The sequence below is a fragment of the Pseudomonas sp. GLN_2 genome (genome assembly GCF_043106005.1).
Taxonomy (GTDB): Bacteria; Pseudomonadota; Gammaproteobacteria; order Pseudomonadales; family Pseudomonadaceae; genus Aquipseudomonas; species Aquipseudomonas alloputida.
This window is the reverse complement of the sequence record NZ_JBICMC010000022.1, coordinates 1-55,689: the sequence shown is the minus strand read 5'-3', so window position 1 is coordinate 55,689 and position 55,689 is coordinate 1. Positions and strand designations below refer to the sequence as shown.

Sequence of the window (55,689 nt, the reverse complement as noted above, 5' to 3'; positions counted from 1 at the left end):
CGCGGTGGAAGTGGCCGACTACACCGGCTTCGCCGAAATGATGGATGGCCGGGTCAAAACCCTGCACCCGAAGATCCACGGCGGTATCCTCGGCCGTCGTGGCACCGACGACGCCATCATGAACGAGCACGGCATCAAGCCGATCGACCTGGTTGCGGTCAACCTGTACCCGTTCGAAGCCACCATTTCCAAGCCTGGCTGTGACCTGCCGACCGCCATCGAGAACATCGACATCGGCGGCCCGACCATGGTCCGTTCGGCAGCCAAGAACCACAAGGACGTGGCCATCGTGGTCAACGCCAGCGACTACGCCGGCATCGTCGAAGGCCTCAAGGCCGGTGGCCTGACCTATGCCCAGCGCTTCGACCTGATGCTCAAGGCGTTCGAGCACACTGCCGCCTACGACGGCATGATCGCCAATTACATGGGCACCATCGACCAAGCCAAGGACACCCTGAGCACCGAGGCGCGCAGCGAATTCCCGCGCACCTTCAACAGCCAGTTCGTCAAGGCACAGGAAATGCGTTATGGCGAGAACCCGCACCAGAGCGCGGCGTTCTATGTAGAAGCCAAGAAAGGCGAAGCCAGCATTTCCACCGCTGTCCAGCTGCAAGGCAAGGAACTGTCATTCAACAACGTGGCCGACACTGACGCCGCGCTGGAATGCGTAAAGAGCTTCGTCAAGCCGGCCTGCGTCATCGTCAAGCACGCCAACCCGTGCGGCGTGGCGGTAGTACCGGAAGACGAAGGCGGCATCCGCAAAGCCTACGACCTGGCTTACGCGACCGACACCGAATCGGCGTTCGGCGGCATCATCGCATTCAACCGTGAACTGGACGGCGAAACCGCCAAGGCCATTGTCGACCGCCAGTTCGTCGAAGTGATCATCGCCCCGAAAATCTCCCAGGCCGCCCGCGACGTGGTGGCTGCCAAACAGAACGTACGCCTGCTGGAGTGCGGCGAGTGGCCAGCCGAGCGCGCTGCCGGTTGGGACTTCAAGCGCGTCAACGGTGGCCTGCTGGTGCAAAGCCGCGATATCGGCATGATCACCGCCGATGACCTGAAGATCGTCACCAAGCGTGCCCCGACCGAGCAAGAGATCCACGACCTGGTATTCGCCTGGAAAGTGGCCAAGTTCGTCAAGTCCAACGCCATTGTCTACGCCAAGCAGCGCCAGACCATCGGCGTCGGCGCCGGCCAGATGAGCCGCGTCAACTCCGCCCGCATCGCTGCAATCAAGGCCGAGCACGCTGGCCTGCAGGTACAGGGCGCGGTCATGGCGTCGGATGCATTCTTCCCGTTCCGTGACGGCATCGACAATGCAGCTAAAGTGGGTATCAGCGCCGTGATCCAGCCGGGTGGTTCGATGCGTGATGCTGAAGTCATCGCTGCTGCCGACGAGGCCGGCATCGCGATGGTCTTCACTGGCATGCGCCACTTCCGCCACTAATTACGCGGGTCCCGAGGCGAGTCGAGATCCTGTGGGAGCGGGCTTGCCCGCGAATACGATGGTGGATTCACCGCCGCATTCGCGGGCAAGCCCGCTCCCACAGTGTTCGGCGCAAGCCACGGGATCACTTGAATCGAGGTTTTGACATGAAAGTTTTGATCATCGGCAGCGGCGGCCGTGAGCACGCCCTGGCCTGGAAAGTCGCCCAGGACCCACGCGTCGAGAAAGTCTTCGTTGCCCCGGGCAACGCCGGTACCGCCATTGAAGCCAAGTGCGAGAACGTCGCCATCGACGTGTGTGCCCTGGAGCAACTGGCCGACTTCGCCGAGAAAAACGTCGACCTGACCATCGTCGGCCCGGAAGCACCGCTGGTTATCGGCGTGGTCGACCTGTTCCGCAGCCGCGGCCTGGACTGCTTCGGCCCAACCAAGGGCGCGGCCCAGCTCGAAGGCTCCAAGGCCTTCACCAAGGACTTCCTGGCGCGTCACAAGATCCCGACCGCCGACTACCAGAATTTCACCGAGATCGAGCCAGCGCTGGCCTATCTGCAGGAAAAAGGCGCGCCAATCGTGATCAAGGCCGATGGCCTGGCGGCCGGCAAGGGCGTGATCGTCGCCATGACGCTGGAAGAAGCCGAAGCCGCCGTGCGTGACATGCTGGCCGGCAACGCCTTCGGTGAAGCAGGTTCGCGTGTCGTGATCGAAGAGTTTCTCGACGGCGAAGAAGCCAGCTTCATCGTCATGGTCGACGGCCATAATGTGCTGCCCATGGCCACCAGCCAGGACCACAAGCGCGTCGGCGACCAGGATACCGGCCCGAACACGGGCGGCATGGGCGCCTACTCCCCTGCCCCGGTGGTTACCGCCGACGTGCACCAGCGCGTGATGGACCAGGTGATCTGGCCAACCGTGCGCGGCATGGCCGAGGAAGGCAACGTCTACACCGGCTTCCTCTACGCCGGCCTGATGATCGACAAGGCGGGCAACCCCAAGGTCATCGAGTTCAACTGCCGCTTCGGCGACCCGGAAACCCAGCCGGTCATGCTGCGCCTGGAGTCGAGCCTGGTCCTGCTGGTGGAAGCTGCATTCGCCAAGGCACTGGACAAGGTCGAAGCCCAGTGGGACCCGCGCCCGAGCCTGGGCGTGGTCCTGGCAGCGGGCGGTTACCCGGGCGACTACGCCAAGGGCGACGTGATCAACGGCCTGGACGCTGCCGCCAAGATCGAAGGCAAGGTATTCCATGCCGGTACTGCGCTCAAGGATGGCAAAGTAACCACCAACGGCGGGCGCGTGCTGTGTGCCACCGCCATGGGCAGCACCGTTGCCGACGCGCAGCAGCAGGCTTATCGCCTGGCCAAGGAAGTCAGCTGGAACGGCAGCTTCTACCGTTCCGACATCGGCTATCGGGCCATCGCCCGCGAGCGCGGTGAGCACCAGTAGTAAGTACTACCGGTATGCCGTAGCGGTTTCAGCCTGCGGCATCCGGCTCGTCGACAGGGCCCGGAATGGGCCTTGCCTTCGACTTGGCGCGCCGCGCATAGTGAGTACCCGGCACATCGGCCAAGAAGGGATTTCGTAGTGCGTCGGCTTCGGATTGCCTCAGCTCTGATCGTCAGCTTGCTGACCCTGCTCTGCATGATTCCGGCTGCGGCCGAACATGACGGTGGCTGGACCGTTCTGCTCGACGAACAGGCCAACCTGCAACTGAGCGATGTGCGCTCCGAGCGCTATCGCAACCAGTTCAGCCCACTGCCTCTCGCCGACCTTGATGCTGCCCCGGCTGGACAGGCCTTGTGGCTGCACTATCGTCTGGCACCAGGTGACCAGGAGCAGCTGCTGCGGGTATTTGCCCCGGACCTTTCTGGCCTGGACCTCTACGCCCTCGAAGGCGAACAACTTCTGCGTCAGCTGCACCACGGGCGCCAGGCCGGCAATGCCAGCCCGACCCTGCGTGGCAGCGACCATGTATTGCCCCTGCCCAACAGCAGGCAACCGCTGGACATCTACTTGCGCCTGGTCTCAGAGCACCAGCTGCGTCCGGCCATCAGCCTTGAGCCTGCGGCCGAGGCAGCCTCGGATCAACGCCAGCCGCTGCTGTTCGGCATGCTGTTCGGCGGCCTGATCATGCTGATCATGCACAACCTGATCCGCTTCCTCTACACCCGCTCCAGCACCACCCTGATCCTGGCGCTGTACCACGGCCTGATGCTGCTCAGCGGCCTGATCCTGTTGAACCTCAGCGGCCCTTGGTGGCATGTGTGGCACAGTGCGCAAACGCCTGCCGCCTATCTGACGCTGGTCCTGGCCGGCCTGTCCGGGTTGTACTTCACCCAACATTTCTTTTCGCCGTGCAATTCGCCACGGCTTAACCGCCTGCTGCAAGGTGAGATGCTGATTGTCGGGCTCAGTGGCCTGGTGCTGCTGTTCGTCGATACCCTGCCACTGAACCTGATGACCTACGCCCTGATGGCGTTGGGCAGCGTGAGCATGCTGCTGGTCAGCAGCTACCACTGGTTCAAGGGCTATGCACCCGGACGCCTGTTCAGCCTGGCCATGGTGGTGTTCAACCTCGGTGGCCTGGTACTGCTGCCAGCCCTGCTGGGCCTGACACGCACCTCGACCCCCTGGCTGCTGTGCATCCTGCTGGGCCTGACCGTGGTCAGTGGCCTGCTGCTCAACCTGGCGGTCAGTGAACGGCTGCGGCGCATAAGCGAGGAGCGTTTCAGCGCCAGCCGTGCGCTGGCCGCCAGCGATGCGGAAATCAACGCCAAAGCCGAGTTCCTGGCCAAGATCAGCCACGAAATCCGCACCCCGATGAACGGCGTGCTCGGCATGACTGAACTGCTGCTGGGCACACCGCTGTCGGTGAAGCAACGTGATTATGTGCAGACCATCCACAGCGCCGGCAACGAGCTGCTGACGCTGATCAACGAAATTCTGGACATTTCCAAGCTGGAATCCCGGCAAATCGAGCTGGATGATGTGCAGTTCGACCTTAACGCGCTGATCGAGGATTGCCTGAACATCTTCCGCGCCAAGGCCGAGCAACAGAACATCGAGCTGATCAGCTTCACCCAGCCACAAGTACCGCGGGTCATCAGCGGAGACCCGACGCGCCTGCGCCAGGCCTTATCGAGCCTGCTGGAAAACGCCCTGAAAAACACCGACCAGGGCGAGATCCTGCTGGTGGTGGCGCTGGATCAACGCGGTGAGGTGCCACGCCTGCGTATCGCCGTGCAGGACAGCGGCGAGCCGTTGCCCGCTGCCGACCGTGAAGCCTTGCTGCAGGCCGAGTTGCACAGCCACCACTTCCTTTCCAGCAACAAGCTGGGCGGCCACCTGGGGCTGGTCATCGCCAAACAGCTGATCGGCCTGATGCAGGGCGAGTTCGGCATCAAGAGCAACACCGGGATGGGCAACACCCTGTGGCTGACCTTGCCGCTGGACCCTTCACGCCTGGAACAGCCACCGGCGGACCTCGACAGCCCGCTGCGCGATGCCCGCGTCCTGGTAGTGGACGACAACGACACGTGCCGCAAGGTGCTTGTACAGCAGTGCAGCGCCTGGGGCATGAACGTCAGCGCGGTGCCGTCGGGCAAGGAGGCGCTGGCCCTTTTGCGCACCAAGGCGCACCTGCGCGACTACTTCGATGCGGTGCTGCTGGACCAGAACATGCCCGGCATGACCGGCATGCAGCTGGCCGCCAAGATCAAGGAAGACCCGAGCCTGAACCACGACATTCTGGTGGTGATGCTCACCGGCATCAGCAATGCGCCGAGCAAAGTCATCGCGCGCAACGCCGGGGTCAAGCGAATACTGGCCAAGCCGGTGGCCGGTTATACGTTGAAGACCACCCTGGCCGAGGAGCTGGCCCAGCGCGGCCGCGAACAGGCGATGCCCGCCAGCCTGCCTGGCATACCGCAGGCGCTGGACCTGCCAGGCGACTTCCGCGTGCTGGTCGCCGAAGACAACAGCATCTCGACCAAGGTGATCCGCAGCATGCTCGGCAAGCTCAACCTCAAGCCCGATACGGCCTGCAATGGCGAAGAGGCCTTGCAGGCAATGAAAGCGCAGCATTATGACCTGGTGTTGATGGACTGCGAGATGCCGATACTGGACGGCTTCTCGGCCACTCAGCAGTTGCGTGCCTGGGAAGCTGACAACCAGCGCCAGCGCACGCCGGTAGTGGCACTGACTGCGCACATCCTGGCCGAACACAAGGAACGCGCGCGGCTGGCAGGCATGGACGGACACATGGCCAAGCCAGTGGAGTTGTCGCAGTTGCGCGAGCTGATTCAATACTGGGCCAATCACCGGGAAGCCAAGGTGGACCCGGCACATACGTCCTGACCGATATCCAATGCTCTTGCAGGAGCGGCCTCGCGACACAAGGCCGCGCCGGCATACACCCAAGGAACACTGCTCATGCTCCATGAGTTGTTCAGCGTCTACCTGAAAATGCTCGTGCTCTACAGCCCGTTCTTCGTGCTGTCGTGTTTCATCAGCCTGACCCGCGGCCACTCCAGCAAGGAGCGCAAGCAACTGGCCTGGAAGGTAGCGTTCGCAGCCTTTGTCGCCAGCGTGATGCTGTACCTGTTCGGGCGCGCGATTTTCGGCATTTTCGGCATCACCGCCGATGCCTTCCGCATCGGTGCCGGCAGCGTGCTGTTCATTTCAGCCCTGGGCATGGCCCAGGGCAAGCCGGCGGTACAGGCCGACAACGTGCAGCAGGATGTGACCATCGTACCGCTGACCATTCCGCTGACCGTTGGCCCCGGTACCATCGGTGCCCTGTTGGTGATGGGGGTAAGCCAGCCGCACTGGGATGAAAAACTGCTGGCCATCGTCAGCATTGCTTTGGCCAGCTTTACCGTAGGGCTGGTGCTGTATCTATCGCACGGTATCGAGCGCCTGCTCGGTGACCAGGGTTTGCAAATCGTCAGCCGCCTGATGGGCCTATTCGTCTGCGCCCTGGCAGCACAGATCATCTTTACCGGGATTCGCGGCTACCTGCTGCCCTAGGGTACAGCGCCTAAGCAGTCCAGGCCGGTAGGCCGCAGGCCTACAACTGCAGCTCAAGGATCGCCTTGCCATTTTGCTTGTCGACACTGGCCTGGGCCCGCTTGCGGTAGTCTTCGCGGAACCCCTGCAAGTTGAAGTGGATCACTTCGACTCGCATGTCCACGAGTTTTACTTCACTGTTCAACTGCATGAACAAGAAGCCCTTGGAGGTCTTTTTCATCGACATTTCCATGTGAACCAACACCATGTCGATGAAGCCGCTCGACTGCTGTGAGCAAGGCAGCAACTGAAAGCGTCCGACCGCTTTGGAGACTGCCCTGGATTCAAACGCGGTCAATGCCTGGCTGTCATTGCGCAGTGCCTGAAGCGACGACTGGGCAGATTGATAATGACCGGCGGAGCCTTTCTGACGAATCTGGGCAAGCGCCTGCTCGGCAAGGCTGGCCCTGTCCGGCCCCGGTCGAGTCGCCGTGGGCGCGAGCTTGCCATCAAAGCCCAGAAACGCAAGGTTACGCCAGTAGTTTCTGAACCAGTCCGGCTCCAGGCCTTCGTTGAAGTCCCCCCAGGCAACTTGCTGGGCAAACGCATTGGCCAGCAGGATGTCGTCACGGGCTTCGCGGCTAACACCTGGCAAGAATGACAGCAGGCTGCTGTGGACGAGTTTGCCACTGGCGGCACCTTGATTGAACTCACTCATCTTCGACTCCTGATGTTGTCGCACGTTTGACCTGGCTGCGGTACTGCAATTGCTTGACCTTGATAGCGTCATGCAAGCCCGTACTTATCGAACTGATCACTTTTTCATGGGTGAAATAATTGGCATCGAACTGCTGAGCGGCATGGGCACTCGCAAGATTCAGCGGCTGCCACAGCCAATCCATCGCCAGATGCTCTGTTGTGCTAAAGCCCAACTCGGTACTGATGACCCCTGAATCGGCCAGTATCAGGCGCAACTCCATACGTACATGGCTCATGCCTTTATCGTCCGGGGCCCGAACACATTCGGCCCATAACAACTGTTCTATGCCACCGTCGGGTTGGGCGGAATAGGCGTCGAGGCATGTGGCTACCGGCCCCTGCAGGGCGCTGGGCACACCTGCCAAGAGCTTGGCCCGCAACATGCTCCACGGTTCACAGGCCACTGCGGTTGCAGCAGGCACGGCGCCGGAATGCAAGGTCGCGACAGTGCAGCCGAAGTTACTCTGAATTCGCAGATACTCCTTGTGCCACTCAGCGTCCTGAAGGGCGTGACCCTTGCTAGCGGTCAGGTAGGCTGCCAGCTGAACATCCAACAGTACTTCTGCTCGTGAAGCACTGACATTGTTGTCGATCAATACCAGGCTATTGCCGTTCAACCACAACGTGTAATTGGCGTGCATCAGTATGCCCTCCAGGCCCGTCGACGCCGTGTCGACAGGCCAACTTCATCGTCAGAGTTCCAGTGCCAGCAGGACCTGCAGGGCATTGTCGTCAAGTTTGGTTTCTACAATGGCGCGAACTTTGTCGTATTGGCGCTTATCGAAATTCAACACCGCACCACAAGCAAAGTTGGAAGTACCGTTGCTTTCCCACTTGACCAGCAGATAGTTGGCAGCCTTGTCAGGCTTGGCGTCGGTCTGGATCGCACTGACCAGCATCGCCACTTGGCCGCCGTCCGTTTGCTCGCACTTGGCAAGGCTCAGCCCGGTTCGGTCATCTTCGACCGACTTGCGGTCGAGCAACTCGACGTTTTTGGTGCTGGCGGCCAAGGCTGAAACAACCGTTTTGCCGAGATTGTCCAGGGCGGTTGCCACATCGCCAGTGAAAACGCCATATGCCGCCTGCAGGCCCTTGCCCAGCAAGTTGCTGATCTCAAGGCGCATATTGCGTTCAGTGACCTGCTGTACATCGACATTGGTCGGCGCCCAGCCCATCTTGGACATCAGGTAAATGTAGTGTTTGAACCAGAGTTGCGTTTCACGGATAGGGTCATGCTGCTTGTTGGCACCTTGCGTGGCCAGGGCATGACAAGCCTTTGCAGCATCGCGGTTTTGCTCACCCATCAAGTCGGGGAACACGAACAGATTCTTGTCCGGCAGAACCTGAAGCTGCAGCTTCTCTTTATCGGTCGTCATGGGAAAGGTCTCCAGGAAGGGTACGGTTGGAGCCAAATAGCTCCAGCCGCAAACCTACCTGTGACCTTTACCTCAATCTGCCACGAAGCAGTTCCTCATCTGCCCACGCTGCCGCCGCTTACGGCTTTGCGCCATACCAGCGCGGGGTATAGACCCAAACCCCACCCGCTGCGCGGTCGAACGTGCAGGTAGTGGACGATCCCACCAGCACCATGGTGCGCATGTCGACCATTTCTGGCAGCAGTTCGGCCAAGGTGACTACCTTCAGTGTCTGCCCCGGCCTACCGATGTCACGGCCAAGGACTACAGGCGTGTTCCCGTCACGGTGTCGGCGCACAACCTCCAGGGCCACACCGAGCTGGTGCGGCCTGGCCTTGGAGATCGGGTTGTAGAAGGCCAGCACCAGGTCGGCCTGGGCAGCCAGGTCCAGGCGCTTTTCAATGATCGACCAGGGCTTGAGGTTGTCCGACAGCGACATCACGCAGAAGTCATGCCCCAGCGGTGCACCTGCCTGGGCGGCGGTTGCCAGCGAGGCTGAAACCCCCGGCAAGATCTGCAGGTCGACGCGATGCCAGGCAGGGTCACTGGATTCGTGCAATGCTTCGAGCACCGCAGCGGCCATGGCGAAAACGCCCGGGTCGCCTGACGACACCACCACCACCGAACGGCCTTGGGCCGCCAGTTCGAAGGCATGTCGGGCGCGCTGCATCTCTTCGCGGTTGTCGGTGCAGTGCAGCACCTGGTCGCCGCGGAACGGGCCAGCCATGCGCACGTAGGTTTCGTAACCGAGCACATCTTCGGCCTGCGCAAGTTCGGCCTTGACCGCGGGCACCATCAGTTCCGCCGCACCTGGGCCAAGGCCGATGACCGCCAGGCGACCGCGACGGCGGCCGACCTGCGCCACGTCGACCGGGGCAGGCGCCACCGCGACCACGACTTCTTCAAGCGCTATCAACTCAGCATCGGGCATCGCCGCAGCGACCATGCTGGCCACATCGCCAGGGCCGGTGGCGAAGCGCAGGGGGACACCCAGGGCCTGCGCAGCTTCGTGCAGGGCGCTGTCGGCCATGGTTGCCTCGTCGGCCAGCACGCAGGCAACCGAGGGCTCGGCGATGCCGGCCTGCTGCAGTGCTGCGCGAATACTGTGCAGATTGCCACCTGCAACGCCTACGACCACCAGGCGCGGGTGGATCAGCAGCTCGTCGCGGTTGGCCGGGCGCGCCTGATGCCCCACATGGATGGTGCGCTGCGCCGCTTCGCTGGCGGGCAACTGCGCCAGCTGCAGCCACGGTGCGTTACCTTCGATACGCACGGACTCACCTGCCAGCAGGTCGGATACAAAGCGCTTGCCTTGCTCGATGTCCGCCAATGCATAGCCCTGCGGCGGGTTCAGCAGGCAAGTCCCGAAGCGCAACTCGCCACTGGTGGTGATGGCGGCGGAAACGCCCAGCGCGTCAGCGATTTCCCGCGCCATCACGTTCACCCCGCCGAGGCCTCCGAGCAACGGCACTACCGCACTACCATCCTCGGCCACGGCCAGTACCGGCGGCTCGCTGCCCTTCTCGCTGAGCAGGCTGGCCAGGCTGCGGATAACGATACCCGCGGCGCACAACGCAATGATCGGCGTGTCTTGCTGGTACAACCCGCGCAGGGTATCGCCGAACGACACGTACGACTGGTCCGCACCCTCGACACGCCCCTCGAGGCCATGGATCGTGGCCTGCGGATAACAGGCCTGGATACGCTGCGCCGTCGTCAGGCTGCCCGGGCCGAGAATGACGATGGCCGGGGCCCTGTGCATGTTCAGCCCTGCCATTTTTCCCCCGGCACGATGATCAGCGAGAAGTACGGCGACGACTGCGGGTCGACCTGGTCCAGCGGCACGATCTTCTGGTTGGCCATGGTTGCCCGCTCCACATACAGCGCACGCCCATCCAGGCCCAGGTCGGCCAGCACTTCGCGCACCTTGGGGAAGTTGCGCCCAAGTTTCATGATCACCGCTGCATCGGCATCGGCCAAACGGCGCTTGAGCTCTTCAGCGGGCAACACGCCAGACAACACCGACAGGCTCTGGTTGCGGTACACCAGCGGCGCCCCCAGCACCGAAGCGCCACCGAGCATGGAGCAGACACCGGGAATCACTTCTGCCTCGTAGCGCTGCGCCAGGCGGTCATGCAAGTACATGTAGGAGCCATAGAAGAACGGGTCGCCTTCGCAAATCACCGCCACATCGCGGCCGGCATCCAGGTGCTCGGCCACCTGTACGCTGGCTTCGTCGTAGAAGTCGCTGATTACTTGCTCATAGGACAGCGGCGCCGGCAGCACTTCGGTGGTGACCGGGTAGACCAGCGGCAGCAGGGTCTGCTCGGGCTGCAGGTGCGCCTCGATAATGCCGAAGGCATTGCCACGCTTGCCCTTGGCCACGAAGTAGCCGACCACCGGTGCCTCACGCAACAGGCGCAGGGCCTTGAGGGTAATCAGTTCAGGATCGCCAGGGCCCACGCCCAGGCCAAGCAGTCGTCCGCGCGGGGCCATCATTCCACCTCCGTGGCCAGGGCGTTGACCGCCGCGGCGGCCATCGCGCTGCCGCCCAGGCGGCCTTGCATGATCACGAACGGCACGCCACGGCTGTCGGCGGCGAGCATGGCCTTTGACTCGGCAGCGCCGACGAAACCGACCGGGAACCCGAGGATCAGCGCCGGCTTGGGCGCACCGGCGTCGAGCATCTCCAACAGGTAGAACAGCGCAGTCGGGGCATTGCCGATGACCACCACGCTGCCCTCCAGGTAAGGGCGCCACAGCTCCAGGGCTACGGCGGAGCGTGTGTTGCCGGCGTCTTTGGCCAGGCCCGGCACGCTGGGGTCACGCAGGGTGCAGATGACTTTGTTGTCAGCTGGCAAGCGGGCCCGGGTGATCCCTTCGGCCACCATGTGCGCATCGCAGAGGATCGGCGCGCCGTTGAGCAGCGCCTCACGCCCGGCCCGGCCGGCACCGTCTGAGAACTGCAGGCCATCGATGGCGTCGACCATGCCACAGGCGTGGATCACGCGCACGGCGAGCTTTTCAAGGTCTGCGGGGATCCGCTCGAGTCGGGCTTCCTCACGGATGATCCGGAAGGAGTTGCGATAGATCTCCTGACCATCGCGGATGTAGTCAATCATCAAGGTGCTCCGTCGGCAGGTCGAGCATGGCGCCTGCTTCATTCAAGGTAAGGTCGGTGGCGCGCAGGGCACCGAAACCCGGCTGGCGCGCATCACGCAGATACAAGTCGTAACGGCCCGGCGAACGGGCCAGCAAGGTGGCCGGGGCAACATGGGCCACAGCACAGGAACGGGGGCAGCCGGACAGGTGCACGCTGGCCGGCACGCCAGGGCCCAGCAGCGCGGCCAGGACCACGGCGTCAGCCTTGGTCTCGGCAAGGGCCTTGGCGCAGCCGCTGGCACCGGTGCAGGCGCTGATACGCGCCAGGGGTTCACGGTCGTGGCACAGCAACCCCAGCGCAGACAGTTCGGCCAGGGCCTGATCGATGTGCTGCGCTTGCAGGTTGGTCAGCACCAGGCTTTGCCAGGGGCTAAGGCGCATGCTGGCATCGCCCAGTTCACGGGCAATACGTGCGGCGCCACGCAGCATCGCGGGGGTCAGGCGGCCTTGCGGCGGGGCAACGCCAAGGGCAACACCCTGCGCCTGGGGCAACCTGCCCAACCACGAGGCGCGGTGCTGTTCACGCCGCCACGTGAGCACGGCGGCATCGCGGCGGATGTCCAGGCCGAGCCCAGCGACAAAATCAGCTGGCGGGTACACCTCAAGCAGCTGGCGCATGCGCGTCTGCGTCGGGGATGCCAGATCGAGGAAGCGCTCCAGCACGGCGCGCACCAGCATCAGGCCCTGCGCCAGCGGCACCGCACCGAGCGCCTGGCCCTCTGCCGGGCAACCTGCCAGGCCAAACGCCAGCCAGGTCTGCTGATCCAGGTGCAGGGGCGACAGCCACAGGTCATGGGGGTGTTCGAGCATCGCCAGGCGCTCGCCGGCATCCAGCTGCACAGCGAACTTGGCCGACAGCTGGTGAAAGCGCGGGGTGCCTTCCAACAGGTCGAGGATCTGCCCGGCCAGCGGCCGGGCGTCCAGCAGCATGAGCGGGTCATGCCCGGCCAGCGGGCTGAGCATCACGTTGCGCACATCGTCACCCGCGGCATCGCGTGGTCCCAGGCCGGCTGCGAGCAGTGCCTCGACCAAAGCGCGATGCTCGCTGCCAATGCCGCGAATCTGCAGGTTGCCACGGTTGGTGGCCTCGATCACGCCGCCAGCAAAACGCTCCGCCGCCGCCGCCACGGCTTCAGCCTGCTCGGCCAGCAGCAGGCCACCCGGCAGCTTGATGCGGCAGATACCGCCATCACGGGCACTGACAATGCGCCACAACCCCGGGCAGGCCGAGGGGCGGGGCGATACGTGGGGGGCATGGGCCTGCGTCAAAGGGGCATCCGGCAGTCTGTGAAAATGCGCTTGAGTGTAGAAGGCGCGGTATTATGCCTGCTTTGTCCGGCGGCATGAAAAGCCGGTGGTCGAGCATCCTCGGCGATTAAGTAGAATTTCAGGACCGCGTCGCCTTCTTCGCGGGCTCGCCCGCTTCCACAGGATCACTGCAGGCTGCACAGGCTGCCCTGTATCTGTAGGAGCGGGCTTGCCCGCGAAGGGGCGCGAAGCGGCCCCAAAAATGGCGGATCGAAATACATGACACCCTGGCTGACAGTAGTAGGCATCGGCGAAGACGGCTTCAGCGGCCTGGGCAAACAGGCCCGGCGCGCCCTGCTGGGCGCTGGGCGGGTCTTCGGCAGCCCACGCCAGCTGGCCTTGCTGCCACGTTGCGTGACCGCGGAACAGCTGGCCTGGCCCAGCCCGTTCTCGTTGGCTCCGGTGTTGAACCTGCGCGGCGAGCCGGTGTGCGTGCTGGCCAGCGGTGACCCTATGTTCTACGGCGTCGGTGCCAGCCTGGCGCGCCAGGTGCCTGCTGCAGAAATGCGCGTGCTGTCGATGCCCTCTTCCTGCGCCCTGGCCGCTGCCCGCCTGGGCTGGCCGCTGCAGGACCTGCAGGTGGTGTCGGTGGTGGCCCGCCCCCTGGCAGCGCTCAATGCCCACTTGCACAGCGGCATGCGCCTGCTGGTGCTGAGCAACGATGGCGACAGCCCGGCGGCAATTGCGGCGCAGCTGCGCGGGAAAGGTTTCGGTCCAAGCCGCCTGCAGGTGTTCGAGCACTTGGGGGGCGTGGACGAACGCGCACTGGCCGGCACCGCCCAGGACTGGCCGCACACCGGTATCGCGGCGCTCAACCTGGTCGCCATCGAATGCCTGGCTACGCCCGATGCGCCCCGCCTGCACCGGCTGGCCGGGCTGCCAGACGCCGCATACCGGCACGATGGCCAGTTGACCAAGCGCGATGTCCGCGCCGTCACCCTGGCGCGCCTGGCACCGCAACCCGGCGAACTTTTGTGGGATGTCGGTGCGGGCTGCGGCTCGATCGGCATCGAATGGATGCGTGCCCACCCGGCATGCCGCGCCCTGGCCATCGAGGCCGACGAAGGCCGCCAGGGTTTGATCGAGCATAACCGCGATGCATTGGGTGTACCCGGCCTGCAACTGGTTCGCGGCAAGGCGCCAGCGGCGCTGCAAGGCCTGGAACAACCGGATGCAATTTTCATCGGAGGCGGCGTTACCCGCGCAGGTGTACTGGACCTGTGCTGGGCAAGCCTGCGCCCCGGCGGTCGCCTGGTGGCCAACGCCGTCACCCTGCAAAGCGAACTGACCCTGGCGCACTTTCGCGAACAGCACGGTGGTGAGTTGACCCGTATCCATGTCGCTCATGCCCAGCCCTTGGGTGCGTTCGACACCTGGCGCCAGGCGCTGCCGATCACCCTTCTGGAAGTGCTGAAACCCGCCGATGCGTGAAGAAACCCGCGAACAGCCCGCGCCTCTGCGCAGCGGCCTTACCACCGGCAGCTGCGCCACCGCCACCAGCCTGGCAGCGGCCAAGCTGCTGCTCACCGGGCAGCGTGATGATGCGGTGGACATCACCCTGCCCAAAGGCAAGGTCGTGCAGATGCGCCTGGAATTCTGCCGCCTGATCGGCGAGTGCGCCGAAGCCGGCACCCTCAAGGATGCGGGTGACGACCCGGACGTGACCCACGGTGCCCTGCTCTATAGCCAGGTGCGCCTGCTGGCGGAACCTGGCATTGGTTTTGTCGCTGGCAGCGGCGTGGGCACGGTGACACGCCCGGGGCTGGTGCTGGCGGTGGGTGAGCCAGCCATCAACCCGGTGCCTCGGCGCATGATCAGTGAGCACCTGCAACGCCTGGCTGACGCGTGCGGCTACCTTGGCGGCTTCGAGGTCACGGTCAATGTGCAAAATGGTGAGCAACTGGCCCTGAAAACCATGAACCCGCGCCTGGGCATCCTCGGCGGGCTGTCGATCCTCGGCACCAGCGGCATCGTCCGGCCGTTCTCTTGCGCGGCCTACATTGCCTCGATCCACCAAGGCATCGACGTGGCCCACACCAACGGCTACACGCACATAGCCGCGTGCACCGGCAATGCCAGCGAAGACACCATGCGCCGCGTCTACGGCCTGCCGGAAATCGCCCTGATCGAAATGGGCGATTTCGTCGGCGCGGTGCTCAAGCACCTGCGCAAGGTACCGGTGCCGCGCCTGACCCTGTGCGGCGGCTTCGGCAAGATCAGCAAACTGGCCGCCGGGCACATGGACCTGCACAGTCGTCACTCCAGCATCGACTTGCCGCAACTGGCAGGTTGGGCCGCAGACATTGGCGCTGACGAGGCGTTGCAGGCTGCCATCAGCGGCGCCAACACCAGCCAGCAAGCGCTCGCCCTGGCTCATGCGGCCGGCATTGCCCTGGGTGACGCGGTGTGTGCCCACGCCCTGGCCTTCGCCCGTAGCGTCGTGCCGGCGCAGGTGCACGTGGAGGTGTTCGCCATCGACCGCCAAGGCGGCATCGTCGGCCAGGCGGGTGTGCAATGACTGCGCGCATCCTGTTGCTGGGGGGGGTCACTGAAGCCCTGGCGATGGCCCGCCAACTCGGGCCTCGACATGTCTACAGCCTGGCCGGTATCGGCCGCGTGCCGCAGGGCTTGCAATGCCAGGTGCGGGTCGGGGGCTATGGCGGTGTCGAGGGCCTGACCCGCTACCTGCGCGAGGCGGGTATCACCCTGCTGATCGACGCCACCCATCCCTATGCCGCGCAAATCAGCCGCAATGCCGCCAGCGCCGCACGCAACGTCGGCATCCCGTGCTGGGCCTTGCGTCGTCCCGCCTGGCAGGCGCAAGCAGGGGACGACTGGCGAGAAGTCGAGGATTGGGCAGGGTTGATCGAAGCACTGAAGCCGTTCCGCAGGCCACTGTTCACGCTAGGACGCGAGCCGCTGCAGCACCTGGACGAGATTCCGCCAGAGCAGTTCTGGACCTTGCGTGCGCTGGAGGCGTGCCCTGGCAACGAGCGCTGTGAAGTGATTGGCGCACGTGGGCCGTTCCATATCGAAGATGAGCGGGCGTTGTTCCAGCGCCGCCACATCGATGTGCTGATCAGCAAGAACAGCGGCAGTGTGGCGACCGAGCCGAAGCTGGAGGTAGCACGGGAGCTTGGCGTGCCGGTGCTTGTCCTGAAACGTCCGGCACTGCCGGAGGTGGACCGAACATTCGACTCACTGGCGGACCTGGCAACAGCGCTCGCCCTCTAGGCGCTGCCCTTTCGCGACACACAGGCACTCCTACAAAGATTTCAGACTTTTCTTCCAACTAACCCAGTGGCCCGTTGCCGCTCTGCTGCCTTAAACTCGACGCCCCTCCCCCGGAAGGTTTCACCCATATGGAAATGCAATGGTGGATCTGGCTGGTCTTCGGCATCGCGCTGATCCTGCTTGAACTGGTCCTCCCAACGTTCTTCATACTCTGGTTCGGCATCGGCGCCGTGCTGGTCTCGCTTATCTCGCTCGCCGCACCCAGCCTGCAACTGGACATGCAGGTCCTGCTGTGGGTACTGCTGTCGTCGGCCACCACTGTGCTGTGGTTCAAAGTGTTTCGGCGCAAGCAGCCGGATGTGCGCTGGACCGCCGACAGCGTGATCGGCGAAGTGGGCCTGCTGACCGCTCCCGTGTCGGAGTTCCAGAAAGGCCGCGTACGCTTCCAGAAGCCGATCCTCGGCAACGAAGAATGGACCTGCATCGCCGATGGCCAGATCGCTGCCGGCGAGCGGGTACGCCTGACCGCCATCGAGGGGAACACCGCCCGCGTTATCCGGGCCTGAATCCGCATTAAAAGGAATTTTGCAGCATGACCAGCCTCATCGTCGTCGGCGCCATTGCCCTGTTCGTCCTGATCACCGTGTTCAAGGGGGTACGCATCGTGCCCCAGGGCGAGGAGTGGATCGTCGAGCGCCTGGGCCGCTACCACAGCACCCTCAAGCCGGGCCTGAACATTGTCATCCCCTACATGGACGTGGTCGCCTACCGCCTGCCGACCAAGGACATCATCCTCGATGTGCAGCAGCAGGAAATCATCACCAAGGACAACGCGGTAATCGTCGCCAACGCCCTGTGTTTCGCCAAGGTAGTCGACCCGCAGAAAGCCTCGTATGGCGTGCAGGACTTCTCGTTCGCCGTCACCAGCCTGACCATGACCTCGCTGCGCGCCATCGTCGGTGCAATGGACCTCGACGAGGCGCTGTCCAGCCGCGAGCAGATCAAGGCCCGTCTGCGCGATGCAATGTCCGAGCAGACCGAAGACTGGGGCGTGACCGTGCGCTCGGTGGAAATTCAAGACATCAAACCTTCAGAAAACATGCAGTTGGCCATGGAACGCCAGGCCGCAGCCGAGCGTGAGCGCAAGGCCGACGTCACCCGCGCCGAAGGGGCCAAACAGGCGGCGATCCTCGAAGCAGAGGCGCGCCTGCAGGCGGCCAGGCTGGATGCCGAGGCGCAGATCAGCCTGGCCGAGGCCTCGGCGCGCTCGATTTCGCTGGTGAAGGAAGCGGTGGGCAACGAGACCGTACCGGCGATGTACCTATTGGGCGAACGCTATGTGGGCGCGATGGAGAACCTGGCGGGGAGCAGCAATGCCAAAGTGGTGGTGTTGCCGGCTGACCTGCAAGAGACCGTGCGCGGGTTGATGGGCCGCAACAAGGTTTGAGAGTGTCGGGGGCGCTTTGCGCCCCTATCGCGACACAAGGCCGCTCCCACAGGGATCTGAGCTGCGCGCCAGCTTTTAGAAATTGAGCAAGACAGTTGCTCCCACAGGACAGCGCAGTATTCGAGGCTGACGCAATTCTGTGGGAGCGGCCTTGTGTCGCGATGGGCTGCACAGCAGCCCCCATTACCAGGCCACCTGCGTCACTTCACCGCACCCTGCCATTTTTACCTATACTCCGCCTTACAATAGCCACCACGATTCCTGACCGGATCTCTCCATGCCCCCACGTCGGCACATTGCCTGGATAGCCTGCCTTGCAGTGCTATTCAACTTGCTGGCCATGCCGCTGTCTTCTGCTGCGCCCAAGGGCCCGGCCGAGCAGCTGCTGTGGGGGGCTTTCTGTTCCAGCATGGCCAACAAGGCCAACGTCGACGTTCAGGCCCTGGCCAAGATCGACCTCGGCCCGCAAAGTGACGACAGCGCCGGCATGATGAACTGCTGGTGCTGCTCTGGTGCCGTGCCGTTGCTGGCCCTGCCCGGCTACCCGCCACAGTTGCACAACCCGCCGACACTGCTCAGCGGGCTGCTGCCGCCACCTGCCAAGTACACACCCACGCCCCGCCAGCTCTGGCCTGGGCTGAATCCTCGTGCCTCTCCGCTAGCCTGAGTTCATCACGCTGTCTGCCTGAACCAGAACGGAAACGGAGATTCACCATGCTCAAGCACGCCCTCGTCATGGCCGCCCTGCTGCTGCCTGGCGCCTTTGCCAATGCCCACGAATACAGCGTGGGTGACCTGCACATTGCTCACCCGTGGTCGCTGCAGTTGCCACCCAACGCGCCTAACGTCGCCGCGTATTTCGTGGTGCACAACAAAGGCCAGGCCGATGACCGCCTGCTCAGTGTCGACAGCCCCATCAGCGATGACGCGCAACTGCACGAGCATGCCATGAGCGCCACTGGCGCCATGAAGATGCAACAGGTGCCCAGCGTGGTAGTGCCTGCCGGCAAGGACCTGACCTTTGCCCCTGGCGCCTACCACGTGATGCTGATGCAGCCCAAGGACCGTAGCCTGCTCAGCGACGGCAAACGCTTCCCGTTGACCCTGCACTTCGAAAAGGCCGGCGACATCACCGTCGAAGTGGCCGTGCAGAAGCAGGCGCCTGCGGACCAGCCGCAAGCCCACGAACACGCGCACTGATACCTGCTGACAGGCACACGCCATGAGCCTGCCGCGCCACAGCATCGGCCGTACCACCCGCCCTGACCTCAGGCGCGCCGGTGGCGGATGGCTGAGCCTGTTCGCCATGTGGATGATCTTCATCGGCCCGCTGATTTCCCAGTCGATGCCGATGGACCACCACGCGGGCATGAACATGCCGATGGACATGCCGATGGCGGCTGCCCATCAGCACGGCGGCGACGCCCACCACGGCCACGGCGGCGATGGCCAGCTGCATGTGATGTGGGAAAAGTGCGGTTACTGCAGCCTGTTGTTCAACTGCCCGGCCCTGCCCCAGGCCCTTAGCCCGCTCAGCGCCGGCAGCATCGTCCCCACCAGCCACCTGCTTGCGCCAACGCACCAGGGCCATGCCCGGCAGGCTGTATTCCCTGGTGCGCGCAGCCGCGCCCCGCCTTCTTCGATCAACGTCTGAAACCACATTTTGCGCACGAAGCCAGGAGGCTTCGCGCTAACTCATGACTGATCGACTGGAATCATTATGTCCGGCTGCACCCCTGTTTTTGCCTTGTCCCTGCGTGGGACCATCGCCGCCCTGTGCGGTTCGCTGCTCGCACCCATGGCCCTGGCCGCCGACCCTGGCCATGAAGGCCATATGCACGACGCACCCGAGCTGAGCCCGACGGTGATCACCGCCGTGGCACCGAGTTCACCGCTGACCGTGGTCACCAACCCGAAAGACCCGCGCCAGCCAGTGCCGGCCAGCGACGGCGCCGACTACCTGAAGACCATCCCCGGCTTCTCGGCGATCCGTGCCGGCGGTACCAACGGCGATCCGGTACTGCGCGGCATGTTCGGCTCGCGCCTGAACATCCTCACCAACGGTGGCTTGATGCTTGGCGCCTGCCCCAATCGCATGGACGCGCCCACGTCCTATATTTCGCCAGAAACCTACGACCGCCTGACCGTGATCAAAGGCCCGCAGAGCGTCATCTGGGGGCCCGGCGGCTCGGCAGGCACCATCCTCTTCGAACGCGAACCGGAGAAATTCGGCACCCTCGGCAGCCGCGTCAACGCAAGCCTGCTGGCCGGCTCCAACGGCCGCTTCGACAAGGTGCTGGATGCCGCGGCTGGCAACAGTCAGGCCTATGCCCGCTTCGTCGGCAACCAATCACGTTCGGACGACTACCACGACGGCAACAACAACACCGTGCCGTCGCGCTGGGACAAGTGGAACGGCGATGTCGCCCTCGGCTGGACACCCGACCAGGACACCTTGCTGGAACTGACGGCCGGCAAGGGTGATGGCGAAGCCCGCTACGCCGGGCGCGGCATGGACGGCTCGCAGTTCAAGCGCGAAAGCCTGGGCCTGCGCTTTGAAAAATCCAACCTCGGCGAGGTGCTCGACAAAGTCGAGGCGCAGGTCTACTACAACTACGCCGACCATGTGATGGACAACTACAGCCTGCGCACGCCGTCGGGTAGCGGCATGATGGGCATGCCGATGGTCAGCAACGTCGACCGCCGCACCATGGGTGCACGCATCAAGGCCACCTGGCGCTGGGCCGACGTGCAGCTGATCAGCGGCATCGACGCGCAAACCAACGAACATCGCCAGCGTGGCGGTATGGGTGTGGACGCACACAAGGGCCAGGCCTGGACCAAGGACGCCGACTTCCACAACTACGGCGCCTTCAGCGAACTGACCTGGTACGTCAGCGGCGAGGACCGCTTGATTACCGGCGCCCGTCTGGACCGCGCCTCGGCGCGTGACTTCCGCAAAACCAGCGCCACCGAAGGCGACACCCGTGCCGACACCTTGCCGAGCGGTTTCATCCGCTACGAGCACGACCTTGCAGCCATTCCAGCCACCACCTACATCGGCCTCGGCCACGCCCAGCGCTTCCCCGACTACTGGGAGCTGTTCTCACCCAAGCTGGCACCCGCCGGGGCAGCCAACGCCTTCGATGGCATCAAGCCAGAGAAAACCACCCAGCTCGACTTCGGCATCCAGTACCGCACCGAGCGCCTGGAGGCCTGGGCTTCGGGCTATGTCGGGCAGATTCGCGACTACATCCTGTTCGACTACCGCACCGGCATGATGGGCATGAGCACCTCGCAGGCGCAGAACATCGACGCCCGCATCATGGGTGGCGAACTGGGCGCCGCCTACCAGCTGACTGACAACTGGAAGGCCGACGCCACGCTTGCCTACGCTTGGGGCAAGAACAGCAGTGACGGCAAGGCGCTACCTCAAATGCCTCCCCTGGAAAGCCGCCTGGGCCTGACCTACAGCCGCGATGTGTGGAGCGTCGGCGCACTGTGGCGGCTGGTGGCGGCGCAAAACCGCATTGCCGAAAACCAAGGGAACGTCGTTGGCAAGGACTACGACAAGAGCGCCGGCTTCGGCGTGTTCTCCCTGAACGGCGCCTACAAGGTGAACAACAACCTCAAGCTCAGCGCAGGGGTCGACAACCTGTTCGACAAAACCTACGCCGAGCACTTGAACCTGGCCGGGAACGCCGGGTTCGGCTACCCGGCTACAGATCCACAGCCGGTCAACGAGCCAGGCAGGACCTTCTGGACCAAGGTCGATTTCAGCTTCTGACAACAACGGGCGCAGCTTCGGTTGCGCCTTTCAGCTGGTCAAAAAAGGAGGTTCCCATGAGAGGAACACGCGTCTCTTTCTATAACCTGGCCTGGCGTTGGCATTTTTATGCGGGGCTGTTCGTGGCCCCGTTCATGATCCTGTTGGCAATCACCGGGATCATCTACTTGTTCAAGCCCCAGCTCGACCCGCTGCTGTACCGCGACCTGATGGTGGTCGAGGCCGGCCAGCACCGGCAGGGCGCAGACACGATGCTGGCTGAAGTGCGCCAAGCCTACCCAAAGGGCCACATCGCCCAGTACTTGCCGCCACTGAACGCCGAGCGCAGTGCACAGTTCGTGGTGCATGACGGCGGGCGCGAACTGAACGTGTTCGTCGACCCATACAGCGGCAAGGTCCTCGGCGAACAGGACGGCAAGCAGAACCTGCAAGCCATCGCCCGCGCCCTGCATGGCGAGCTGATGGTCGGCACGGTCGGTGACCGGCTGGTGGAACTGGCGGCGGGCTGGGGCATCGTGCTGGTGGTATCGGGCCTGTACCTGTGGTGGCCGCGCGGGCGCAGTGGCGCTGGCGTGCTTTGGCCGCGGCTGGCGGCACGCGGCCGGCTGCTCTGGCGTGACCTGCACGCGGTAATCGGTTTCTGGGGTTCAGCCTTGCTGTTGTTGATGCTGATCAGCGGCATGACCTGGACCGGCTTGTGGGGCAAGCAGTACGCTGATTTGTGGAACCGCTTCCCGGCAGCCATGTGGAACGACGTGCCCAAGTCGGACCAGCAGGCGCGTGAGCTGAACAGCGCACACCGCCAGACCGTACCCTGGGCCATGGAAAACACGCCGATGCCACAGTCCGGTGCACACGCCGAGCACGGCGGGCACCACATGATGTCGGACCTGCCCGCAGCGCCCCAGGTGAGCGTGCAGCAAGTCGAAGACATTGCCACTTCGCGTCAGGTCGAGCCGGGCTACAGCATTACCCTGCCCACCACTGCCGACGGGGTGTTCACCATTGCCGTGTTCGCCGACGACCCGCGCAACGACGCCACCCTGCATGTCGACCAATACACCGGCAAGGTTCTGGCCGATGTGCGCTGGCAGGACTACAGCCCGGTTGCCCGCGCCACCGAGCTGGGCGTGATGCTGCACGAAGGCAAGATGTTCGGGGCGCTGAACCAGATCATCATCCTGCTGGTGTGCCTGATGATCCTGCTGGGTTCGGTGAGCGGGCTGGTGATGTGGTGGAAGCGCCGGCCCGACGGCGGCCTGGGCGTACCGCCTTTGCGTCATGACCTGCCACGCTGGAAGGCGGCGGTGGCAGTGATGCTGGTGCTGGGGGTGATGTTCCCGCTGGTAGGGGTGTCGATGGTGGTGATGTGGGGGGTGGATAGTTTGGTGGTGAGGCGCCGCAGGGTCGTGGCCAGCGCTTGAGCCTTGTGTTGCCTGTGCTGGCCTCTTCGCGGGTAAACCCGCTCCTACAGGGGACCGCGTTGCCTTTGTAGGGGCGGTTTACCCGCGAAGAGGCCGATACAGGCGAAATGCTGAGCCGCAATGGAGAGTCGATCTGTCGCGCCCCGAACTGGAACGCGCGTGTTAGCCTAGCCGGCTACCTCTGACAAGAAGACTGGCCTTTACAAGGGAATGCAGCCTATGACGCAAACCTCACCCATAGCGACAGATGAACCGCACCTGCAACGCAACCTGACCAACCGCCACATCCAACTGATCGCCATCGGCGGCGCAATCGGTACCGGTCTGTTCATGGGCTCAGGCAAGACCATCAGCCTGGCCGGGCCATCGATCATCTTCGTCTACATGATTATCGGCTTCATGCTGTTCTTCGTCATGCGCGCCATGGGCGAACTGCTGCTGTCGAACCTGAACTACAAATCGTTCATCGACTTTTCCGCCGACCTGCTCGGCCCCTGGGCCGGCTACTTTACTGGCTGGACCTACTGGTTCTGCTGGGTGGTCACCGGCATTGCCGATGTGGTCGCCATCGCCGCCTACACGCAGTTCTGGTTCCCTGACTTGCCGCAGTGGATACCGGCGCTGACCTGCGTAGGGCTGCTGCTGTCGCTGAACCTGGTCACCGTAAAAATGTTCGGCGAAATGGAGTTCTGGTTCGCCCTGGTCAAGATCGTTGCCATCCTCGGTCTGGTCGCGACCGGCCTGTACATGGTCATCACCGGCTTCACCTCGCCCAGCGGGCGCACCGCCCAGCTGGCCAACCTGTGGAATGACGGCGGCATGTTCCCCCATGGCCTGTTGGGCTTCTTCGCCGGTTTCCAGATCGCCGTGTTCGCCTTCGTCGGCATCGAGCTGGTGGGTACCACCGCCGCCGAAGCGAAGAACCCGGAACGCACCCTGCCGCGGGCGATCAATTCGATCCCGATCCGCATCATCGTGTTCTATGTGCTGGCGCTGATCGCGATCATGGCCGTGACCCCGTGGCGCGACGTGGTGCCAGGCAAGAGCCCTTTCGTTGAGTTGTTCGTGCTGGCAGGCCTGCCGGCGGCAGCGAGCATCATCAACTTCGTGGTGCTGACCTCGGCGGCCTCCTCGGCCAACAGCGGCGTATTCTCCACCAGCCGCATGCTCTACGGCCTGTCGCAGGAAGGTGACGCGCCCAAGGCCTTTGAAAAACTGTCGAGCCGTTCGGTGCCGGCCAACGGCCTGTACTTCTCGTGCACCTGCCTGTTGCTCGGTGCGGTGCTGATCTACCTGGTGCCGAACGTGGTCGAGGCATTCACCCTGGTCACCACCGTGTCGGCGGTACTGTTCATGTTCGTGTGGACGCTGATTCTGCTGTCATACCTGAAGTACCGCAAAGACCGCGCGGCGCTGCACCAGGCATCGAACTACAAGATGCCGGGCGGGCGCTTCATGTGCTACGTGTGCCTGTCGTTCTTCGCTTTCATCCTGGTGTTGCTGAGCCTGGAAGCGGATACCCGTTCAGCGCTGGTGGTGACGCCGATCTGGTTTGTGGTGCTGGCGGTGACCTACCAGCTCGTACGCAGCAGGCGCCATCCCCGCACGGCCGTGCGTAACGGCTGATGGCCTCGGGGGCTGCGTCGCAGCCCTTTCGCGACACGAGGCCGCTCCCACGAAGGCACGGTGTACGCCGTCCGATGTGGGAGCAACTGTCTTGCTCAATTTCTAAAAACTGGCGCCTTCCCTGTGGGAGCGGCCTTGTGTCGCGATGGGCCGCACCGCGGCCCCAATCCTGTGCACACAATTCCATCAGGCACCAACCTGGATCCAACCAACGCCCCAACACCTCGCACAGCCCCTCTAAACCGTACCTTTTGCCACTAGGCACACCCCTTGCAACGCCCTCCCCGCTTGCCCAACACCATAAAAAACTCAGCGGAGAGAGCACATGAAGCGTCGCAGTCTGATCAAGGCCCTTACCCTCAGCGCATCGATTGCGGCGATGGGCCTGAGCTGGAGTATCCAGGCCGCCGAGACCATCAAGGTCGGTATCCTGCATTCGCTTTCCGGGACCATGGCCATTTCCGAGACATCGCTCAAGGACATGGCGCTGATGACCATCGAGCAGATCAACGCCAAGGGTGGCGTGAACGGCAAGATGCTGGAGCCGGTGGTGGTCGACCCGGCGTCCAACTGGCCGCTGTTCGCTGAAAAGAGCCGCCAACTGCTGACCCAGGACAAAGTGGCCGTGGTGTTCGGCTGCTGGACCTCCGTGTCGCGCAAGTCCGTTCTGCCGGTGTTCGAAGAACTCAACGGCCTGCTGTTCTACCCGGTGCAGTATGAGGGCGAAGAGATGTCGCCGAACGTGTTCTACACGGGCGCCGCCCCGAACCAGCAGGCCATCCCGGCCGTGGAATACCTGATGAGCGAGGACGGCGGCAGCGCCAAGCGCTTCTTCCTGTTGGGCACCGATTACGTCTACCCGCGCACCACCAACAAGATCCTGCGCGCATTCCTGCACAGCAAAGGCGTGGCCGACAAGGACATCGAAGAGGTTTACACGCCCTTTGGCCACGCTGATTACCAGACCATTGTCGCCAGCATCAAAAAGTTCTCCGCCGGCGGCAAGACCGCTGTCATATCCACAGTCAACGGTGACTCCAACGTGCCGTTCTACAAGGAACTGGCCAACCAGGGCCTGAAGGCCACCGACGTGCCGGTGGTGGCCTTCTCGGTGGGCGAGGAGGAACTGCGCGGCATCGACACCAAACCGCTGGTGGGCCACCTGGCGGCATGGAACTACTTCGAATCGGTGGATAACCCGGTCAACCAGAAATTCGTCGCCGACTGGAAGGCCTACGCCAAGGCCAAGGGCCTGCCGGGTGCCGACAAGGCCGTGACCAACGACCCCATGGAAGCCACCTACGTGGGCATCCACATGTGGGCCCAGGCTGTCGAGAAAGCCAAGTCCACTGACGTTGACAAGGTCCGCGAAGCACTGGCCGGGCAGAGCTTCGAGGCGCCGTCGGGCTTCACCCTGACCATGGACAAGACCAACCACCACCTGCACAAGCCGGTGATGATCGGCGAGATTCAGGATGACGGCCAGTTCAGCGTGGTGTGGGAAACCGAGCAGCCGCTGCGGGCGCAGCCATGGAGCCCGTTCATTCCGGGCAATGACAAGCGGCCAGATTACGCCGTGAAAGGTAACTGAGTGCATGGGGCTGCTTTGCAGCCCATTCGCGGGTGAACCCGCTCCTACAAGGACCGCGCAGGTTTCAAACCTTGCACCGTCCCTGTGTAGGCGCGGGTTCACCCGCGAAGAATCCAACACCGATTTCCAGGATTGCCCGCATGCTCAGACTCCTGCTCACCCTTCTCCTGCTAATGCCCCTGGCAACCCACGCCAGCGAGGGCGAATTCTTTCTCACCGCCAAGCCCGCCGAGCAAGGCCGCCTGCTCGAAGGCTGGGCAGCACAACCCGATGCTGCGCGCCTACCGCTGCTGGAAAACCTGCGCCAAGGCCGCATCGCTGCCGACGACACCCGCAAGGTGCGCCTGAACAACCGCCTGCGCGGCCTGATCGACAACGCCCTGGCCAGCCACCAGTTGCTCAGCGACAACAGCGACACCCGCCTGGCCGCGGCCCAGCAATTACAGAAAAGCGCACAACCCGCGCAAATGGCCTTCCTCGACCGGCGCTTCGCCGCCGAGCCGGACGCCGCTGTACAGGCCGCCCTCGGCCTGGCCCTGGCCAACCTGCAACTGGGCGCCAGCGAGCCAGCAGTGCGCCTGGCCGCCGTGCGCCTGCTGGGTGAAACCGGCGACCCGCTGGCCCGCACGCGCCTCGAAGCCCTGCTGCAGCCCGATGCGGAACGCGACCCAGGTGTGCGCACAGCCGCCGAAACGAGCCTGGCCCAGGTCAAGCGCAAACTGCTGGTAGGCGAACTGCTCGGCCAGGCCTTCAGCGGCCTGTCGCTGGGTTCGGTCCTGCTGCTGGCAGCGCTGGGCCTTGCGATCACCTTCGGCCTGCTTGGGGTGATCAACATGGCCCATGGCGAGATGTTGATGCTCGGCGCCTACAGCACCTACATGGTCCAGGTACTGCTGCAGCGCTTCGCCCCAGGCGCCATCGAGTTCTACCCGCTGATTGCCCTGCCGGTGGCGTTCGCCGTCAGTGCCGGGGTAGGCATGGCGCTGGAGCGCACGGTGATCCGCCACCTGTACGGCCGGCCACTGGAAACCCTGCTGGCCACCTGGGGCATCAGCCTGATCCTGATCCAGGCCATCCGCCTGCTGTTCGGCGCGCAGAACGTCGAGGTGAGCAACCCGGCCTGGCTGTCCGGCGGCATCCAACTGCTGCCCAACCTGGTGCTGCCATACAACCGCCTGGTCATCATCGGCTTCGCCCTGGCCGTGGTGCTGCTCACCTGGCTGCTGCTCAACCGTACCCGGCTGGGCCTGAACGTGCGCGCAGTCACCCAGAACCGCAACATGGCCGCCTGCTGCGGCGTGTCCACCGGGCGCGTCGACATGCTCGCCTTTGGCCTTGGCTCGGGCATCGCCGGGCTCGGTGGCGTGGCCTTGAGCCAGGTGGGCAATGTCGGCCCGGACCTGGGCCAGAGCTACATCATCGATTCGTTCCTGGTGGTGGTGCTCGGCGGCGTCGGGCAACTGGCCGGAAGCCTCTGGGCCGCGTTCGGCCTGGGCATCGCCAACAAGCTGCTGGAGCCGCAGATCGGTGCCGTACTCGGCAAGATCCTCATCCTTGCGTTGATCATTCTGTTCATCCAGAAACGCCCGCAAGGCCTGTTCGCCCTCAAGGGACGGGTAATCGACTGATGAACCAGCCACTGCTTGTCACTGCTACGCAAAAGGCCGGCCCACGCCTGACCCTTGCCATCGGTACCGTCGTCGTCCTGCTGCTGGTGGCTTTGCCACTGTGCTCACTGCTGCCGGCAGACCATGCTCTACAGGTGTCGGCCTACACCCTGACCCTGGTCGGCAAGATTCTTTGTTACGCCATCGTCGCCTTGGCCCTGGACCTGGTCTGGGGCTATGCCGGGCTGCTGTCACTGGGCCATGGCCTGTTCTTCGCCCTGGGCGGCTATGCCATGGGCATGTACCTGATGCGGCAGGCCGCCGGCGACGGCCTGCCCGGGTTCATGACCTTCCTGTCGTGGACCGAGCTGCCCTGGTACTGGGCCGGTACCCAGTATTTCGCCTGGGCCCTGTGCCTGGTGGTGCTGGCCCCCGGGCTGCTGGCGCTGGTGTTCGGCTGGTTCGCCTTCCGCTCGCGGATCAAGGGCGTGTACTTCTCGATCATGACCCAGGCCCTGACCTTTGCCGGCATGCTGCTGTTCTTCCGCAACGAAACCGGCTTCGGTGGCAACAACGGCTTCACCAGCTTCCGCACCATCCTCGGCTTCGACATTGCAGCCCAGGGCACCCGCGCGGTGTTGTTCCTGCTGACCGTGGGCCTGCTGCTGGCCAGCCTGTACCTGTGCTGGCGCCTGACCCGCAGCAAGTTCGGCCGCCTGCTCACCGCCGTGCGTGACGCTGAAAACCGCATGATGTTCTGTGGCTACGACCCGCGCGGCTTCAAGCTGCTGGTGTGGGTACTGAGCGCCGTGCTGTGCGGCCTGGCCGGTGCGCTGTACGTGCCGCAGGTGGGCATCATCAACCCCAGCGAGATGTCGCCGACCAACTCGATCGAAGCCGCCGTCTGGGTAGCCTTGGGCGGGCGCGGCACGCTGATCGGCCCGCTGCTCGGTGCCGGCCTGGTCAATGGCATGAAAAGCTGGTTCACCGTGGCCTTCCCCGAGTTCTGGCTGTTCTTCCTCGGCGCGTTGTTCATCCTCGTTACCCTGTACCTGCCCAAGGGCGTGGTCGGCCTGTTGAAGAAAAGGAGCCAGCCATGAGAGGCGTGCCCCCAGTCCACCCGGAGTTCATGCTGGAACCGGTATTCGACAACCTCGGCGCCGGGCGCGATGCCATCGGCCTGGGCCACAGCCGCAAGGCCGGCCTGGATACCCGCCACGGTACGGTGCTGAGCCTGGAAGACATCAGCGTCAGCTTCGATGGTTTCAAGGCGCTCAACGCGCTGAACCTGTACATCGGGGTGGGCGAGCTGCGCTGCATCATCGGCCCCAACGGTGCCGGCAAGACCACGATGATGGACGTAATCACCGGCAAGACCCGCCCCGACAGCGGCACGGCTTACTTCGGCGATACCCTCGACCTGACCCGCATGAGCGAGTACCAGATCGCCCAGGCCGGCATTGGCCGAAAATTCCAGAAGCCCACAGTGTTCGAAGCGCTGACCGTGTTCGAGAACCTGGAACTGGCGCTGAAGACCGACAAGTCGGTGTGGGCCAGCCTGGCCGCGCGCCTGAGCGGTGACCAGCGCCAGCGTATCGAGGACGTGCTGACCACTCTGCGCCTGCTGCCGCTGGCCCAGCGCCAGGCTGGCTTGCTGTCGCATGGGCAGAAGCAGTTTCTGGAAATCGGCATGCTGCTGGTGCAGGAGCCGCAACTGCTGCTGCTCGATGAACCGGTGGCCGGCATGACCGATGCCGAGACCGAATTTACCGCCGAGCTGTTCAAGGGCCTGGCTGGCAAGCATTCGCTGATGGTGGTGGAGCATGACATGGGCTTCGTCGGCAGCATTGCCGACCATGTGACCGTGCTGCACCAGGGGAGCGTGCTGGCGGAAGGCTCGCTGGAGCAGGTGCAGGCAGATGAGCGGGTGGTCGAGGTGTATCTGGGCCGGTGACCGGATTTGAAATTTTTGGCGCCTGTGCCGGCCTCTTCGCGGGTAAACCCGCTCCTACAGGGGGCGTAATGCCATGGGGCGGTTCCCGTCGTAGGAGCGGGCTTACCCGCGAAAAGGTCGGCACAGGCACAGCATCCCTTTCAGGAACTCTCACATGCTCAAGATCGACACCCTGCACCAGTACTACGGCGGCAGCCACATCCTGCGCGGCCTGTCCTTCGAAGCCAAGGTCGGCGAAGTGACCTGCCTGCTGGGCCGCAACGGCGTGGGCAAGACCACCTTGCTGCGCTGCCTGATGGGCCTGGTGCCCGCCCGCGACGGCAGCATCGAATGGGAAGGCAAGCCGATCACCGCGTTCAAACCACAGCAACGGGTGCAGGCCGGCATCGCCTACGTGCCCCAGGGCCGCGAGATCTTCCCGCGCCTGACCGTCGAGGAAAACCTGCTGATGGGCCTGTCGCGCTTCCCCGCCCGCGAAGCCCGCGAGGTACCGGCCTTCATCTACGAGCTGTTCCCTGTGCTGGAGCAGATGAAACAACGCCGCGGTGGCGACCTGTCTGGCGGCCAGCAGCAACAGCTGGCCATCGGCCGCGCCCTGGCCAGCCGCCCACGCCTGCTGATTCTCGACGAGCCGACCGAAGGCATCCAGCCGTCGGTGATCAAGGAGATCGGCGCGGTCATCCGCCGCTTGGCCGAGCGTGGCGACATGGCGATTTTGCTGGTGGAGCAGTTCTACGACTTTGCCGAAGCGCTGGCTGACCAGTACCTGGTCATGGCCCGCGGCGAAATCATCCAGCGCGGCCGCGGCGAAAACATGCAAGCCGAAGGTGTACGCGGGCTGGTAACCATTTAATCTGCGAGCAACGACCTTGCGAGACGCTGTCATGAGCTACGAAATTCGCGATGCCCGGCCCACCGATGTGCCGGGCATACTGGACATCTACAACGACGCGGTGCTCAACACCACGGCGATCTGGAACGAAACCCCAGTGGACCTCGGCAACCGCCAGGCCTGGTTTGAAGCGCGGGCGCAGCAGGGCTACCCGATTTTGGTAGCTACAGATGAGACGGGCGTGCTGGGGTATGCCTCGTTTGGCGACTGGCGGCCGTTCGAGGGCTTTCGCCTGACTGTGGAGCACTCGGTGTATGTCCGTGGCGACCAACGGGGCAAGGGATTGGGGCCGGTGTTGATGGCCGCGCTGATCGAGCGTGCGAAGGGGTGCGGCAAGCATGTGATGGTGGCGGCCATCGAGAGTGGCAATGCGGCGTCGGTTCGCCTGCATGAGCGGCTGGGCTTCGTGGTGACCGGCCAGATGCCGCAGGTGGGGGTAAAGTTTGGCCGCTGGCTTGATCTGACCTTCATGCAACTGGTGCTGAACCCGGGCGCCGGACCGACCTGAAATGCGGTCCATTGTGGGGGCAGCCTTGGGTCGCGAACGGGCTGCAAAGCAGCCCTGGCAATGTTGCGGTGGAGCAAAGATCTGGGGCTGCTGCACAGCCCATCGCGACACAAGGCCGCTCCCACAGATGCCGCCGGCAAGGCCTGATCGTCAAACAGCCAGTCCTCCGGCGTTCGCCCGGAAGGTTGAACCCGGGCGCCGGACCGACCTGAAATGCGGTCCATTGTGGGGGCAGCCTTGGGTCGCGAACGGGCTGCAAAGCAGCCCTGGCAATTTTGCGGTGGAGCAAAGATCTGGGGCTGCTGCACAGCCCATCGCGACACAAGGCCGCTCCCACAGATGCCGGCAAGGGAACCTACATCTGAATAAACCGGCCCAGCCGCTGCTTCAGCATGTTGTTCTCACTGCGCAACTGCTGCACTTCCTGCAGTAGCTCCAGCGCCAGCGCCACCCCTTCCCACTCCAGTTCCAGCTCCTGGTGCAGCTTCACCGCTCGTTTGGTCACCAGCGGCGCCTGATCGTCAAACAGCCAGTCCTCCGGCGTTCGCCCGGACGGTTCGACAATGCCATGTTCGACGATTTCGATCACGCATTCAGCCGTGACATCGGCTTCCTGACACAGGGTACGCATGTCCAGTTGAACGATCAGGGTGCTGCTCATGATCACTTACTCCATTGTGTCCTCGGGTTGAACGCAGCTTTCTCGGAAAGCTTGGTCCAGAGTTCGCGGGCAGATTCGTCCGACGCAGGCGGCATCACCACCTTGAGCTGCGCATAAAGGTTGCCGCGCTCTCCCTGCTTGTTGACCAGGCCCTTGCCCGGTACACGCAGGCGCTGGCCGCTCTGGCTGTCAGGACGGATGGTCAGGTTGATCTTGCCATCCAGGGTCGGAACCGCCACCTTGGCGCCCAGGGCCGCCTCCCACGGTGCCAACGGCACAGTGATGATCAGGTCATGACCTTCGACATCGAACAGCGGGTGCGGTGCCATGCGGATGGTCAGGAACAGGTCACCGTTGACCCCGCCACCGCTGCCCGGCGCACCCTGGCCCTTGAGGCGGATGCGCTCGCCGTCGGTCACCCCAGCCGGAATCCTCACGTTCAAGGTCTTGGTGGTGAAGCCGGTGCGCTGGCCCATGGCATTGGTTTGCGGCACCTGGAAGCTGATCTGCTTGGACTCCTTGCTCAGGGTCTCTTCAAGGAATACTGCCAGTTCAAGCTCCACGTCCTGCCCCCGCCTGCCGGCACTGCGTTGCTGCTGCCGGGCGCCACCGAAGGGGTTGCCACCCGCACTGCGCCCACCGAAGATCGAGCTGAAGAAGTCGGAGAAGTCGCCGCCTTCGAAGCCGCCGCCGCCACCGCGGCTTTCCCAACCCGGTGGGGCCTGGAACGGCCGGCCATGCTGGCCGCCGTACTTGCGGATTTCATCGAACTCGGCACGTTTCTGCGCGTCGCCCAGCACCTCATAGGCCTCGTTGGCCTCCTTGAATTTCTCCTCGGCGTCGCGCTCCTTACTGACATCGGGGTGATACTTGCGCGCCAGTTTGCGGTACGCGGCCTTGATCGCCTTTTCGTCCGCAGTGGGCTCTACGCCGAGTATCTTGTAATAGTCTTTGAAGTCCATTTGTGGATCACCAATGTGAATGTGCGTGTTGCAACTGAAGATAGGGGTCAAGCATAGCCTTTCAAGACCGACTTGGGTTTGCCTCAAGGCAGACGACTGGTCTTGATTCTGTAGCCAACTGGCATACACTGCGCGGCCGTTTTGCCTCCGGAAGCCCATTTCCCATGTCTGACGTATCCCCGGCCCGCGCCCTGGGCATCGACTTTGGCACCTCCAACTCCACGGTCGGTTGGCACCGGCCTGGCGTCGAGTCGCTGATTGCCCTGGAAGACGGCAAGATCACCTTGCCCTCGGTGGTGTTCTTCAATATCGAAGAGCGGCGCCCGGTGTATGGCCGCCTGGCGCTGCACGAGTACCTGGAAGGCTACGAAGGCCGCCTGATGCGCTCGCTGAAAAGCCTGCTGGGCTCGAAGCTGATCAAGCACGACACCAGCGTGCTGGGCAGCGCCCTGCCGTTCAAGGACCTGCTGGGCATGTTCATCGGCGAGCTCAAGAAGCGCGCTGAAGCGGCCGCTGGCCGTGAATTCGACCAGGTGGTGCTGGGCCGCCCGGTGTTCTTCGTCGACGAAGACCCGGCTGCCGACCAGGAGGCCGAGGACACCTTGGCCGAAGTGGCGCGCAAAATCGGCTTCAAGGACGTGTCGTTCCAGTACGAACCGATTGCCGCGGCCTTCGACTATGAGTCGAGCATCAGCCGCGAAGAGCTGGTGCTGATCGTCGACATCGGCGGTGGTACCTCGGACTTTACCTTGATCCGCCTGTCACCCGAGCGCCATCGGGTTGCCGAGCGACAAAGCGACATCCTCGCCACGGGCGGTGTGCACATTGGCGGTACCGACTTCGACAAGCAACTGAGCCTTCAGGGCGTGATGCCGTTGTTTGGCTATGGCAGCCGCATGAAGAGCGGTGCGCTGATGCCGACCAGCTACCACCTCAACCTGGCCACATGGCACACCATCAACGCCTTGTATTCGCAGAAATCGCAGTTGGCGCTGGGTAGCATGCGCTATGACATCGAGGACAGCTTCGGCATCGATCGCCTGTTCAAACTGATCGAGCAACGCGCTGGGCACTGGCTGGCGATGGAAGTAGAAGCCAGCAAGATCGAGCTGACCGAGCATGACAGCCGCCACATCGACCTGCGCCGCGTCGAGCCCGAGCTGACTGCGGAACTGACCCGCGCGCTGTTCGAAGAGGCGATCGAAGGCCTGCTGGAGCGCGTGCGCGGTAGCGTGACCGAACTGCTGGCCAAGGCTGGGGTAAGCGAAGACCAGGTCGATACGGTGTTCTTCACCGGTGGTTCAAGCGGCATTCCGGCGCTGCGCAACAGTGTTTCGGCGATGCTGCCGAATGCGCGGCATGTGGAAGGCAACATCTTTGGCAGCATTGGTAGCGGGCTGGCCATCGAGGCGCGCAAGCGTTACGGCGCGGCCTGATTTGTCGTTTAGCTTGTAGCCGCGAACGGGCCGGGCCTGCTGGCCAATCTCCACCAGTCGTTCACCGTTGCTGCCGCTACCGTATTCGCGGGTAAACCCGCTCCTACACACCGATCGGGGGTGGACACACATCGGTGATTGGCCGCAGGCCGCTGTAGGAGCGGGTTTACCCGCGAAAGGGCCGGTACAGGCCACTGCATGATCAGACCAGCTCCGCCCGCTTCAGCTCACTCTTCAGATAGGCATAGTAGATGGGCCCCGCCACGACACCGGGCAGCCCGAACGCCGCCTCGAATACCAGCATCGCCAGCAGCAATTCCCACGCCTTGGCGCTGATCTGCCCACCCACGATCCGCGCGTTGAGGAAGTACTCGACCTTGTGGATGACGATCAGGTAACCCAGCGCCGCCGCCGCCACCCAGATCGACAGCGACAGGCCGACGATGGTGATCAAGGTGTTGGACATCAAGTTGCCGATCACCGGCAGCAAGCCCAGCAGGAAGGTCAGCACGATCAGCGTCTTGGTCAGCGGCAGGTGCACGTCGAACAGTGGCATCACCACGGCCAGGAAAATGCCGGTGAAGATCGTGTTGAGCAGCGAGATCTTGATTTGCGCGAACACGATGTTGCGAAACGCCTTCACCAGCAGGCTAAGACGTTCGAACAGCGCCGCCGCCAGGGGCTTGCGCCGGGAAATATCGGGAATACGCTGCAAAGCGATGATGGCGCCGAGGATCATGCCGATGAGCATCGTCACGAACATGTGCGCCATACCCTTGCCCACCAGCTGCAAATCGCTCAGGTGGCTCTTGATCCAGTCACCGATGGCCACCTTGAACTCTGCGGCACTGGCAGGCAGGTAACCCTCGATGAAGGGTGGCAGCTGGCCGCGAGCACGCTCGACCAAGGCCATGAACTTGTCCAGCGAGGCGCCGGGGTTTTCCGCCTCGTGCAGCAGGAAGCTGAAGGCACCGGCAATCAGCAGTGTCAGGGTGCTGACCACCAACGTGCCGAGCAGCGCCACGGCCAGCCAGCGTGCGCGTTGGCCAGCAAGCAGCGGTTGCAGGCGAGGGGTCAGCATGTTGACCAGTTCGAACACCAGCAGACCGGCCAGCAGGCTGGGCAGCAACTTCAGGGGCAAAGCCAGCAGCAGCCCAGCCATGACGATGATCAGGCTGGCCAGGGTGATCTGACGGGGGGTAAAGGTCATACAGCCTCGACGGCAGACAGCGGGAATGCCGCAGTCTGCCAGCCTTGGCGGCGCAGGCATAGGCGCAGGTCATTTCTTCTTCAGGCAATCGCTCATGAAGGCCTTGCGCTCATCCCCCTTGAGGGCTTTGGTGGTGGCGTCAGCATTGCAGGTCTTCATTTTCTCTTGCTGGGTTTGTGGCACATCCTTTTTCAGGCAGGTGCTCATGAACGCTTTGCGTTCATCGCCCTTGAGGGCCTTGGCGGTGGCGTCGGCGTTGCAGGTTTTCATCTTTTCCTGCTGCGCGGTATTGGCAGCGAAACCTTGGGCACTGAACAACACCGCCAGCGCCAGTAACGGAATTTGCAGCACTTTCATGGAGTGGTCTCCTTGGCTCCGCGCCCGATGCACGGGGATCGAGCTGAGTGTAGCCAAGAATGTTCAGTGCCCCGCCCGCGCCTGCCGGCGGTACTGCTCGGGCGTACACCGGGCCTGGCGCTGGAACATGGCGATGAACGCCGAAGCGCTGCTGTAGCCAAGGTCGAAGGCGATGGCCTGAATCGGCAGGCCGGCTTCCAGGGCTTCGATGGCACGCAGAAAACGCAGGCGCAGGCGCCATTCGCCAAAGCTGATGCCCAGCTCGCGCAGAAACTGGCGGGCCAGGGTGCGTTCGCTGACGTGCACGCGTGCGGCCCAGTCGGCCAGCGGGCGGTTGTCCCCCGGCTCGGCGCTGAGCGCGTCGAGCACCTGGCGCAAGCCATCGCTGTGGGCAAACGGCAAGTAGCAGGCCAGGGTGGGCGCCAGCAGCAACTGGTCAAGCAGTACCTGTACCAGGCGCTGGTCACGCTCGTCTTCGGCCACCTTGAGATTGCGCCGGGCGAAGTCACCGAGGATAGCCTTGAGGATGTCACTGATCATCAGGCTGCACGGGTGCGATGGCAGCGCTGCGCACAGGCTGCGGTCGAGGTAGATAGAACGGTAGACAATGGCCTGGGGGTTGTAGCAGCCATGCTCGGTGTCGGGCGGCACCCAAACGGCGTAGTGCGGCGGCGACAGGAAGCGCTGGCCGGCCACATCCAGATGCATTACGCCGTGAGCGGTGTAGTTCAGCTGGCCCCAGCCGTGTTGGTGCACGGCGCTGTGGGTGTCGGCAACGAACTCGTCGTGGCGGAAGTACACCGGGGCCGGCAGTTGGGTGAACTGGGGGATATCAAGGTATTTGCGCGGCATGCTGTCTGCTTTGCAGGGTCGATTGTCTGGATAGAAGTATAGGCTTGTTAACAGACATTCGATAATACAGGCCTATCGAGGACCTGCCTTGCAGGCCTTCGCGGGCTCGCCCGCTCCCACAGGATCTGCGCCAGCCTCCAGGCCTGTGTATCCCCATGGGAACGGGCAAGCCCGCGAGGGCGGCAAGGCAGCCCCAATCCAGGCCCCAATGAGTGACCCGCTACATGAATTACCTGTTCCCCCTCACCGCCATCCTCATCTGGGCCGGCAACACCGTGGTCACCAAGATGTCCGCCGGCGCCATCCACCCTGCGGAGATCGGTTTCTACCGCTGGTTGCTGGCCGCCTTGCTGTTCACGCCGTTCATGCTGCCCGCCGTGTGGCGCAACCGCGCAGCCATCCGCCCGCACCTGACCCAGGTGTTCGTGCTCGGCGTGCTGGGCATGGCGATGTACCAGAGCCTGGCCTACTTCGCCGCCGGCATCACCAGTGCCACCAACATGGGCATCATCCTCTCGCTGATGCCGCTGATGTCACTGGCGCTGTCCATCGCCTGGCTGGGCCAGCGCCTGAGCTACGGTGCCCTGCTGGGCGCGGTGGTGTCATTCTTTGGCGTGCTTGAAGTGGTCAGTGCCGGCCAACCCGCCAGCCTGCTGCAGCATGGGCTGAACAGCGGCGACCTGTTGATGCTGGTGGCTACATTGGCCTATGCGCTGTACAGCTTCCTGCTGAAGAAATGGCAGCTGCGCCTGCCGCCGATGCAGCTGCTGTACCTGCAGGTTCTGGTGGCCATCGTCGTGTTGCTACCGCTGTTCCTACTGTCGGACAAGACCGGCCTGAACAGCCACAACATCGGCCTGGTCCTGTATGCCTGCGTACTGGCCTCGATGATCGCGCCACTGGTGTGGATGCAGGCCGTGCACCGCCTGGGGCCCAGCCGCACCACACTGTTCTTCAACCTGCTGCCGCTGGTCACTGCGCTGATCGCCGCCGTGGTGCTCGACGAGCAACTGGCCAGTTACCACCTGGTCGGCGGCTTGCTGACCCTGGCCGGGGTAGTGCTGGCCGAACGCTGGACCACGCCGATCCGCCGCCAAGACACTTGAGCTAAAGCCCCGCCGCCTTGAGCCGGGCGGCATGTTCGGTGAACAGCCGCACCGGCTCCGCGCCTTTGCCCACGGCACCGAGCGACTGGTTGACGATGTCCAGGTGATCGAGCGGGTAATCGTCGCCGATCACCTGCCCCAGGTGCGAGCTGAAACGCCCGACCATGCCGTCGCAATGGCCCTTTTCCTTGATGAAACTGCGTGCGAACAGGCGGCAGAAGCGGCTGCTGCCGTCGAAGCGGTTGCGCCCCTGGTCTGTCAGGCCGGGTTGCAAGGTGCCGGACCAGGAGTAATAGCGGACGCCATTGACCTCATAGGCCCCTTCCCCACCCCAGGTTTGCGGCAGGCCCTGTGGATAAGCCTGGTTGAACAGCGCCACCCCGGCGCTGGTCAGCGACTGGTGCGAGGCGTGCACATCTACCGGCAGCGGGTCACGACGCCAGCCGGTTTCCAGCCACACCAGCAGCACGGCAAACCCATGCAGCACGGCCTTGAGGATGCGCCCCTGGGGTGAATCGCCCGGTGCCGTACGTTCCAGGTGGTCGGCCAGCTCGGAGCCATGATTGGGCCCCGCCACTGAGGTGACCGACGCCACCCGCCCCGGCCGTTTGGCCGCTGCGTAACGCGCGCTCAGGGCGCCCTGGCTGTGGCCGATGAGGTTGACCTTGTCGACGCCGGTACGTTGGCAGATATCGTCGATGATCGCCAGCAACTGCTCGCCGCGCACCTCGCTGGAATGCAGCGGCGAAACCTGCACCGGAAACACCTGCGCCCCGCCCTTGCGCAGGGCCGGCACAATGCCGAACCAGTAGGGGTAGAGCACCATCCGGACAAACCCGAGCATGCCTGGCACCAGCACCAGCGGGTATCGCGTTGCCAAATCCTGCTGCATTCCCGCAGCTCCTTTGCTGTACGACGGGCCAACACTACAGCGGCCATCATGACTATCGCAATCGAACTCCCGGCGCGCGTTGTGGTTCAAAACCACACAGACCCTTTGCAAGGAGCGGGACCATGTACAAGCAGACCCTGGCAATCCTTCTGGCAAGCGCCACCCTGGCCGCCTGCGGCAGCCGCCCGGAAAACCCGGTGGATTACGTCACCTACCGCGATGAGCCGCTGGTCAAGCAGGTGGAGAACGGTATGACCATGCAGAAGGTCATCGCCATTGGCGGCAGCCCGTCGAGCGTGATCGACCTGCCGCACGGGGGCACCTGCAACGACTACATCCTCAACCGCGACGGCAAGCAGCAGCCCTATTACGTGCGCTTCGATGCCACCGGCCATGTCGATGCCAAAGGCTTCAAGACCTGCAAGCAACGCCAGGAGGACAGCGACGCCCTGCATGGCGCATAAGCCTGTGTTCCGACCCGACCCTGACCCCTGCTGGAGATAACCATGAGCAATGTTGAACTGACCGATGTGAAAACCCTGCGCGAGCGTGCACGCCAGCATGTGGAGCAAGGCGCAGTGACCGAGGGTTACCACGCCGACCGTGAACAGATCCTGCGCCTGCTTAATGAATCGCTGGCCACCGAGCTGGTCTGTGTGCTGCGCTACAAGCGCCATTACTTCATGGCCAGCGGCATTAAAGCCAGCGTGGCTGCCGCGGAGTTTCTGGAACATGCCAACCAGGAAGCCGAACATGCCGACAAATTGGCCGAGCGCATCGTGCAACTGGGCGGGGAGCCGGACTTCAACCCCGACAACCTCACCAAGCACTCGCATGCCCAGTACGTGGCCGGCAATTCGCTGAAAGAGATGGTGCTGGAAGACCTGGTGGCAGAGCGCATTGCCATCGACAGCTACCGCGAGATCATTCAGTACATCGGGGATAAAGACCCGACTACCCGTCGTATCTTCGAAGATATCCTGGCGCAGGAAGAGGAGCACGCGGACGATATGTCCGACCTGTTGCAAGGCCTTTGATTTCTGACACCCTCAAGGGGCCGCTTTAGCGGCCCCTTGCTATTTCCGCGCTTTCACCGCCGTCGGTGCCTTGCCTGCCTTCATCTGCTGCAACAACGGTGTGCACTGGTTCGGGTCATCGCCGCTGCTGGGCGCAATCAGCGCCAGCAACCCCGCCGCCGGCCCTGCCACCACACCCAGCGCAACCATGCCTGCGCCACGCAACGCCAGCGGCAATGCCTGCACACCGGCGTTCGGCTTGGCGAACGGTCCGCGCACATACAGGGGGGAACGCAGCGAGAACAACCGCAGCCCTTTCGACTCCGGGGTGATGTTCAAATCCAGTTGCTCGGAAGCGAAATTCGCCGTGCCGTCGATGTAGATGATCGCGTTCTCGGTATCGAAGATAAACAGCCGCGTAGTCGCCAGGCCATCCTTGATGCCCACATCGGCCGCCGCACAGTTGATCTTCACGTCCTCATCACCAAACAGCTTGCCGACCACATAGTTGCCCACGTTCAAGCCGGCAATTTCCATCAGGCTGCGGCTGATGGCGCCATCGTTGATCAGCATGCGCAAGTCGCCATTGGCGGTACCCAGCAAGGCGGCAACCGAGTTGCCACGGCCGCTGATGTCCGCGTCGCCATTGAGCTCACCAAAGCTGGTCTGCATTGGCGCAAAGGTGGGGAACAGTTGCTTGAGCTTGAAGCCACGCGCAGTCAACTTCGCGCGCCCCTGCAAGGGCACGCTGCGCCCGTCCAGGCGGATGTTGGAGGCCAGGCTGCCGCCGGCCACGCCAAAGCGCAGGGGCTCCAGGCGTAACAGGCCGTCTTCGAGCACCACATGGGCCGACAGGTCAGTGAACGGCAGTTGCGCGCTGTGCACGATGCGCTTGCCAGCAAAGGTGACATCAGCGTCCATTGCCCGCCAACGCTCGGTGCGAAACGCCTCCACTGGCAGCACCTTGCCTGCAGGCTGCTTGCTGGCACCGCCACGGGCCTTCTGCTCGGCATTGGAGTCGGCACCGATCAGCGGCGCCAGGTCCTTGAACAGCAACTGGTTCGATACCAGGTTGCCGGACAGTCTGGGCCGTGGCTGGCTGGCAACGAAGGCCAGGTTCCCATGGATATCGCTGTCGCCGATCTTGCCGTTGAAGCCCTGGTAATTGAACGACGCCCCTTGCGCCGCCTGCAGGTTGGCGCTTAGGCGGCCGTCGGTGGAATAGGCCGGGGTGTCAGGCAAGGTGACGCCGGTCAATGGGTAGAGGTTGCCCAGGCTGGCACCCGACAAACGCAGGCGCAGGTCGAGGGCACCAAGGTTGCGCGGGTCGGTGAGGGTGCCGGCGAGCACCACATGGGTGTCGGCGATGCGCACGTCGGCCTGCAGCGGGAACGGCTGGCTGGCGTCCTGCAGGGCCAGCAGGCCACCGATCTTGCCGGTGCCGGACACTGGCTGGCCTTTGTAGCGGCCCTGGGCCTTGAGGCCGAAGGCATAGTCCTGCGCACCGCCGGCCTTCTCGGCGCTGGCCTTGCCGACAATCTCACTGAACGGGATTGGCTTGCCAAGCGGGTCGATCTGCACCTTCATGCTGGTTTTGAGGGTTTGGTCGTCGAAGCTGACGTTGCCTTGGTCAAAGCCGATGGCGCCGATGTCCAGCTGCCATTTGGAAGGTTCAGCGTTTTCATCCTTGGGGCCGAAGTCGAAGACCCAGTTGGCGCGGCCATCGGCCAGGCGAGTGAGGCTGGCAGTGGGCTTGGTGAGGTTGATGCGGGGTATGCTGATCTGCTGGAACACCAGCGGCAGCGGCGCCAGGCGAAACTCCACGCGCTCAAGGCCGACCATCTTCGGCTCCTTGAGCCACTCGGGGTTGCCCAGTGTCAGGTCTTCGGCAATGAAGTGCGGCCAAGGCACCCAGGCACGCCAGCCGCCCTCTTCGGGCTCGGTACGCCAGTGCACGGCGAGGTTGCCGTTGATCGCGAAGGGCCGATGCAAGGCTTCGGAGACCTTCTCGTTGAGCAGTGGCTTGACGCGGTTCCAGTCGAAGGTGGCAATCACTACCACCAGGATCGCCAGCACGGTAAGCAGGCTGGCGAGGGTCCAGACGAGGATTCTGGCGGGACGCGTCATTGCGTATTTCTCCTTGCGGCATGACAGAAAACAGGCGCTGCGATGGCCTCAATAACTCCGACTGATGAAAACCCGTGAGGTTTTATCGATGGCGCTATGATAGCGAAGTTTTTCCTGGCCTCTTGCTCAGAAATTTGTCTCACCAGACTGCACATGTTACCCACCGCCAACCGGGCACGGGGATGGTCTGCATGGCTGCAATGGCCGGAATAGACGCCCTGAAAACCTCTATCAATATGGTCGATTGTTACCATTACCCGTATGAACTTCTCTCTGGCGTTACGCGGCGTAGCATTGGCTTCGTACCCACTTTCCAGCCCCCGAGAGGAGCACCGAAATCATGAAACGCCATCTGCTGACCCTGACCCTGTCCCTTCTGGCCGCCAACGCTTTCGCCCTGCCGGCGTCCGAGCAACACCTGACGTCCGAAGCGCGCTCCAGCGCTGCCGAAATCGCCCAGCCGCTGAAAGCCGTCGCTGAAGGCGGCTCAGATCGCCTGATCGAACGTTCCGGCCGCGTTGCCGAAGGCGGCGCTGATCGCCTGATCGAACGTTCCGGCCACGTTGCCGAAGGCGGCTCTGATCGCCTGATCGAACGTTCCGGCCGTGTTGCCGAAGGTGGCTCCGATCGCCTGATCGAACGTTCTGGCCGCGTTGCCGAAGGTGGCTCCGATCGCCTGATCGAACGTTCTGGCCGTGTTGCCGAAGGTGGCTCTGATCGCCTGATCGAACGTTCTGGCCGTGTTGCCGAAGGCGGCTCCGATCGCCTGATCGAACGTTCTGGCCGCGTTGCTGAAGGTGGCTCGGATCGCCTGGTTGAACTCAGCCGTGTGAGCTGATCGCCATGGCCGAAAAGAACAACTTCTGTCACAACGCTTGCTCCCCTCCAGGCCCGGTCCATTGACCGGGCTTTGTTTTTTTATCTAGAGTGCCCAGCCTGACCGTTACAGAAGCCCGCATCATGCTGCCGCGCGCCGAACAGAAGCTACAGACCCGCCAGGCCCTGCTCGATGCCGCCTGCCTGCTCATGGAGAGTGGCCGTGGTTTCGGCAGCATCAGCCTGCGCGAAGTGGCGAAGACAGCTGGCATCGTGCCGACCGGCTTCTATCGGCATTTCTCCGACATGGACGCTCTGGGCCTGGCCCTTGTCGCCGAAATCGACACCACCTTCCGCCAGACCATCCGCCTGGTGCGCCAGAACGAATTCGAACTGGGCGGCATCACCGACGCCTCGGTGCGCATCTTCCTCGACGTGGTCGCCGCCCACCGCGCGCAGTTCCTGTTCCTGGCCCGCGAGCAGTACGGCGGTGCGCAGGCCGTGCGCCAGGCCATTGCCCGCCTGCGCCAGGATATCAGCGACGACCTTGCCACCGACCTTGCACGGATGAAGCGCTGGCAACACCTGGACAGCGCCGCGCTTGCGGTGATGGCCGACCTGGTGGTGAAGACCGTGTTCGCCACCCTGCCCGAGCTTATCGACAACCCGGAAGCGGGTTATCCACAGGCCCTGACGCCCCAGGAAAAGATCACCCAGCAGTTGCGCTTCATCTTTGTCGGAGCGCGGCATTGGCAGGGGCTCGGCAACCCAGGCTACTGAAAACCCCACTTCTGCTACCATGGCGCCCTGCCCGACAGCGACGAGCGCCGAAATGTCCGACCCCCGCCCCACCCTGCCCGAACTGGCCCGCTTCAACCAGCACTTCGCCGAACGCATCGTGCCGCTGTGGCAAGGCCCGGGCTGGAACGCCGACATGGCCCTGCCCTACGAAGCGCTGGACGCCCAGCACCATCCGTTGCCGGTGCAGCGCTACCGGGCCATGGCCTGTGCACGCCAGCTGTATGTGTTCAGCAGCCGTATCGGGCAACCGGGCGCCGCCGAACGCGCCGCAGCCCTGTTTCGCTCGCTGCAAAAGCACTTCCACGATGCCGAGCACGGGGGCTGGTTCTACAGCATCGACGCCCACGGCAAGCCGCTGGACCGGCGCAAGGACCTGTATACCCACGCCTTCATCGTGTTCGCCTGCGCGCACTACTGGGGCAAAGTGCGCGAAAACCTGGTGGAGTCCACGTTGAATGCCGCGCTGGACATCATCGACCAGCAGTTCGCCCGTGACGATGGCCTGTACGAAGCCTGCCTCAGAGAAGACTGGGCCGACCTCGGCAGTGGCCCGCTGCAGAATCCGCAGATGCACCTGGCCGAAGCGTTCCTGCAAGTAATGGCTGTGCGTGGCGACGAACATGTCCGCCAGTCACTGCTGCAATTGTGTCAGGCGCTCGAGGCACATTTCATTGAACCGGCCCATGGCCTGATGCTGGAAAAGCCACGCGGGGCTGTGGATAACTGGTTCGAGCCGGGCCACCAATTCGAGTGGTTCTATCTGCTGCATACCTCCCCGCTGCTGCGTGACACGCCGCTGCATGCGTCGATAGACCGTGCCTTCGGTTTTGCCGAGCAATTCGGGGTGAAAAATACGGCAGTGCTGGCAATGCTGAACGTGGATGGCCGGGTGCTTGATGCCTCCCAGCGTATCTGGGCGCAGGCCGAGTACCTGCGGGCGCTTACATTGCGTGAAGGCAGTGAAGCAAAGCTCGCTGGGCAGTTGGGCGCCCTTTCAGCGCGGTTCCTGCGTGACGCCGGCTGGTATGAGTGCCGAGGGGGTGACGGCGCGGTGAGCAGGGATGACATGCCATCGACCACCCCTTATCACTTGGCTACCTGCCTGGAAGGGCTGAATCAGGCGAACTTCTGACTGTCCATACAACGAACCTGTCAGGGGTGAGCGTTTCCCTCTGCCGGAAGCATCTCCCCACCCCTATGTTGGTGCCCCTTTCTCGAACGTTCAGGAGTAACCAACATGGAAGCAGAAGCCTTCAAGGCATTTGTCGAAGAGCAGATCAACCGAGCGGCACAGAAGATAATCGATCACGGCCACCGCTATGACGAGCACTCCCATGGCAAACTCAGCTACCTGCTAAGCCTGCGCCGTGTCATCAATTGCGAGGCAACGGCCGAGGACATGGGCCGGCATGACGCCATCAACGATGTCCTTCAAGCGTTAGGCATCATCCCTGAAGGCAGAACCGGCTTTAGCTATATCAACTGAGCGATGCGGTTGTTTCGCGAACCGGGTCTTTCCGGTTCGCGGCGTATGCTTAGCCTTTTGATCGGTCGATCGAGAACCCTGCCCAGTCCTGGCTCACCGGCATCAGTTCCAGGCTGTTGATATTGATGTGCGCCGGCTGGTTGAGGATCCAGAAGATGGTCTCGGCAATATCCTGTGGCTGGATCGGCTCCGCACCCGCGTAGGTAGCATCGTACTTGGCCTGGTCACCCCCGAAGCGCACCAGCGAGAACTCGCTCTCGCACAGACCCGGCTCGATGTTGCTCACACGCACACCGGTACCGCGCAGGTCGCAACGCAGGCTCAGCGAGAACTGGCCGACGAACGCCTTGGTGCCGCCATACACGTTGCTGCCCGGGTACGGGTAGTTGCCCGCCACCGATCCGACGTTCAGGATCGACGCGCCGCGGCCATGGGCGATGAGCCGTGGCAGCAGCAGGCGAGTGGTGTACATCAGGCCCTTGATGTTGGTGTCGACCATGGTTTCCCAGTCGTCCAGGCTGCAGTTCTGCGCAGCATCCACACCCAGCGCCAAGCCGGCGTTGTTGACCAGACCGCGAATCTTTTCAAAGCCGGCCGGCAGATTGGCAATAGCCTGCTCCATGGCTTTGCGGTCACGCACGTCCAGCACCAGGCCATGCACTTCGGTCTTGGCCGACAGTTCAGCGCACAGGGCGTCCAGGCGCTCTTTGCGGCGCCCAGTGAGTACCAGCTTCCAGCCGGCTTCTGCGAAGCGGCGGGCAGTGGCCTCGCCAAAACCGGAAGTTGCGCCAGTGATGAATACGGTGGACGTCATGCTGTGTTCCTCACGGTAGGTTGTCATGGCAGTTTTGCAGCATGCCCGCGCCTGGCCTTGGCAGCAAGCCGTTCAGGGGCTGTTCATTTTTTGTTCATATTCTGCAAACCCTTGCGCCAGAGGGCTCGCCGCCAGGTATGCGCATGTTATCCACAAGGCTTTCCCCACGGATTGGGGGCAACTTGTCCACCGCACGGAACCCTTTCAGCGGGTGGTGGTCGGTGGATATCTTGGCGGTGATGGCGCAAGGCTTTCAAACATGCCGCCTGCAGCGGTCTGTCCAAGGTTTTTACACAGAGTTATCCACAGGGTTGGCACTGCACTTGAAGCGCACCTAGAGATGTTGAAAGCATGGGAAAATCATCCACAACGGGGATATGAACAAAAAATGATCAAATCGCTACAGGGCTTGATACTCAAGGCCTTGAGCGATATGCCACCATGTTTTCCACAGGCGGCTCCACACTATCCGTGGAAAAGAGTTGGCCTGTGGAAACAATGGCTTGCCTAGGAATATGGGTGTGTTTCGGAAGAAGGGAACGACAAGTTTTCCACATTGAGAAGGGGGCTGCATTGCAGCCCCTGCATACAACTCAGTGCCCGCCCAGGTAAGCGTTACGCACTTCCTCATTGACCAACAGTTCCTGCCCGGTCCCGGTCATGCGAATCTGCCCGTTGACCATCACATAGGCCCGGTCCGACAGTTTCAGCGCATGGTTGGCGTTCTGCTCCACCAGGAAGATGGTCATCCCGGTCTTGGCCAGTTCTCGCAGGGTCGAGAAAATCTGCTTGACCACGATCGGCGCCAGCCCCAGCGAGGGCTCGTCCAGCAACAGCAACTTCGGCCGGCTCATCAGCGCCCGGGCAATCGCCAGCATTTGCTGCTCGCCACCCGACATGGTCATGGCCCGCTGGTTACGCCGCTCCTTCAACCGCGGGAACAGCTCGTACATGCGCTGCATGTCTTCGTCGGCATGCTTGTCGCCGATGGGGATGGTACCCATCATCAGGTTTTCCTCGACGGTCATGTCGGGAAACACCCGGCGCCCCTCCGGCGACTGGGCAATGCCGTTGGAGGCGATGTAGTGCGAGGACTTGCGGGTGATATCGGTGCCGCGGTACACGATATGCCCGGATGCCGCGCGCGGCTGGCCGAAAATCGACATCAGCAGGGTCGACTTGCCGGCACCGTTGGCGCCGATCAGGCTTACCGTCTCGCCCTCGTTGATGTGCATCGAGACTTTCTTCAGTGCCTGGATCGGCCCATAGAACACGTCCAGGTCTTTCAGCTCGAGAATGGGTGCACTCATACCAGTTCCTCTTCGTCTGCACCCAGGTAGGCGGCAATCACCGTCGGGTTGTGGCGGATGTCCTGCGGCGCACCTTCGGCAATCACGTTGCCGTGGTCCAGCACCACGATATGGTCGGAGATGCTCATGACCATGCCCATGTCGTGCTCGATCAGCACCACAGTGATGTCGTGCTCGTCACGCAGCACACGGATCATGCGGCTGAGTGCCTCGGTTTCCTGCGGGTTCAGGCCCGCCGCCGGTTCGTCCAGGCAGATGATCTTCGGCCGCGTGCACATGGCCCGGGCGATTTCCAGACGCCGCTGCTGGCCGTATGACAGCTCGCCGGCCAGGCGGTTGGCGCAATCGACCAAATCGACCACTTCCAGCCAGTAGAAGGCGTGGTCCAGCGCATCGCTTTCGGCCTTGCGGTAGGCCTTGGTGTTGAGCACCCCGGCCAGCAAGTTCCGGTTGACCCACATGTGCTGGGCCACCAGCAGGTTCTCCACCACCGACATTTCCTTGAACAGGCGAATGTTCTGGAAGGTGCGCGCCAGGCCGGCGCGATTGACCAGGTGGGTACCACCGAACATCTTGTAGTACATACGGTTGGCAAAGCGCGCAGGCGACACGAAGTCGGCCGCCTGGAAGCGCTCGCCGAGCAGCTGGATGACGTTGGTGTGGCTGCCGCGCACGTTCAGTTCGATGCGCCCGCCACTGGCCTTGTAAAAGCCGGTCAGGCAGTTGAATACCGTGGTCTTGCCGGCGCCGTTGGGGCCGATCAGGGCAAAGATCTGGTTGCGCCGGACCTTCAGGCTGACGTCGCTGAGCGCCTTGATGCCACCGAACTGCATCATCAGGTTGTCGACCGAGAGAATGATATCGTTGCTCATGGCGCCACTCCTTTACGCGGGGTCACACCGGTACGGCTGATGCGGATCAGCCCACGCGGTCGCCAGATCATCATCAGCACCATCAGCACGCCGAACAGCAGCACCCGGTACTCGGAGAAGCTGCGCAGCAGTTCCGGCGCCACGGTCAGCACGAACGCTGCGATGACCACACCCACGGTCGAGCCCATGCCCCCCAGCACGACGATGGCGAGAATCAGCGCCGACTCGAAGAATGTGAATGACGACGGGTTGACGAAGCCCTGATAGGTGGCGAAAAACACCCCGGCCAGACCGGCAGTCGAGGCACCCAGGGTAAAGGCCGACAGCTTGACCAGCACGTGGTTCAGGCCCATCGAACGGCAGGCGATCTCGTCTTCGCGCAGCGCTTCCCAGGCCCGGCCGACCGGCATGCGAGTCAGGCGATGCTTGATGTACAGCACTGCCAGCACGACCATGAAAAGCACCGCGTAGATGAACACGAACTTGAGGCTGGCGTTGTACTCGAAGCCGAAGAACTCGTGGATAGGCACCCCGCCATCCTTGGCCCGGCGGCCGAACTCAAGGCCGAAGAAAGTGGGTGAAGGTGCCGGCATGCCGTTGGGGCCACCGGTGAACGATAGCCAGTTGTTCAGCACCAGACGAATGATCTCGCCAAAGCCCAGCGTCACGATCGCCAGGTAGTCACCGTGCATGCGCAACACCGGGAAGCCGAGGATGCACCCCGCCAGCGCCGCAGCGATGGCCGCCAGCGGCAGCACGCTCCAGAAGCCCAGCCCCAGGTATTGATAACCCAGCGCCAGGCCGTAGGCACCGATGGCATAGAACGCCACGTAACCCAGGTCGAGCAGGCCGGCCAGGCCGACCACGATGTTCAGGCCAAGGCCCAGCAATACGTAGATCAGGCCGAGGATGACCACAGTCAGCAGGTACTTGTTGGCGAAGATCGGGAAGACGATGGCAATCACGATCAGCGCAGGGATGATGTAACGCAGGCGCGACTTGTAGTCCGGGGCGGTCACATGCACGCCCGATCCCCCGCTGTCGAAGCCCTGGAGCATGCGCTGCCCGGGGGCAGTCTGCAGGAACAGGCTGAGCAGGAAGCGCCCCACCATCACACCGCCGACCAGCCAGGCTACGCGGCGCGGCTCGGCATTGAAGGTGTAGCCGTCGAGCACCACACCAACGACCGGACCAAACACGATAAGTGCCAGCAGGCCAGCGACAATGGTCTCCAGCAGGCTGCGTTTAAGGTCGAAACCCTTGGTTTCGCTAAGAGAGGCAGTTTTGGCAACGGACATGTTCACACCTTAGCCACGAGCGGGCGACCCAGCAGGCCTTGTGGGCGGAAGATAAGGATCATCACCAGCAGCGAGAAGCTGAACACATCCTTGTAGTCGGAGTTGATCAGGCCTGAAAACAGCGACTCGGAAATACCCAGGATGATCCCGCCGAGCATGGCACCCGGCAGCGAGCCGATACCACCGAGCACTGCGGCAGTGAACGCCTTGATACCGATGATGAAGCCGGCGTAGAAGTCGAAGGTGCCGTAGTTCATGGTGATGAGCACGCCGGCCAGGGCGGCCATCACTGCACCGATGACGAACACGTAGGAGATTACCCGGTCGGTGTTGATACCCAGGATCGAGGCCATCTTGCGGTCTTGCTGGGTAGCACGGCACATGCGGCCTAGCTTGGTGTACTTGATCACGTAGGTCAGCAGGCCCATGCCGACAAAGGCCGCCACCAGGATGAAGATCTTGGTATAAGTCAGTTGCACGAAGCCGGACCCGACTTCGACACGCATGGCGCCTTCCAGCAGGGTTGGCACGCCTTGCTGGCGGGCGCCCTGGCTGATCTGTGCGTAGTTCTGCAGGATCAGCGAAATGCCGATGGCACTGATCAGCGGTGCCAGGCGGGTGGAGTTACGCAGCGGTTTGTAGGCGATGCGCTCGATGGTGAAACCATAAACGCCGGTGACGACGATGGTGAACAACAAGGTGCCCAGCATCAGCAGGGGGAACGATTCGACACCGAAGTAAGCCAGCAATGCCAGGCTGATCGCCGCGAGGTAAGCGGAGATCATGTACACCTCGCCGTGCGCGAAGTTGATCATGCCGATAATGCCATAGACCATTGTGTAGCCGATGGCGATCAGGCCATAGACCGACCCGAGGGTCAGGCCGTTGACCAGTTGCTGCAGGAAAATACCATCCATAACGCAATCTCACCTGATTGAGATTGCACGAGCGCCGACCACGGCGCGGGCCACCTGTGCGGGGCCCTCGCAGCGCAGAACTGTGCAGATCTACGAATAAAGACAGGTACCGCGGGGCTTGGGCCCGAGCAACCGCCCGGGCCGCGGGCCGTTGTTATTTTTGTTTTTCCAGCTGGTGGTATTTACCGGTCTTGTCCCACTGGTAGACCACGTAGTCGGACACGGTCAGGTCGCCCTTGCTGTCCCACTTCTTCTCACCCATGACGGTCTGCACCGGGTTGGCCTTGAGCCACTTGGCAGCGTCTTCGCCCTTGTTCGACTTCGCGCCATTGAACGCGGCAGCCAGAGCCTGCAGCGAAGCGTAGGCGTACAGGGTGTAGCCCTCAGGTTCGGTGCCCGCCTTGCGGAACTCCTCCACCACCGCCTTGCTGTCTGGCAGCAGGCGCGGGTCGGCACCGAAGGTCATGTACACGCCGTCAACGTATTGCGCGCCGCCGGCGGTAGACACCAGTTCGTCGGTGACGATGCCATCATCGGACATGAACTTGACGTCCTTCAGGCCCTGCTCGCGCAACTGGCGTACCAGCGGGCCGGCTTCCGGGTGCAGGCCGCCGAAATAGACCACGTCGGCACCGGTAGAGCGGATCTTGGTGACCACAGCGCTGAAGTCTTTCTCGCCACGGGTCAGGCCTTCGTACAGCACAGGCTTCACGCCGCGTTTTTCCAGCTGCGCCTTGGTCGCGTCGGCCAGGCCCTGACCGTAGGTGTCCTTGTCGTGCAACACCGCGACCTTCTTGCCCTTGAGCACGTCGACGATGTAGTCGCCAGCGACGATACCCTGCTGGTCGTCACGGCCGCACATGCGGAACATGGCGCTCAGGCCGCGCTCCGTGACCTGTGGGTTGGTGGAGCCTGGGGTGATGGCGATCACGCCCGCCTCGTCATATACCTCGGACGCCGGGATCGTGTTGGAGGAACAGAAGTGGCCCACTACGCCGATCACCTTGTCCTGGTCGACCAGTCGGTTGGCCACGGCCACGGCTTGCTTCGGCTCACAGGCGTCATCGCCTTTGACCAGGACGATTTTCTCGCCATTCACGCCACCGGCGGCGTTGATCTTGTCGGCCGCTGCCTGCGCACCTTTCATGTACTGCTCGCCAAACGCTGCGTTGGCACCGGTCATTGGGCCCGCTACACCGATCTTGACGTCGGCCTGAACATACGAAGAAACACCCAGTGCCGTAGCTACGGCCAGAGCCAGGAAACCTTTCTTGTAAAACGTCTGCGACATGAGGTGGTGCTCCTAGAGTTTTTTTGGTTGGCACTACAACTACTCAGCCCTGTGCTCAGAGCAAGGGCCGTGCCATCGGTTTTGTCTTCCGGGAAAACACACTGTGCAGGGTGCCTGTAGGCGACGGGCGGCCTTTTCTTTATTGAGCGTGCAACCGTCTGCCACGCGGCAGGCGCCACCACACGTACAGACAAGGAGCAACCGTCGAGTGCCATCATTGCAACCCTGGCAAGTGTTTACGTGCAACCGCCCTGTAACAGCGGACGTCACCGAACTGCACACCGCTGGTGCGCGACTGCTACAGGCGGCACCGTTTCAAGGCTAGCTGGTGCACGGAAAAACACCTCTGTTTTGGCTGTTTCGGCCTCTTCGCGGGCACGCCCGCTCCTACCACAGGAGCAAGTCCCCGCACCGTGTAGGGGCGGGCTTGCCCGCGAAGAGGCCACAACAGCCACACAAGGTGGAAAAGGCTGGCACAATGTCCGCCAATCGCCGCTTCCGGAGCCCCCTTGATGAGCGAAAGCGCATTCGCCGAGCGCATCGTGCACAACTTGCTCGACACCGACTTCTACAAACTCACCATGATGCAGGGCGTGCTGCACAACTACCCGGACGCCGACGTCGAATGGGAATTCCGCTGCCGCAACGGTGAGGATCTGCGCCCCTACCTCGGCGAAATTCGCAATCAGCTCGAACGGCTTGGCGACCTCACCCTGGACGATGGCCAGCTGGCCTTCCTCGAACGCATCAGCTTCCTCAAGCCCGACTTTTTACGCTTTCTGCGACTGTTCCGCTTCAACCTGCGTTACGTGCACGTCGGCATCGAAAACGACCAGCTGTTCCTGCGCCTGAAAGGTCCGTGGCTGCATGTGATCCTGTTCGAAGTGCCGCTGCTGGCCATCATCAGTGAAGTACGCAACCGCAATCTGCACCCGCACATGCGCCTGGCCGAGGCGCGGGATCAGTTGTACCGCAAGTTTGACTGGCTGCGTGCACATGCCAGCGACGACGAGCTGGCCGAACTGCAGGTGGCCGACTTCGGCACCCGCCGGCGCTTTTCCAGCCGCGTGCAGGAGGAAGTGGTAAGGGTGCTGCGCGACGACTTCCCCGGCCGTTTTGTCGGCACCAGCAACGTCGACCTGGCATGGAAACTGGATATCAAACCACTGGGCACCATGGCCCACGAGTGGATCATGGCCCACCAGCAGCTCGGCCCCCGGCTGATCGACAGCCAGATCGCCGCGCTGGACTGCTGGGTACGCGAGTACCGCGGCTTGCTCGGCATCGCCCTGACCGACTGCATCACCATGGATGCCTTCCTCGGCGATTTCGACCTGTACTTCGCCAAGCTGTTCGACGGCCTGCGCCATGATTCGGGCGAGCCGGTAGCCTGGGCGGAAAAGGCCATTGCCCATTACCAGAAACTGGGTATCGACCCGATGACCAAGACCTTGGTGTTTTCCGACGGCCTCAACCTGACCCGCTCGCTGGAAATTTTCCGCGCCCTGCGCGGCCGCATCAACGTCAGCTTTGGCATTGGCACCAACCTGACCTGCGACATCCCTGGTGTGGCACCCATGAGCATCGTGCTTAAAATGACCGACTGCAACGGCGCGCCGGTGGCCAAGATCTCTGACGAAGCCGCCAAGACCCAGTGCCGCGACGAGAACTTCGTCGCCTACATGCGTCACGTATTCAAAGTCCCCAGCAAGGAGTAACCCATGCAAGCGGTTCAGCAAGAGATTGCCCAGGCGCTGAAGGTACAGCCGCCGTTCGCCAACGCGGCAGCGCTCGAGGCCGAAGTCGCCCGACGGGTGGCGTTCATCAAGGACTGTCTGGCCAATGCTCGACTCAAGACTTTGGTGCTGGGCATCAGCGGTGGCGTCGACTCACTGACTGCCGCCCTGCTCGCCCAGCGCGCCATCAACGAGCTGCGCGCCGAGAACGGCGACAAGGCCTACACGTTCATTGCCGTGCGCCTGCCGTACCAGGTACAGCATGACGAGCATGACGCCCAGGCATGCCTGGATGTGATCAAGGCAGATGAAGTTCACACGGTGGATATCGCCCCGGCAGTGCGTGCATTGGCAGCTGAAGTGGCGGCGCTGAAGAATGGCTCGCCGACGTTGGTGGACTTCGTGGTTGGCAACGTCAAGGCACGTACCCGGATGGTCGCCCAGTACACCATCGCTGGCGCCCGCGCAGGTCTGGTGATCGGAACCGACCACGCCGCCGAGGCGGTGATGGGCTTCTTTACCAAGTTTGGTGATGGTGCCTGCGACCTGGCGCCGTTGAGTGGGCTGGTGAAGAATCAGGTGCGGGCGATTGCGCGCAGCTTCGGTGCGCCGGAGTCACTGGTGGAAAAGGTGCCAACGGCCGACCTGGAAGACCTGGAGCCGGGCAAGCCGGACGAGGCGTCACATGGCGTGACCTACGCGCAGATCGATGCCTTCCTGCATGGGCAGCCGGTTGACCAGGCAGCGTTCGACATCATCGTCGCCACCTACCGCAAGACCCAGCACAAGCGCGAACTGCCGTTCGCTCCTTGATAGGCGATAGAAAGACCTGTAGGAGCGGGTTCACCCGCTCCAACAGGGTTCGCCGTCAGCCTTTGATTACTTGACGATGACCTTGCCTTTCATCATCGAGATGTGGCCCGGGAAGGTGCAGAAGAAGCTGTAGTCACCACCGGCTTCCAGCTTGGAAGTGTCGAACTTCACTTCGGTTTCTTTCTCAGGCGCGCCGATCATCTTGGTGTGGGCGATGATCGCGGCGTTGTCAGCCTTCAGGTAGTCCTTATCCAGACCCTGGCTCATGCCTTCGGTGGCAATGGCCTGCATGTCGGCAGTCTTGCTGATCACCAGGTTGTGGCCCATGACGTTCTTCGGCAGGTTGCCGGAGTGGGTCAGTTTGACGGTGAATTCCTTGCAGCTCTTGTCGACAGTGAATTCCTTGCTGGTGTAGGACATCTGGTCAGTCGAGTCGACAGTGACCGAGCACTCGGCGGCGAAGACAGAAGCGCTGGCGAGGGTCAGCAGGGATACCGCTACAGCTTTCGCAAACATCATGAATCTCCTTGGCAGGGTTTTATCAATTGCGAGACTGCCTGAAACCGTTCAGCCCCTTGCTGATATGGGTCAAGGGGGTGTCAAGCGGTCAGCCAGTAGAATTGTTCAATGGATTGTATACAACCAATCTAAGGGCACATCATGCCCTTTTATTAGACGATGGGACAACCTCTCATTTAGGAGCAATACCAAATGCCCATCTCCAACTTCCTCAATAGCCTGCTCGCTGCCTACGCCCACGGCGCCACAGGAGCCATCTGCGAATTCTCCCGACCAGAATGAACCCGGCCTTGGAAGCGACGGGCATGCGCCGTACCCTGTGCGCCTGAGTGACAGGAGATGAGCAATGCCCGTACGTTCCGTTTGTGTGTTCTGCGGCGCCAGCATGGGCGCCAACCCTGCCTACCGTGAAGCAGCCGTCGCGCTAGGCCAGGCCATTGCCCGCCGTGGCTTGACCCTGGTGTATGGCGGTGGCGCGGTCGGCTTGATGGGCGTGGTGGCCGACGCGGCCATGGCGGCCGGCGGCGAAGTGGTCGGGATCATTCCACAGAGCCTGCTGGACGCTGAAGTCGGCCACAAAGGCCTGACCCGCCTGGAAGTGGTGGATGGCATGCATGCGCGCAAGGCCCGCATGGCCGAGCTGAGCGATGCCTTCATTGCCTTGCCGGGAGGGCTGGGTACGCTGGAGGAACTGTTCGAAGTGTGGACCTGGGGGCAGCTGGGCTATCACGCCAAGCCACTCGGGCTACTGGATGTGAACGGTTTCTACGACAAGCTGGGCGGGTTCCTCGACCATATCGTCGAAGAAGGCTTCGTGCGCCCGCAACACCGGGCGATGTTACTGCTGGGGCAGCAGCCGAACGAGCTGCTGGACGGGATGGACCGTTTCATCGCGCCGGTGGCGCCGAAGTGGGTCGACAAGCAGCCTGATTGAAGCTGAGACTTTTGGGACCGCTTCGCGGTCCTTTCGCGACACAAGGCCGCTTGTGTCTTGATGGGGGATTAGAATCTGGAGTGAGAGCGGTGACCCGCTTCAACTGGCCTCACGGTAGGGGTTACGCGGATCCTGCGTCCAGTTCAGGTACGGCTTGCCGGTGTCCTGTGCCTCCATTTCGATGCAGTTTTCCACCGGGCAGGTGATCTGGCACAGGTTGCAGCCTACGCACTCCTCTTCGATCACACGGTGACCAGCGTGATCTTGCGGGGGATCGGGCTGGCGCCGTGAACCGGCAT

The 55,689-nt window shown here is 63.0% G+C and carries 55 protein-coding genes (1 of these 55 only partly in view); 33 read left to right on the top strand and 22 right to left on the bottom strand.

All coding sequences use genetic code 11. The features are described 5' to 3' along the window. From purH to ACF8Q6_RS06255, 4 genes are all read left to right on the top strand, one after another. A protein-coding gene (gene purH / locus ACF8Q6_RS06270) for a bifunctional phosphoribosylaminoimidazolecarboxamide formyltransferase/IMP cyclohydrolase (protein ID WP_003249687.1) crosses the window boundary here: on the top strand, window positions 1-1,450 show its 3' portion. The gene continues 158 nt to the left of window position 1, outside the view; 1,450 of the gene's 1,608 nt are visible here — the last part of the coding sequence; its start codon lies beyond the left edge, outside the window; it ends in the stop codon at window positions 1,448-1,450. 146 nt (window positions 1,451-1,596) lie between these two features. Further along, window positions 1,597-2,889: a phosphoribosylamine--glycine ligase gene (gene purD / locus ACF8Q6_RS06265; RefSeq protein WP_012053818.1), complete on the top strand. Its 1,293-nt coding sequence runs from the start codon at window positions 1,597-1,599 to the stop codon at window positions 2,887-2,889. Between the two features lie 138 nt (window positions 2,890-3,027). After that, window positions 3,028-5,799 (top strand): response regulator, encoded by a 2,772-nt coding sequence (locus ACF8Q6_RS06260; RefSeq protein WP_392492512.1) that lies wholly within the window; start codon window positions 3,028-3,030, stop codon window positions 5,797-5,799. Window positions 5,800-5,874: 75 nt separating this feature from the next. Then, complete coding sequence (locus tag ACF8Q6_RS06255; RefSeq protein WP_392492514.1) at window positions 5,875-6,471, top strand: MarC family protein; 597 nt, start codon at window positions 5,875-5,877, stop codon at window positions 6,469-6,471. A 40-nt stretch (window positions 6,472-6,511) separates the two neighbouring features. On the opposite strand, the gene ACF8Q6_RS06250 is transcribed toward ACF8Q6_RS06255, so the two are convergent. From ACF8Q6_RS06250 to cobG, 7 genes are all read right to left on the bottom strand, one after another. Next, a complete protein-coding gene (locus tag ACF8Q6_RS06250; protein ID WP_392492516.1) occupies window positions 6,512-7,168 on the bottom strand; it encodes a hypothetical protein in 657 nt (218 codons plus the stop codon). Further along, window positions 7,161-7,850 carry a hypothetical protein gene (locus ACF8Q6_RS06245; RefSeq protein WP_392492518.1) on the bottom strand — a complete coding sequence of 230 codons (690 nt, stop codon included), beginning with the start codon at window positions 7,848-7,850 and terminating at the stop codon, window positions 7,161-7,163. Before ACF8Q6_RS06245 ends, ACF8Q6_RS06250 begins: the two co-directional genes overlap by 8 nt. 51 nt (window positions 7,851-7,901) lie before the next feature. Further along, a complete protein-coding gene (locus ACF8Q6_RS06240; protein WP_003249674.1) occupies window positions 7,902-8,585 on the bottom strand; it encodes a hypothetical protein in 684 nt (227 codons plus the stop codon). Between the two features lie 118 nt (window positions 8,586-8,703). Beyond that, window positions 8,704-10,401, bottom strand: a complete 1,698-nt coding sequence (gene cobJ, locus ACF8Q6_RS06235) for a precorrin-3B C(17)-methyltransferase (protein WP_392492520.1) — start codon at window positions 10,399-10,401, stop codon at window positions 8,704-8,706. Next, window positions 10,389-11,120 carry a precorrin-2 C(20)-methyltransferase gene (locus ACF8Q6_RS06230; protein ID WP_026031823.1) on the bottom strand — a complete coding sequence of 244 codons (732 nt, stop codon included), beginning with the start codon at window positions 11,118-11,120 and terminating at the stop codon, window positions 10,389-10,391. The genes cobJ and ACF8Q6_RS06230 overlap by 13 nt, the downstream gene beginning before the upstream one ends. After that, on the bottom strand, window positions 11,120-11,746 hold the full coding sequence (locus tag ACF8Q6_RS06225) for a precorrin-8X methylmutase (RefSeq protein ID WP_003249670.1): 627 nt from the start codon (window positions 11,744-11,746) through the stop codon (window positions 11,120-11,122). The genes ACF8Q6_RS06230 and ACF8Q6_RS06225 overlap by 1 nt, the downstream gene beginning before the upstream one ends. Continuing rightward, window positions 11,739-13,070, bottom strand: coding sequence for a precorrin-3B synthase (gene cobG, locus ACF8Q6_RS06220; protein WP_047604679.1), 1,332 nt, complete (start codon window positions 13,068-13,070; stop codon window positions 11,739-11,741). Before cobG ends, ACF8Q6_RS06225 begins: the two co-directional genes overlap by 8 nt. A gap of 243 nt (window positions 13,071-13,313) precedes the next feature. Here cobG and cbiE point away from each other — a divergent pair, with 243 nt between their 5' ends. From cbiE to ACF8Q6_RS06135, 17 genes are all read left to right on the top strand, one after another. Continuing rightward, window positions 13,314-14,525 (top strand): precorrin-6y C5,15-methyltransferase (decarboxylating) subunit CbiE, encoded by a 1,212-nt coding sequence (gene cbiE, locus ACF8Q6_RS06215; protein WP_392492522.1) that lies wholly within the window; start codon window positions 13,314-13,316, stop codon window positions 14,523-14,525. Beyond that, window positions 14,518-15,612 carry a cobalt-precorrin-5B (C(1))-methyltransferase gene (locus ACF8Q6_RS06210; RefSeq protein WP_392492524.1) on the top strand — a complete coding sequence of 365 codons (1,095 nt, stop codon included), beginning with the start codon at window positions 14,518-14,520 and terminating at the stop codon, window positions 15,610-15,612. Before cbiE ends, ACF8Q6_RS06210 begins: the two co-directional genes overlap by 8 nt. Beyond that, complete coding sequence (locus tag ACF8Q6_RS06205) at window positions 15,609-16,328, top strand: cobalt-precorrin-6A reductase (RefSeq protein WP_392492526.1); 720 nt, start codon at window positions 15,609-15,611, stop codon at window positions 16,326-16,328. The genes ACF8Q6_RS06210 and ACF8Q6_RS06205 overlap by 4 nt, the downstream gene beginning before the upstream one ends. A 128-nt stretch (window positions 16,329-16,456) precedes the next feature. Continuing rightward, window positions 16,457-16,894: an NfeD family protein gene (locus ACF8Q6_RS06200; RefSeq protein WP_012053829.1), complete on the top strand. Its 438-nt coding sequence runs from the start codon at window positions 16,457-16,459 to the stop codon at window positions 16,892-16,894. Window positions 16,895-16,920: 26 nt separating this feature from the next. Beyond that, a complete protein-coding gene (locus ACF8Q6_RS06195) occupies window positions 16,921-17,775 on the top strand; it encodes an SPFH domain-containing protein (protein WP_012053830.1) in 855 nt (284 codons plus the stop codon). Between the two features lie 277 nt (window positions 17,776-18,052). After that, complete coding sequence (locus tag ACF8Q6_RS06190; protein ID WP_017147985.1) at window positions 18,053-18,442, top strand: DUF2946 domain-containing protein; 390 nt, start codon at window positions 18,053-18,055, stop codon at window positions 18,440-18,442. Window positions 18,443-18,489: 47 nt separating this feature from the next. Then, window positions 18,490-18,975 carry a copper chaperone PCu(A)C gene (locus tag ACF8Q6_RS06185; RefSeq protein ID WP_004577044.1) on the top strand — a complete coding sequence of 162 codons (486 nt, stop codon included), beginning with the start codon at window positions 18,490-18,492 and terminating at the stop codon, window positions 18,973-18,975. Window positions 18,976-18,997: 22 nt separating this feature from the next. Continuing rightward, a complete protein-coding gene (locus tag ACF8Q6_RS06180) occupies window positions 18,998-19,429 on the top strand; it encodes a DUF2946 domain-containing protein (RefSeq protein ID WP_003249651.1) in 432 nt (143 codons plus the stop codon). Window positions 19,430-19,495: 66 nt separating this feature from the next. After that, window positions 19,496-21,562 carry a TonB-dependent copper receptor gene (locus tag ACF8Q6_RS06175; RefSeq protein ID WP_392490468.1) on the top strand — a complete coding sequence of 689 codons (2,067 nt, stop codon included), beginning with the start codon at window positions 19,496-19,498 and terminating at the stop codon, window positions 21,560-21,562. Between the two features lie 56 nt (window positions 21,563-21,618). Next, window positions 21,619-22,986, top strand: a complete 1,368-nt coding sequence (locus tag ACF8Q6_RS06170; RefSeq protein ID WP_392490469.1) for a PepSY-associated TM helix domain-containing protein — start codon at window positions 21,619-21,621, stop codon at window positions 22,984-22,986. A 219-nt stretch (window positions 22,987-23,205) separates the two neighbouring features. Beyond that, the gene (cycA, locus tag ACF8Q6_RS06165) at window positions 23,206-24,612 is read left to right on the top strand and encodes a D-serine/D-alanine/glycine transporter (RefSeq protein WP_392490470.1); all 1,407 of its coding nucleotides are present in this window, start codon (window positions 23,206-23,208) and stop codon (window positions 24,610-24,612) included. A 325-nt stretch (window positions 24,613-24,937) separates the two neighbouring features. Beyond that, entirely contained in the window at window positions 24,938-26,203 is a 1,266-nt protein-coding gene (urtA, locus tag ACF8Q6_RS06160; RefSeq protein WP_003249642.1) for an urea ABC transporter substrate-binding protein, read from the top strand. 140 nt (window positions 26,204-26,343) lie between these two features. Then, window positions 26,344-27,831 carry an urea ABC transporter permease subunit UrtB gene (urtB, locus tag ACF8Q6_RS06155; protein WP_004576469.1) on the top strand — a complete coding sequence of 496 codons (1,488 nt, stop codon included), beginning with the start codon at window positions 26,344-26,346 and terminating at the stop codon, window positions 27,829-27,831. After that, window positions 27,831-28,910, top strand: coding sequence for an urea ABC transporter permease subunit UrtC (urtC, locus tag ACF8Q6_RS06150; RefSeq protein WP_392490920.1), 1,080 nt, complete (start codon window positions 27,831-27,833; stop codon window positions 28,908-28,910). Before urtB ends, urtC begins: the two co-directional genes overlap by 1 nt. Next, a complete protein-coding gene (gene urtD, locus ACF8Q6_RS06145) occupies window positions 28,907-29,764 on the top strand; it encodes an urea ABC transporter ATP-binding protein UrtD (protein WP_003249637.1) in 858 nt (285 codons plus the stop codon). The genes urtC and urtD overlap by 4 nt, the downstream gene beginning before the upstream one ends. Before the next feature lie 154 nt (window positions 29,765-29,918). After that, window positions 29,919-30,617, top strand: coding sequence for an urea ABC transporter ATP-binding subunit UrtE (gene urtE / locus ACF8Q6_RS06140; protein WP_003249634.1), 699 nt, complete (start codon window positions 29,919-29,921; stop codon window positions 30,615-30,617). A 31-nt stretch (window positions 30,618-30,648) separates the two neighbouring features. After that, window positions 30,649-31,164, top strand: coding sequence for a GNAT family N-acetyltransferase (locus ACF8Q6_RS06135; protein WP_392498489.1), 516 nt, complete (start codon window positions 30,649-30,651; stop codon window positions 31,162-31,164). Window positions 31,165-31,519: 355 nt separating this feature from the next. Here the strand turns inward: ACF8Q6_RS06135 and ACF8Q6_RS06130 are convergent, their stop codons facing one another. Continuing rightward, the gene (locus ACF8Q6_RS06130) at window positions 31,520-31,825 is read right to left on the bottom strand and encodes a chaperone modulator CbpM (RefSeq protein ID WP_003249630.1); all 306 of its coding nucleotides are present in this window, start codon (window positions 31,823-31,825) and stop codon (window positions 31,520-31,522) included. A 2-nt stretch (window positions 31,826-31,827) separates the two neighbouring features. Then, entirely contained in the window at window positions 31,828-32,787 is a 960-nt protein-coding gene (gene cbpA, locus ACF8Q6_RS06125) for a curved DNA-binding protein (protein WP_392491316.1), read from the bottom strand. Between the two features lie 164 nt (window positions 32,788-32,951). Between cbpA and ACF8Q6_RS06120 the strand changes: the two genes are divergently transcribed. Next, the gene (locus ACF8Q6_RS06120; protein ID WP_003249625.1) at window positions 32,952-34,223 is read left to right on the top strand and encodes an Hsp70 family protein; all 1,272 of its coding nucleotides are present in this window, start codon (window positions 32,952-32,954) and stop codon (window positions 34,221-34,223) included. Window positions 34,224-34,425: 202 nt separating this feature from the next. Here ACF8Q6_RS06120 and ACF8Q6_RS06115 read toward each other — a convergent pair whose 3' ends face one another. From ACF8Q6_RS06115 to ACF8Q6_RS06105, 3 genes are all read right to left on the bottom strand, one after another. Further along, window positions 34,426-35,433 (bottom strand): AI-2E family transporter, encoded by a 1,008-nt coding sequence (locus tag ACF8Q6_RS06115; RefSeq protein WP_003249623.1) that lies wholly within the window; start codon window positions 35,431-35,433, stop codon window positions 34,426-34,428. A gap of 69 nt (window positions 35,434-35,502) precedes the next feature. Next, window positions 35,503-35,790, bottom strand: coding sequence for a PsiF family protein (locus tag ACF8Q6_RS06110; RefSeq protein ID WP_014592571.1), 288 nt, complete (start codon window positions 35,788-35,790; stop codon window positions 35,503-35,505). Between the two features lie 63 nt (window positions 35,791-35,853). Next, window positions 35,854-36,642, bottom strand: a complete 789-nt coding sequence (locus ACF8Q6_RS06105; RefSeq protein ID WP_121784130.1) for a helix-turn-helix transcriptional regulator — start codon at window positions 36,640-36,642, stop codon at window positions 35,854-35,856. 224 nt (window positions 36,643-36,866) lie between these two features. On the opposite strand from ACF8Q6_RS06105, the gene ACF8Q6_RS06100 reads away from it, so the two are divergent. Further along, complete coding sequence (locus ACF8Q6_RS06100) at window positions 36,867-37,748, top strand: DMT family transporter (protein ID WP_392490739.1); 882 nt, start codon at window positions 36,867-36,869, stop codon at window positions 37,746-37,748. Window position 37,749: 1 nt separating this feature from the next. Here the strand turns inward: ACF8Q6_RS06100 and ACF8Q6_RS06095 are convergent, their stop codons facing one another. Beyond that, window positions 37,750-38,640: a triacylglycerol lipase gene (locus tag ACF8Q6_RS06095; protein ID WP_012053841.1), complete on the bottom strand. Its 891-nt coding sequence runs from the start codon at window positions 38,638-38,640 to the stop codon at window positions 37,750-37,752. 122 nt (window positions 38,641-38,762) lie between these two features. On the opposite strand from ACF8Q6_RS06095, the gene osmE reads away from it, so the two are divergent. Together osmE and ACF8Q6_RS06085 are read left to right on the top strand one after the other, a co-directional pair. Further along, on the top strand, window positions 38,763-39,104 hold the full coding sequence (gene osmE / locus ACF8Q6_RS06090) for an osmotically-inducible lipoprotein OsmE (protein ID WP_014592574.1): 342 nt from the start codon (window positions 38,763-38,765) through the stop codon (window positions 39,102-39,104). Window positions 39,105-39,146: 42 nt separating this feature from the next. Continuing rightward, window positions 39,147-39,677 carry a bacterioferritin gene (locus ACF8Q6_RS06085; protein WP_014754602.1) on the top strand — a complete coding sequence of 177 codons (531 nt, stop codon included), beginning with the start codon at window positions 39,147-39,149 and terminating at the stop codon, window positions 39,675-39,677. 39 nt (window positions 39,678-39,716) lie between these two features. Here the strand turns inward: ACF8Q6_RS06085 and ACF8Q6_RS06080 are convergent, their stop codons facing one another. Next, window positions 39,717-41,783, bottom strand: a complete 2,067-nt coding sequence (locus tag ACF8Q6_RS06080) for an AsmA family protein (protein ID WP_392490738.1) — start codon at window positions 41,781-41,783, stop codon at window positions 39,717-39,719. A 340-nt stretch (window positions 41,784-42,123) separates the two neighbouring features. Here ACF8Q6_RS06080 and ACF8Q6_RS06075 point away from each other — a divergent pair, with 340 nt between their 5' ends. From ACF8Q6_RS06075 to ACF8Q6_RS06060, 4 genes are all read left to right on the top strand, one after another. Beyond that, the gene (locus ACF8Q6_RS06075) at window positions 42,124-42,621 is read left to right on the top strand and encodes a phage infection protein (protein ID WP_392490737.1); all 498 of its coding nucleotides are present in this window, start codon (window positions 42,124-42,126) and stop codon (window positions 42,619-42,621) included. A gap of 122 nt (window positions 42,622-42,743) precedes the next feature. After that, complete coding sequence (locus ACF8Q6_RS06070; protein ID WP_003249603.1) at window positions 42,744-43,379, top strand: TetR family transcriptional regulator; 636 nt, start codon at window positions 42,744-42,746, stop codon at window positions 43,377-43,379. A 52-nt stretch (window positions 43,380-43,431) separates the two neighbouring features. Then, window positions 43,432-44,532, top strand: coding sequence for an AGE family epimerase/isomerase (locus ACF8Q6_RS06065; protein ID WP_392490736.1), 1,101 nt, complete (start codon window positions 43,432-43,434; stop codon window positions 44,530-44,532). Between the two features lie 105 nt (window positions 44,533-44,637). Further along, window positions 44,638-44,886 (top strand): hypothetical protein, encoded by a 249-nt coding sequence (locus tag ACF8Q6_RS06060; RefSeq protein ID WP_010955465.1) that lies wholly within the window; start codon window positions 44,638-44,640, stop codon window positions 44,884-44,886. 49 nt (window positions 44,887-44,935) lie between these two features. Here ACF8Q6_RS06060 and ACF8Q6_RS06055 read toward each other — a convergent pair whose 3' ends face one another. Continuing rightward, window positions 44,936-45,700, bottom strand: coding sequence for an SDR family oxidoreductase (locus ACF8Q6_RS06055; protein WP_003249597.1), 765 nt, complete (start codon window positions 45,698-45,700; stop codon window positions 44,936-44,938). Window positions 45,701-45,725: 25 nt separating this feature from the next. Here ACF8Q6_RS06055 and ACF8Q6_RS06050 point away from each other — a divergent pair, with 25 nt between their 5' ends. Next, the gene (locus tag ACF8Q6_RS06050) at window positions 45,726-46,211 is read left to right on the top strand and encodes a hypothetical protein (RefSeq protein WP_392490735.1); all 486 of its coding nucleotides are present in this window, start codon (window positions 45,726-45,728) and stop codon (window positions 46,209-46,211) included. Window positions 46,212-46,293: 82 nt separating this feature from the next. On the opposite strand, the gene ACF8Q6_RS06045 is transcribed toward ACF8Q6_RS06050, so the two are convergent. From ACF8Q6_RS06045 to ACF8Q6_RS06025, 5 genes are all read right to left on the bottom strand, one after another. After that, a complete protein-coding gene (locus ACF8Q6_RS06045; protein WP_004576969.1) occupies window positions 46,294-47,010 on the bottom strand; it encodes an ABC transporter ATP-binding protein in 717 nt (238 codons plus the stop codon). Next, window positions 47,007-47,882 (bottom strand): ATP-binding cassette domain-containing protein, encoded by an 876-nt coding sequence (locus ACF8Q6_RS06040; RefSeq protein ID WP_392490734.1) that lies wholly within the window; start codon window positions 47,880-47,882, stop codon window positions 47,007-47,009. Before ACF8Q6_RS06040 ends, ACF8Q6_RS06045 begins: the two co-directional genes overlap by 4 nt. After that, window positions 47,879-49,180 (bottom strand): high-affinity branched-chain amino acid ABC transporter permease LivM, encoded by a 1,302-nt coding sequence (gene livM, locus ACF8Q6_RS06035; RefSeq protein ID WP_392490733.1) that lies wholly within the window; start codon window positions 49,178-49,180, stop codon window positions 47,879-47,881. Before livM ends, ACF8Q6_RS06040 begins: the two co-directional genes overlap by 4 nt. A gap of 2 nt (window positions 49,181-49,182) precedes the next feature. Then, window positions 49,183-50,097 carry a branched-chain amino acid ABC transporter permease gene (locus ACF8Q6_RS06030; protein ID WP_003249590.1) on the bottom strand — a complete coding sequence of 305 codons (915 nt, stop codon included), beginning with the start codon at window positions 50,095-50,097 and terminating at the stop codon, window positions 49,183-49,185. 154 nt (window positions 50,098-50,251) lie between these two features. After that, a complete protein-coding gene (locus ACF8Q6_RS06025) occupies window positions 50,252-51,388 on the bottom strand; it encodes a branched-chain amino acid ABC transporter substrate-binding protein (RefSeq protein ID WP_003249588.1) in 1,137 nt (378 codons plus the stop codon). 512 nt (window positions 51,389-51,900) lie between these two features. Here ACF8Q6_RS06025 and pncB point away from each other — a divergent pair. Together pncB and nadE are read left to right on the top strand one after the other, a co-directional pair. Next, a complete protein-coding gene (pncB, locus tag ACF8Q6_RS06020) occupies window positions 51,901-53,106 on the top strand; it encodes a nicotinate phosphoribosyltransferase (RefSeq protein ID WP_012053848.1) in 1,206 nt (401 codons plus the stop codon). 3 nt (window positions 53,107-53,109) lie between these two features. Beyond that, the gene (gene nadE / locus ACF8Q6_RS06015; RefSeq protein ID WP_392490732.1) at window positions 53,110-53,937 is read left to right on the top strand and encodes an ammonia-dependent NAD(+) synthetase; all 828 of its coding nucleotides are present in this window, start codon (window positions 53,110-53,112) and stop codon (window positions 53,935-53,937) included. Between the two features lie 66 nt (window positions 53,938-54,003). On the opposite strand, the gene azu is transcribed toward nadE, so the two are convergent. Continuing rightward, a complete protein-coding gene (gene azu / locus ACF8Q6_RS06010; RefSeq protein ID WP_003249580.1) occupies window positions 54,004-54,453 on the bottom strand; it encodes an azurin in 450 nt (149 codons plus the stop codon). A 349-nt stretch (window positions 54,454-54,802) separates the two neighbouring features. Here azu and ACF8Q6_RS06005 point away from each other — a divergent pair, with 349 nt between their 5' ends. Beyond that, window positions 54,803-55,390, top strand: coding sequence for a TIGR00730 family Rossman fold protein (locus tag ACF8Q6_RS06005; protein WP_392490731.1), 588 nt, complete (start codon window positions 54,803-54,805; stop codon window positions 55,388-55,390). 99 nt (window positions 55,391-55,489) lie between these two features. On the opposite strand, the gene ACF8Q6_RS06000 is transcribed toward ACF8Q6_RS06005, so the two are convergent. Continuing rightward, on the bottom strand, window positions 55,490-55,689 hold a 200-nt coding region (locus ACF8Q6_RS06000), incomplete at its 5' end, for a 4Fe-4S dicluster-binding protein (protein ID WP_392498476.1).

Coding starts and splice junctions, on each gene's coding strand:
- purD (WP_012053818.1), top strand. CDS start 1,597: ATGAAAGTTTTGATCATCGGCAGCGGCGGCCGTGAGCACGCCCTGGCC.
- ACF8Q6_RS06255 (WP_392492514.1), top strand. CDS start 5,875: ATGCTCCATGAGTTGTTCAGCGTCTACCTGAAAATGCTCGTGCTCTAC.
- ACF8Q6_RS06250 (WP_392492516.1), bottom strand. CDS start 7,168: ATGAGTGAGTTCAATCAAGGTGCCGCCAGTGGCAAACTCGTCCACAGC.
- ACF8Q6_RS06245 (WP_392492518.1), bottom strand. CDS start 7,850: ATGCACGCCAATTACACGTTGTGGTTGAACGGCAATAGCCTGGTATTG.
- ACF8Q6_RS06240 (WP_003249674.1), bottom strand. CDS start 8,585: ATGACGACCGATAAAGAGAAGCTGCAGCTTCAGGTTCTGCCGGACAAG.
- cobJ (WP_392492520.1), bottom strand. CDS start 10,401: ATGGCAGGGCTGAACATGCACAGGGCCCCGGCCATCGTCATTCTCGGC.
- ACF8Q6_RS06230 (WP_026031823.1), bottom strand. CDS start 11,120: ATGGCCCCGCGCGGACGACTGCTTGGCCTGGGCGTGGGCCCTGGCGAT.
- ACF8Q6_RS06225 (WP_003249670.1), bottom strand. CDS start 11,746: ATGATTGACTACATCCGCGATGGTCAGGAGATCTATCGCAACTCCTTC.
- cbiE (WP_392492522.1), top strand. CDS start 13,314: ATGACACCCTGGCTGACAGTAGTAGGCATCGGCGAAGACGGCTTCAGC.
- ACF8Q6_RS06210 (WP_392492524.1), top strand. CDS start 14,518: ATGCGTGAAGAAACCCGCGAACAGCCCGCGCCTCTGCGCAGCGGCCTT.
- ACF8Q6_RS06205 (WP_392492526.1), top strand. CDS start 15,609: ATGACTGCGCGCATCCTGTTGCTGGGGGGGGTCACTGAAGCCCTGGCG.
- ACF8Q6_RS06200 (WP_012053829.1), top strand. CDS start 16,457: ATGGAAATGCAATGGTGGATCTGGCTGGTCTTCGGCATCGCGCTGATC.
- ACF8Q6_RS06195 (WP_012053830.1), top strand. CDS start 16,921: ATGACCAGCCTCATCGTCGTCGGCGCCATTGCCCTGTTCGTCCTGATC.
- ACF8Q6_RS06190 (WP_017147985.1), top strand. CDS start 18,053: ATGCCCCCACGTCGGCACATTGCCTGGATAGCCTGCCTTGCAGTGCTA.
- ACF8Q6_RS06185 (WP_004577044.1), top strand. CDS start 18,490: ATGCTCAAGCACGCCCTCGTCATGGCCGCCCTGCTGCTGCCTGGCGCC.
- ACF8Q6_RS06180 (WP_003249651.1), top strand. CDS start 18,998: ATGAGCCTGCCGCGCCACAGCATCGGCCGTACCACCCGCCCTGACCTC.
- ACF8Q6_RS06175 (WP_392490468.1), top strand. CDS start 19,496: ATGTCCGGCTGCACCCCTGTTTTTGCCTTGTCCCTGCGTGGGACCATC.
- ACF8Q6_RS06170 (WP_392490469.1), top strand. CDS start 21,619: ATGAGAGGAACACGCGTCTCTTTCTATAACCTGGCCTGGCGTTGGCAT.
- cycA (WP_392490470.1), top strand. CDS start 23,206: ATGACGCAAACCTCACCCATAGCGACAGATGAACCGCACCTGCAACGC.
- urtA (WP_003249642.1), top strand. CDS start 24,938: ATGAAGCGTCGCAGTCTGATCAAGGCCCTTACCCTCAGCGCATCGATT.
- urtB (WP_004576469.1), top strand. CDS start 26,344: ATGCTCAGACTCCTGCTCACCCTTCTCCTGCTAATGCCCCTGGCAACC.
- urtC (WP_392490920.1), top strand. CDS start 27,831: ATGAACCAGCCACTGCTTGTCACTGCTACGCAAAAGGCCGGCCCACGC.
- urtD (WP_003249637.1), top strand. CDS start 28,907: ATGAGAGGCGTGCCCCCAGTCCACCCGGAGTTCATGCTGGAACCGGTA.
- urtE (WP_003249634.1), top strand. CDS start 29,919: ATGCTCAAGATCGACACCCTGCACCAGTACTACGGCGGCAGCCACATC.
- ACF8Q6_RS06135 (WP_392498489.1), top strand. CDS start 30,649: ATGAGCTACGAAATTCGCGATGCCCGGCCCACCGATGTGCCGGGCATA.
- ACF8Q6_RS06130 (WP_003249630.1), bottom strand. CDS start 31,825: ATGAGCAGCACCCTGATCGTTCAACTGGACATGCGTACCCTGTGTCAG.
- cbpA (WP_392491316.1), bottom strand. CDS start 32,787: ATGGACTTCAAAGACTATTACAAGATACTCGGCGTAGAGCCCACTGCG.
- ACF8Q6_RS06120 (WP_003249625.1), top strand. CDS start 32,952: ATGTCTGACGTATCCCCGGCCCGCGCCCTGGGCATCGACTTTGGCACC.
- ACF8Q6_RS06115 (WP_003249623.1), bottom strand. CDS start 35,433: ATGACCTTTACCCCCCGTCAGATCACCCTGGCCAGCCTGATCATCGTC.
- ACF8Q6_RS06110 (WP_014592571.1), bottom strand. CDS start 35,790: ATGAAAGTGCTGCAAATTCCGTTACTGGCGCTGGCGGTGTTGTTCAGT.
- ACF8Q6_RS06105 (WP_121784130.1), bottom strand. CDS start 36,642: ATGCCGCGCAAATACCTTGATATCCCCCAGTTCACCCAACTGCCGGCC.
- ACF8Q6_RS06100 (WP_392490739.1), top strand. CDS start 36,867: ATGAATTACCTGTTCCCCCTCACCGCCATCCTCATCTGGGCCGGCAAC.
- ACF8Q6_RS06095 (WP_012053841.1), bottom strand. CDS start 38,640: ATGCAGCAGGATTTGGCAACGCGATACCCGCTGGTGCTGGTGCCAGGC.
- osmE (WP_014592574.1), top strand. CDS start 38,763: ATGTACAAGCAGACCCTGGCAATCCTTCTGGCAAGCGCCACCCTGGCC.
- ACF8Q6_RS06085 (WP_014754602.1), top strand. CDS start 39,147: ATGAGCAATGTTGAACTGACCGATGTGAAAACCCTGCGCGAGCGTGCA.
- ACF8Q6_RS06080 (WP_392490738.1), bottom strand. CDS start 41,783: ATGACGCGTCCCGCCAGAATCCTCGTCTGGACCCTCGCCAGCCTGCTT.
- ACF8Q6_RS06075 (WP_392490737.1), top strand. CDS start 42,124: ATGAAACGCCATCTGCTGACCCTGACCCTGTCCCTTCTGGCCGCCAAC.
- ACF8Q6_RS06070 (WP_003249603.1), top strand. CDS start 42,744: ATGCTGCCGCGCGCCGAACAGAAGCTACAGACCCGCCAGGCCCTGCTC.
- ACF8Q6_RS06065 (WP_392490736.1), top strand. CDS start 43,432: ATGTCCGACCCCCGCCCCACCCTGCCCGAACTGGCCCGCTTCAACCAG.
- ACF8Q6_RS06060 (WP_010955465.1), top strand. CDS start 44,638: ATGGAAGCAGAAGCCTTCAAGGCATTTGTCGAAGAGCAGATCAACCGA.
- ACF8Q6_RS06055 (WP_003249597.1), bottom strand. CDS start 45,700: ATGACGTCCACCGTATTCATCACTGGCGCAACTTCCGGTTTTGGCGAG.
- ACF8Q6_RS06050 (WP_392490735.1), top strand. CDS start 45,726: ATGGCAGTTTTGCAGCATGCCCGCGCCTGGCCTTGGCAGCAAGCCGTT.
- ACF8Q6_RS06045 (WP_004576969.1), bottom strand. CDS start 47,010: ATGAGTGCACCCATTCTCGAGCTGAAAGACCTGGACGTGTTCTATGGG.
- ACF8Q6_RS06040 (WP_392490734.1), bottom strand. CDS start 47,882: ATGAGCAACGATATCATTCTCTCGGTCGACAACCTGATGATGCAGTTC.
- livM (WP_392490733.1), bottom strand. CDS start 49,180: ATGTCCGTTGCCAAAACTGCCTCTCTTAGCGAAACCAAGGGTTTCGAC.
- ACF8Q6_RS06030 (WP_003249590.1), bottom strand. CDS start 50,097: ATGGATGGTATTTTCCTGCAGCAACTGGTCAACGGCCTGACCCTCGGG.
- ACF8Q6_RS06025 (WP_003249588.1), bottom strand. CDS start 51,388: ATGTCGCAGACGTTTTACAAGAAAGGTTTCCTGGCTCTGGCCGTAGCT.
- pncB (WP_012053848.1), top strand. CDS start 51,901: ATGAGCGAAAGCGCATTCGCCGAGCGCATCGTGCACAACTTGCTCGAC.
- nadE (WP_392490732.1), top strand. CDS start 53,110: ATGCAAGCGGTTCAGCAAGAGATTGCCCAGGCGCTGAAGGTACAGCCG.
- azu (WP_003249580.1), bottom strand. CDS start 54,453: ATGTTTGCGAAAGCTGTAGCGGTATCCCTGCTGACCCTCGCCAGCGCT.
- ACF8Q6_RS06005 (WP_392490731.1), top strand. CDS start 54,803: ATGCCCGTACGTTCCGTTTGTGTGTTCTGCGGCGCCAGCATGGGCGCC.